The organism is Aeromonas sp. QDB25 (assembly GCF_027707725.1).
Taxonomy (GTDB): Bacteria; Pseudomonadota; Gammaproteobacteria; order Enterobacterales; family Aeromonadaceae; genus Aeromonas; species Aeromonas caviae.
Genome location: NZ_JAPCIZ010000022.1, coordinates 1 through 57,671 on the forward strand (window position 1 = coordinate 1; position 57,671 = coordinate 57,671).

Here is a 57,671-nt window from a genome sequence, read left to right on the forward strand (position 1 = left end):
TATAACCATGAGCGGCCCAATATGGCGCTGGGCGGCTACACGCCGAAACAGCGCTTGGCACAGGCCGCATGACCTCTACTTTTGAGTGCTCCAAAAAATGGGGGGATTACCCCAGCACCGCCTGCGGGTTGTAATCCTTGATGATGCCGTAGACCACGGCGATCAGCACGAGCAAGACGAAGACGAGTTCCAATGTGCACTCCTGACAAGATTATCGAGAGGCGCAATCTAGTGGGGGATCTCCCCTTTCCTCTTGATCACCATCAATAAAGATGGAAAAAGCAAACGGTTGTAGATTTTTACTCCAAAAATAAAACTAAAAACGACATTTAACATCACGAAACTGGATCTAGAATGCTCCCCAGGGTATCCCTGACCGACAACCGCCACTTTGTTTGCGTTGGATCAACATCCCGCCGGGGTGAACTGGCCAAGATGCCCGTCGACACAGAGCGACCATTTCGCACCGGAGAGAGTTATGACAAACCAAGCCACCGCAGGCACCCCGACCTGCGACTGCAAGCTGTGGGACATCCTCGTCGAGTCTGCAAAGGAACGCACCACCATTCGTTACTCCAAACTGGCCAGGCAGGCCGGGCTGGAGCAGTGCCAGGATGAACTGCGCACCCTGCTGCAACGCATCCGCATGTATTGCACCGAAAATCACCTGCCCATTCTCTCCGCCATCGTGATGGATGACGTGGGCAAATACGCCGGCCTCTCCTCCAGCCTGCCGGATGCCCCCTGGGAGCGGGCACGGGTCTTCGATCACGAGTGGACCACCCTGCACTGAGTGCCGCCCCCTGAATCCGGAACGCGCCCATACCAGCAGGCGCGTTCTGGTTTTTGGCCCCCACCGTTTCTTCCCCGGCCCCAGGCCAGGTGTGTGTCCCTGTGAGGCGCCCTGCCCCCTGTCGTCCTATCCGGCCAGGCGTGCAGCATAAGGGCCTCCTGCCCCCGGTCTCCCCCTTTGATACCGCAGCGCATCCCGTCCCAGACCAGCGTGTGCTGGCGCGCGGCTCCCTCCCTTCTCCATTCGGCCTGACTGGTAAAACCAGCCCATCCGGCCATGAGCGTTGCCATGGGGGGGCCACAATGCCAGAATCGGGCCCTTGCACGATTTCAGGGCCGCAGGCCCGCAGACAAAGGATCCCCCATGGCCACCACCCTCTATGGCATCAAGAACTGCGAGCTGTTTTTATTGAATAGACCACAAAAAAGCCCAAGGAATGCTTGGGCTTCGAACCATCGATGTCATCACCAATTAGTAACAAACAGATCTCATTGAGAAGGCATAACTTAACGTTTTGTCAACTGCACCACTAGTTTGTACCGCATGTGATTCAAGCAACTACGCAGGTAGTGCTATCAGGGCACCCTATTTTCAACGTAGCATCAGACTGCTTTTCTATATGATGCTTGCTTAGGGTACTACTCGCACTTGATGCCCATAAGTCTAAAGTCCCAAGTCCATATCTTTGGGTACTCATTCGAGTGAGAAACGTAGTATTGGGTCTTATCATCCAGCTCCCTCACTGCGAAAATCTCTGTCTTTTGGCCTTCCTTAGAACTTTCATTACTCCATGTCGCCATACATTTTTTGCCTTCAGAGAGGGACTTTTGTACAGAACTTCCCTCTTCAGAAATCGCAGCAATAGCATTAGAAGTAAGAAAAACACCACACAGAACACATACAATCCCTGATAACTTCACTGTATGAACACTCCCTTATCGATAGATGGCAATGAAAAGATGCGATCAATCAAGATCACATCTCCTCATATCCGAGGTTGCTAGCACCAATACTGGATCAGTTGCACGAATATGCATTCATCGTAACAGTTGCCGAATTACCATTTGCGGTAACGTCAGTACCTGTAATGACAACAGCATTAGCTCCTAGCTTGATAGCCTCATTTGCAGCATTCTGTCTTGCCAATGCAACGTTCTTATCTACCGTCAAGCTGAAAATCTCAGTTCCTGATACTACATCAATGAGCTTGCAGCTCTCTGCCGCTTTAGCATCAATAACTTTTACTGGCAATGATGCTGATGAACTTGATGAACATGCAGTCATTAATGCTACTGAAAATAGAATTGCAATTTTCTTCATTTCAAAATCCATTCTCTGAATCGTGGTTGATATACACCCAGTTAATGAGGGGGTACTCGGTACAAAATCATGCCCAAGCAACTCAAGGTTGACAAGCAATTCTATGGACACTCGACACGCTGATACCCAGCCGCTTTGCCACTGATGCCTTAGCGATGCCCTGCGATAGAAGATGCAGCACCTCATCCCGCTTCTCCATCGCTGTCGGCTTCCGGCCCTTGTAGACCCCTTTGGCCTTAGCCAAGGCGATTCCTTCCGCCTGACGCTCTAGCATGATTTCCCGCTCGAACGTGGCGATGGCCCCGATCATGGTCAGCATTAGCTTACCTGTCGGAGTGGCCGTGTCGATGCCTAGATTCTGGATCTGTAATGTTACCCCTTTGGCGTGTAACTGGTCTGTGATCTCCAGCAAGTGCCGGGTGTTCCGAGCCAGACGATCCAATTTGGTCACCTTTAGCACGTCTCCAGAACGGGCAAATTCGAGCATTGCTTGTAGTTGCGGCCTATCCGTCTTGCTACCGCTGACCTGCTCATGAAAAACTTTTTCACACTCCGCCAGAGCTATCAGTTGCTGCTCCAGCGATTGCCCCGTGGTCGAGACACGGGCATATCCGATGATTGCCATGATGGCCTCCCAATAGGCTCAAGACCCTGCAAGAAAAACGTGTCAAAACTCGAAAACCAACCCGTGTGACAGGGGTTGCCGGAGGGCTTCCGGTCTGTCACACGGGCATGGTCTATTGAGCGTCCGGTTCCTTCGGCGGGGGCGGCGGTGTCTGCATCGAGTTGACGGCCTCCTTAATGAGGACGCCCAAGGCTGCCAGCAGTGCCGCCTCCAACGCTTTCAGTAACGGGTTTCCTTGCTGCTCATTCATACGCCTGCTCCTTGCTGGATGGCTCCCGACAAGGGGCCAGATGTGATGTATTCCATGGGATTCTCCTATGGTGTTGGTCTCATCTGGCTTATACCGGCGTTTGGTCTGAATGTTGTCTGCTCGTTTTCCTTGTGCTGGTGGGGTTTGGGATTGTTTTTGCCGGGCAATCAACCGGGCAAGATCGTTGCAATCTTCTCGAAATCTCTCCTTTGGGTGGCTGGTAAGCTCCCCCCTCGGTGCAGTAAATAGATAAGAGTCAGAGTAACTAAACGGGTATATATATCGGGCTGGAACAGCTGGAACACCAGACACATACCGCCGAAAAGCCCATGAACACGCTGTCGGATGTGTCTATGAGACTCAAATCGACCAGACACATCACCCCGAAATGTGTCGATTGGCAGTCACTCGCGGCGGGGTCAGACGGTGATAGGCCAGATTGCCGCTATGCCTCTGACTCAACCGCCAGCCAAGCCGCTCTGCAATCGCTTTAAGGTCTCGTCCCGGCTGAGCTGGATATCGCAGATACCCGGCAGGATCACAGGTATAAGCACTCTGGGCAGACTCTCGCGTGATATCAAGATGTCGGCCATCGCCCGGCTCTGCCATTGCTCCCAGCAGCCCTTGCAGGTACTCCTCAACGCTTAGGATGCGTCCCTGAGTCCGGCAGATAGTGACCCACAGCTCTTGCTCCTCATGGCGTATCCTGAGCGGTCTGAGGCCAGTCTGCTGCTCGATGTAGGCATCACGCTGGTGGTCTGCTTGGCGGTTCGCTGGCTCCAGATGATAGGCTTCATCAAACTCCAGCAAGTACGCCTCCTGCCGAATAGGTTTGTCAAAATACTTTCCGTCTGGGTCGAACCACTGCAAATCGACTCGGAAATCTATTCGGTAAGGGTCGCAGCCAAACTGCGGGATCACCTCCATTCGCAAACCCGGTTGCTGCATTTGAAAGTAAGTAACCAGCGGGGCCAAGTATTCCACATAAAATGCAGCCTCATGGCGACTTTGCCTTTCATCGTGTGGTAACTCCAGCCCGGTAAGCTGCTCGATCTCCGCTATTAGCCTCAGGTTTAAGTGAGAGCTAGAGCCATAGGTCAATACAGCCAACGCTTGTAAGGGAGTCCACGTCCCCAATCCATTATCCGGTTCGGGAACCTCCGGCAAGTCGAGCCCCTGCACCTGCCGGATGTTGGAGATTGCCCGCTTGACGTACTGACTGAATCGTCGAGTGCTTCGCTGACTGAATCCAGGAATCTGCGATAGCAATACTCTTGGGTCGATGATTCCCTGTGAAGGGTGTCCGATAAAAATACCTGTCACGTCCAACGTAACTCCCTGCGGCACCTTTACTTCGACTCTTCTGAGCTCAAGTCCTCGAAATCATCGTCAAATTCTGAGTCAGACTCCTTCTGAAAAGACTCGTACTCATCGATCTCGTCCTTCACCCAGTTGGCGTCAATGTAGGGAGCTTCGGCGATTGTCTTTATCAGAGTCATGCCATCTCGGTCACGAACGGTACTGCCCACGAGCTTGGGTTCAAACGCCTGCTCAAGCATGAACTCACCATCAATGTCTTTGAAAACTGCGGCAAGGTCATAGCCGTCATAGCTGAATTGGATCTCTCTCAGTACAGCTTTTAACTGGCCGTTAAATCTCTGGCGTTGATCGGTGCTGTCCAAGTCCTCCGAACTAAGGTTCTGGGAGAGTGTTTTCTCGGACAACTCACGGCTCATCAGCTCATTTTCCAGCTGGCTGATTTGCTCTTCCAAGGCTTGGCAGTTAGCTTTGCACTGTATGAATAATTCTCGGAAATCAGCATCATTGTCGTTATCCAGCATGGATTGAGCTGCTTTTTTTCTCCTCTTGACTTCCAATTCGAGCTCTCTTCGCAGTGTCGCCAGCTCATCCTTGAGAGCCATCATCTTCTCAGTCGTAGTCTTTCGTTGCTCCATAACCACAGCTAGCAGGCTGACAGCCTGTAATAGCTGTGGTTCAACCTTGCTATAGAGCAGATGCGGCATTGAGCAGCCATGTGTATTGTGCTTGGGGCACATAAGATAATATCGTGGGCTTCCCGCTCGGCCCTTGTTGCCATAGCGTAGGGATTCACCGCACTGACAGCGAAGCACCCCGCTAAAAAGGTTGCTATAGGTGCCTTTGCGATAGGAACCACTATGTTTGCTTCGCTTGCCGATTAGGTGCTGCACTTCTTCAAACACGGCAGGGGATACAATCGTTGGGTAATACCCCAAAATTGGCTCACCATCAGGCACCCGCTCACCATTTTCGATGACATGCGGCTGAAATTCGCCGATCACAGCTCGACTCTTAATGACGGCCTGAATCCCTGCCGGACGCCAATCAGCCTCTTTGCCAAACGTCTTGTAGCCCTTCTCCAAAAAAACCTTAGCTATCTGCTCGTAACCGCAGCCTGATTGAGCCATCTCAAACATCTCGCACACAATAGCGGTTCGCTCAGGAATCGGAACTATTCGTTCCCCTTCCCTCGTTAACCATGAAGGCAAGCGGGCGTTCTTCATCACCTTCTTACTCTCTCTCGCAGCCTTACGCCCATTTGACCATGCTGCACGACTCCGAAGGCTCTTCATCTCAGACTCATCATTTGCTCGGGCCATGTATACGATCGAGATAATCAGTTTTGCGAAATCAAAGTTTTTACCATCATCGGTCACGCGAAAAATCTCACCATCGGAGAGTGTGACGATCACGATCCCCGCATTGAGGATTTCAATGAACTGGGACAATGCTTTCAGAATCGTCTGTCGGCTCAACCGATCCATAGACTCCACTAGCAAGTAAGAACCTTTCTCAATTGCCCCTCCCTTCACCGCCTCAATGAAACGCCCTAACGCCCCATCGATCCTGTTGCTGCCACGGAATGCACTCACACCGAAATCTTCAATCGCCTTCTCATCGAGTTGAAGGTTGTGCTCGGTACAATAATCGATGGCCTGCTGGATCTGGCGACGGTAGCTATCCCCTTGGGCCTGCTTGGTGGTGCTGAAACGAATGTAAGAGTAAGCCTTCGGTGGACGGCTCATAACGACTCCTTGGCAATTGGCTCAAACCGAAGACGGATGAGCGGGATGGGTAACTAAGATGAGGTGAGATTATCAGCGATGCGGCTCTTTACACAATACAGATCAAAGGTTATTTTTGCCGAAATCAGCAAGTTCCATAAAACCAGCTACCAGCAGCATGTCAGTCCAAGTCGCTTGCGTTTCCCTGTATGGTGATCGCCTGTATGCTACTGCCCATCGAACGGAACCACGGTGAACCCCATGGAAAACAAGACCGAATGCAAAGTTGTGCTCTACGGCATTTCCCCTAAAAACTGCGACACCATCAAGAAGGCCCGCAAGTGGCTGGAGGAGGCGGGTATCGATTACCGCTTTCACGATCACCGCGCCGACGGTCTGAGCCCGGAGCAGCTCGATCTCTGGCTCGCCAAGCTGGGCTGGGAAGCCCTGCTCAACACCCGTGGCACCACCTTCCGCGCCCTGCCGGAAGCAGAAAAACAGGGGCTCGACACCGCCAAGGCCCGTGACCTGCTGCTGGCCCACCCGGCCATGATCAAGCGCCCGCTGCTGGACCAGGACGGCACCCTGACCCTGGGCTTCAAGGCAGACCTCTATCAATCCCTCTTCTCCCGTTAACTTTTTCTGTTAAGGAACACCGATGTCGGACGTCATCACACTGGCCAAGGATCTGATCAGCCGCCCCTCCGTGACCCCCCTGGATGAAGGGTGCCAGACCCTGATGGCGGAGCGCCTCGCGCGCCTGGGGTTCGTCATCGAACCCATGGTCTTCGAGGACACCACCAACCTCTGGGCACGCCGTAGCAGCGAGGGTCCCCTCTTCTGCTTCGCCGGCCACACCGACGTGGTACCCGCCGGCCCCCTGGAGAAGTGGGACACCCCGCCATTCGAGCCGACCATCAAGGACGGCATGCTCCATGGCCGGGGCGCCGCCGACATGAAGGGGTCTCTGGCCGCCATGGTGGTGGCGACCGAGCGCTTCGTGGCCGAGCACCCGGACCACAAGGGCTCCATCGCGTTTCTCATCACCTCGGATGAAGAGGGGCCCTTCATCAACGGCACGGTGCGCGTCATCGACACCCTGGAGGCACGCAACGAGAAGATCCGCTGGTGCATCGTCGGCGAACCCTCCTCCACCGCCCAGGTCGGGGACGTGGTGAAGAACGGCCGTCGCGGCTCCATCACCGGTGATCTGCTGGTGCGCGGGGTGCAGGGCCACGTCGCCTACCCCCATCTGGCGGACAACCCTATCCACAAGGCGGCCCCGGCGCTGGCGGAGCTCGCCGCCATCGAGTGGGACAAGGGCAACGCCTACTTCCCCCCCACCAGCTTCCAGATCGCCAACATCCAGGGCGGCACCGGCGCCTCCAACGTCATTCCGGGGGAGTTGCAGGTCCAGTTCAACTTCCGCTTCAGCACCGAGCTCACCGATGCGGCTATCCGCGAGCGGGTCGAGGCGCTGCTGACCCGTCACGGCCTGGACTTCGAGCTGAAGTGGACCCTCTCCGGCCAGCCCTTCCTGACGGACACCGGCGCCCTGCTGGAAGCCACCGTCGCCGCCGTGGCGGCAGTGAACGGCCAGCAGCCGGCCCTGCTCACCACGGGGGGCACGTCCGATGGGCGCTTCATCGCTCCCACCGGGGCGGAAGTCATCGAGCTCGGCCCGGTCAACGCCACCATCCACAAGGTGAACGAGTGCGTGAAGGCGGACGATCTGGATCTGCTGGCGGACATGTACCAAGGGGTGCTGGCACGACTGCTGGCATGAGCGGCGCTCCGGACAAGAGAGACCAGACCATGAATCAGGATCAACTGCTTGGGCTGGATGAGAGCCACCTCATCCTGGTGGGGCGCGGCCCCCATCGTCTGACCGCCGCCACCGCGGCGGCCTTCAACGACATGCAGGTGGCTGCCGCCCATGCCGGTTTCAACCTGCAGGCGGCCTCCAGCTGGCGCGGCTTCGAGCGCCAGCTCGCCATCTGGAACGGCAAATGGCGCGGGGAGCGCCCTCTGCTGGATGCGAACAACCAGCCCCTCGATGCCCTGCAACTGGGCGAGACCGAGCGACTGCACGCCATCCTGCACTGGAGTGCCCTGCCCGGCACCAGCCGCCATCACTGGGGCACGGATCTCGACATCTACGATCCGGACTGCCTGCCCGCCGGCACCCGGCTCGCGCTGGAACCCTGGGAGTACGAGGCGGGCGGCTGGTTTGCCGATTTGCGCGAGTGGCTGGACGATCACATGAACGACTTCGGCTTCTTCCTGCCCTATGCAAAAGGGGAGCAACCGGATCAGGGGGTGGCCTACGAGCCCTGGCACCTGAGCTTCGCGCCCGAATCCGACGGGCTGGCCCTGGATCCGGCGGCGCTGGCGCTTTGTCTGGAACGGGCGGATATTGAAGGCAAGGAGTGCATCCTGGCTCATCTCGACGAGATCCTGGCCCGCTATGTCACCCCGGCACACCACGAAAGGAGATTCTGATGAGCTTGTGGTTATGGATAGGCTTGCCGCTGCTGTTTTTGCTCGGCCTGTTTCTCAACGCCATCAAGGACATGAAGCAGCTCGAGAAACAGCTGCCCAAGTACAAGGACAAGATCCGGGAGGTCAAGGACGACGAGGACGACTGACCCTCCTCGCAGGAGCCCCTCGGCGCTCCTGCCCCCTTCCCGACCACGGCATTTTTCCGCCCTCTGCCGCCCCCTGAGCCGGCCCTGAAAGCCCCATCCACTGCCCCCTTTCCCTTCGCTTTCCCGCGCGGTCACTTCGCCTTCGCCCTGCTTGAAAACTGCGCAACAAACGTAAAAAACTGCAAAACAATGCACAATTAAGCCACACAAAGGGGGTCAATCTGCATATAATGTGCCTGTTTTGCAGCCCGCCATAAGGAGTTCGCCATTGGATGCCACCACCGTCAACAGTTTCTTCTTCATCGGTGCCCTGTTGGTGGGCGCCAGTGTCCTGTTGAGCGCGCTCTCCTCCAGAGTCGGCATCCCCATCCTGGTCATCTTCCTCGCCGTCGGCATGCTGGCGGGTGAGGATGGTCCCGGCGGCATCCACTTCGCCGACTACTCGGTCGCCTACCTGGTGGGCAACCTGGCACTGGCCATCATTCTGCTGGACGGCGGCATGCGCACCCGGGTCTCCTCCTTTCGGGTCGCGCTCTGGCCCGCGCTCTCGCTGGCCACGGTCGGGGTGGCCATCACCACCGGCCTCACGGGCCTCGCCGCCGCCTGGCTGTTCGACCTCAACCTGATGCAGGGGATGCTCATCGGTGCCATCGTCGGCTCCACCGATGCGGCGGCGGTCTTCTCCCTGCTCGGCGGGCGCAGCCTCAACGAGCGGGTCAGCGCCACCCTGGAGATAGAGTCGGGCAGCAACGACCCCATGGCGGTCTTTCTCACCGTCACCCTGATCGAGGTGCTGGCCACCGCCCAGCAGGGGCTGGATGCTGGCTTCCTGCTGTTGCAACTCGTCAAGCAGTTCGGGCTGGGCGCTGGCATCGGCCTTGCCGGGGGCTGGCTGCTGTGGAAGCTCATCAACAGTGCCAAGCTCGCCCCCGGTCTCTACCCCCTGCTCACGGTGAGCGGCGGCCTGCTCATCTTCGCCCTCACCACGGCGGTGGGGGGCAGCGGCATCCTGGCCATCTACCTCACCGGCCTGCTGCTCGGCAACCTCTCCCTGCGCAGCCGCAGCACCACCCTCTCCGTGCTGGACGGCCTGACCTGGCTCAGCCAGATCGGCATGTTCCTGGTGCTGGGGCTGCTCGCCTCGCCGCACAAGCTGCTGCCCATCGCCCTGCCGGCGCTGGCCCTGGCCATGTGGATGATCCTGTTTGCCCGTCCGGTGTCGGTCTGGATTGGCCTGCTGCCGTTCAAGAACTTCGCGCCCCGCGAGCGCTGGTTCATCTCCTGGGTGGGGCTGCGCGGCGCCGTGCCCATCATCCTGGCGGTCTTCCCCATGATGGCGGGGCTGCCCAATGCCCAGCTCTACTTCAATGTCGCCTTCTTCGTGGTGCTGGTTTCGCTCATCCTGCAGGGCAGCTCGCTGCCGCTGGCATCAAAGCTGGCGCGAGTGGAGGTGCCCGCCCCGCCCTCTCCCATCAACCGCTCTGGGCTGGAAATCGATCTCGACAGCCAGTGGGAGACCTTCGTCTATCGCCTGAGCGCCGAGAAGTGGTGCATCGGTTCGCCCTTGCGGGAGCTGCGCATGCCCCAGGGCACCCGCATCTGCGCCCTGTTCCGCGGCCAGGAGCTGCTCCATCCCTCGGGCAGTACCTGCCTGCAATCCGATGACATCCTGTGCGTCATCGGCCACGAGCACGACCTGCCCGCCCTCGGTCAGCTCTTCAGCCAGGCGCCGGAGCAGGATCTGGGCCCGCGCTTCTTCGGTGACTTCCTGCTGGAGGCCAACGCCAGGCTGGTGGATCTCGCCCCGCTCTACGGGCTGGATGTGAGCGAGGTGGCGGATCAGAGCCTCGGCGATTTTATTGCCCATCAGTTGGGCGATAATCTGGTGGTCGGTGACCATGTCGCCTGGCAGGGACTGCTCTGGACGGTGGCGGAAATGGAAGAGGGTGAACCCCGCAAGATAGGGGTGCGCTTCCTGGAAGAAGACCCCGTCTAGGCGCCGGCCATCGTAGCCCGCATTTGTGTGAGAAGGGAGTGAACCATGCCTTATCAAACCCTGTTGTCCGGTCTGTATCCTCCCTCGCCCAAGCTGGGCCTCATCGAGGGTTTCTTTGGCAAGGGCTGGAGCTGGGAAGCCCGTGCCCGCTACGCCCAGTGGCTGCCCCGCCACGGCTATGGCTTCTACCTCTACGCCCCCAAGGAAGACGGCTACCTGCGCAAGCACTGGGCCACACCCTGGCCCGCCGACCAGCTTGAAGCCCTGTGCCAGCTCGCCCGCCAGTGCCGGGAGAGCGGTCTGGCCTTCGGGGTGGGCCTGAGCCCCATGGGAGCCCATCACGACTATGCCCGCCAGCGACCCGCCCTGCTGGAGAAGGTGAGGCTCATCGAGGAGGCGCTCAAGCCCGATATCCTGGCGATCCTGTTTGACGACATGAAGGGGGACACCCCGGATCTCGCCCACTGGCAGCTCACCATCGCCCACGACATCGCGGCCCACACCGACGCAGGCCGCCTGCTGTTCTGCCCCAGCTACTACAGCACGGATCCCGTGCTGGAGAAGGTGTTCGGTGCCATGCCCCCCCACTATCTGCAGGATCTGGGTCAGGGGCTCGACAAGCGCATCGATGTCTTCTGGACCGGCCCCAAAGTCTGCTCCACCGAGTATCCGGCTGCCCACCTCAAACAGGCCGCCGACTGGCTCCATCGCAAGCCCTTCCTGTGGGACAACTATCCGGTCAATGACGGCAGCAAGGCGAGCAGCTTCCTGCACCTGCGCGCCTTCGAAAACCGTCCGGCAGAGCTGGCGGATCTCGTGAGCGGCCATGCGGTCAATCCCATGAAGCAGGCGGCCCTCTCGGCCCTGCCGCTCGCCACCCTGCCCATGAGCTACAAGCTCGGCAAGCAGTACGATCCTGACAAGGCGCTGCACGCCTCTCTCAACGCCACCTGCGGGCCGCAGATCTCCGCCATGATCCAGGCCGACCTGCCGCTCTTCCAGGACATCGGTCTGGCCCAGCTCACCCCCGAGCAGGTCATCCACCTCAAGAGCCGCTACCTGCCGTTCCAGGATCAGGCCTGCGTGAACGAGATCCTGCGCTGGCTGGCCGGGGAATACGTGTTCGATCCGGACTGCCTGACCGACTGACCCCATGAGTCCATGAAAAACGGGCCCATGTAAAAGGCCACCTCCCGGGCAGGGAGGTGGCCTTTTTGCATGATCTCTCTTCAGGTGCCCCATGGCGTCACATAGGGCGGCAGATGGAGCGGGTGTTTAGCCGAAGGCCAGCCAGACCCCGACAAACAGCATGAGAGAGCCCGCGATCCGGTTCATCAGAGTGACATTCCCGCTCTTGGCGAGGAAATGGCGCAAGGTGCGGCCACCGCTGGCATAGAGCATCAGGCAGGAGAACTCGATGACCAGGATGAGCGCGACCAGGGCCCCTATCTGGGGTGCCATCGGCTTGGCCGCATTGATGAAGGGGGGCAGCAGGGAGACCATGAAGGCCCACCCCTTAGGGTTGGCGATGGCGGTCACGAACCCCTGCACGGCCAGCCCCATGGAGCTGGTCTGCTGGCCCGCCGAGAGATCCGCCGGGATGGCCATCTTGCCCTTGGCCTGCCACATCTGGATGCCAAGCCAGACCAGGTAGGCGCCACCTACATATTTGAATGCTGAGAACAGGGCCGGGTAGTTGAGCATGACTGCCGCCACCCCGACCACCGACAGCACGGAGACCAGGCCGACGCCGACAAGCTCCCCCCACATCATGGGCAGGGTACGGCGCACCCCCAGACTCATGCCCAGGGTCATCGCCAGGGTCATGCACATACCGGGGGTTACTGAGACAAAAAAGAACGTGGGAATAAAGAGCGCCAAGATGGCGGGATCAATCCAGTCGGACACACTACACCTCCAGGGTAACAAGCAGACGATCTTGCCTATCACACTCTTTTAACACAAGAAAAACCTTTTCATTCAGCAAGAATTCAGCATTAAAAACCCTGTGACAAGGATTGTCGCGTCTGTGTAAGATACCGCCTCACTCCTCTTTCGGGTTAGGATCTTTCATGTCATTGAATAATCTGTCCATTCGTCTTCAAGTGCTTATCCCTCTCCTGCTCGCCAGCCTGTTGATGCTGCTGATGGCCGTGATCAGCAAACAGGAAATCGACGGTGCCATTCAGGACATGAATGAAACCACCGCCAGCGTCACCCGCCACAAGGACGACATTGCGGCCCTGATCCACGCCACCTACCGGCTGCGCACCAACGCCATCTACGGCCTCTACGATGAGGCCCTCTTCGCCCAGTTGCCGGCCCAGCTCTCCGCCGCCGAACAGGAGATTGGCGCCATCCTGACCAGACTGGTTGTCACCGGTGCCGAGCAGGACAACCGTCAGGTCGCGGCCGCCCTGCAGGCCTACCTCGGCCATACCCGCAGCAGCATGCTGCCCCTGCTGACCGCCAAGTACCAAGGCAGTGGCGATCCCGCCGCCTATGAGCAGGCCCGCCTGCACTTTCGCGATCTGGGGGAGGCGCTCATCAAGCAGATCGATGCCATGTCCGTCCACATCAATCAGCTGACCCAGACTGAGATTGCCGAGGAGCAGGCCCACGACCGCGCGACCCTGCTGCGCACCCTGCTGCTGATGGGGGGCACCCTGATCGCGGCCCTGCTGGGTGGCTGGTGGATCTCCGGGCGCATCGTGCAGCCCATCGGCCAGTTGCAGGAGGTGATGCACGCCGTCGCCCTCGGCCGCTTCAACGTGCGTGCCAATGCCGAAGGCAACAACGAGCTGGGCCAGCTCGCCAGGGATATCAACCGGACCCTGAGCCAGCTTGCCAACACCATCCAGACCCTGACCGGCATCAGCGGCAATGTGGCCTCCGCCGCCACCGAGCTTGCCGCTGTGATGACCCAGGCAGAGGTCAACGCCCAGCAGCAGCGGGGTGAGACCGAACAGGTGGCCTCCGCCGTCACCGAGCTGGCCAGCACCGCCGACAACGTCAACCACAACGCCGCCCTGGCCGACGAGCTGGCCCGGGATGCCAACAGTCGGGTCGAGCAGGGGCTGGCCCTGTTTGCCGAAAGCATCGAGGCCAACGGCCGCATGGCGGGCAGTCTGGAGAACGCCGCGACTGTGGTGGCCAGGCTCAAGTCCCAGTCCGAGCAGATCGGCAAGGTGATCGAAGTCATTCAGAGCATTTCGGAGCAGACCAACCTGCTGGCCCTCAACGCCGCCATCGAGGCGGCCCGCGCCGGTGAAAGCGGCCGCGGCTTTGCGGTGGTGGCCGACGAAGTGCGCCTGCTGGCTGCCCGTACCCAGGACTCCACCAAGGAGATCCAGGCCATCATCGAGCAGTTGCAGAGCCAGTCCCTCTCCGCCAACAGCGGCGTGCAGCAGACCCTGGAGATCCTCGGCCACAACCGGCAGCTCTCCGCCGAGGTACAGGCCTTGCTGGGGGGCATCACTGACGCGGTCAACCAGATCAACGGTGCCAACGCCCAGGTGGCGACCGCGGCAGAACAACAATCCTGCGTCACCGCCGACATCAGCCGCAACCTCACCAACATCCACGAGATCGTGAACCAGAACGCTGCCGGCATCAGCCAGAGTGCCGCCGCCAGTCACGAACTGTCACAGCTCGCCGAGCAGCAGCGCAGGCAGCTCGCCCAGTTCCAGCTCTGATACTGCGAGGATCTCTTCGATACCGCGGGGCCCGGCGCTGGCCCCGCACTTGCCCCTCCCCTTCACGCCTCCTGTTTAAAACGGGTTTTTGCCATCAAGGTGTCATTGGGGGCTGGGCTGCATTCGCAAATGTGGGTATGGTAGAGGCACGTCACTCCCCCTCATCGAGAGATCATCATGAGCCTGAAGTTCAAGAAACCCGCTTTTATCACGCTCGGCCTCATCGCCCTGCTCTCCGCACTCTGGCTCGATTTCTATCTGCCGGAACACACCATCGCCACCATCACCGGGGTGGAGGTGAAGCGCACCGACAAGGATGGCCCCATCAGCCAGAAGAACCCGGCTGACGGCCCCACCACCGACGTCTATTACATCTACACCGAGCGCCCCGGCGAGAAGATCCGGGTGTTTCGCAATGAAGACACCGAATGGGGCTGGCCCTTCTACTTCAAGTTCAACGCCGCCGACGTCCAGGCCAAGGCCAAGTCCATGGAGTTCGAAAAACGCCTGGCCATCATCACCTCCTACGGCTGGCGCGTGAACATGTTCTCCATGTTCCCCAACGTCACCAAGATCGCGAGCACCGAGCCCGATGCCTCCACCTGGAGCTTCTTCCGCTGGTTCTGGTTCGGTGTCTGGGCCCTGGTGATGGGCAAGGCGGCCATCGCCACCTGGCGCTACTTCGATCGCCTCGAGGACGAGATATGAGCGAGCCGAGCAAGACCCGCACCAGCTTCTATCGCCGGCTCTACGTGGCTCACCTCATCAGTCAGGGCACGGACACCGTGCCCGCCATCATGGAGGCGACCGGCATGCCGCGCCGCACCGCCCAGGACACCCTCAGCGCCCTGGCGGAGCTCGACATCCAGTGCGCCTTCGAGCAGACCGAGGGGGCTCGCCATCTGCAGGGGCACTACCGCATCAGCGACTGGGGGCCCATCAATCCGGCCTGGATTGCTGCGCAGCTTCCCGTCATCAGGCAGACCCTGGGGTATCCCTGACACCCCGGACCCGGGTCTGCTCCCATAGAGAAGGGGCCAGCCTTGCGGCTGGCCCCTTTCTTGTCTGGCCTGATATCCCGTTGCCCTCCCCCGGGCTCACTCCCCTTCGCCGAAAGACGCTTCCGGCAGCGGCTCCGCCGACTCACCCCGGGTGCAGTCGATGATGGAGCGCTTGGGATTGTTGGGGTCGCGCAGCAACAGGGGGGCCATCCCCTCGTCATGCAGCCTCTCGTCGGAAAATTCGCTGCCATAGGCGTTATGTGTCAGCCTGCGGGCATTGGCGATGGGGGTATCCACGAAGAGGGCATGTACCTCGAAGGTGGAGGCCGGCACCAGGAAACCGACGATGGGCAGGCCGTGCAACTCCTGATGGACCTTGTACCAGGCAAAGCCCTCGCTCACCTTGTCAGGGGTATACATGGCGAGCTGCGGATTGGCCGGGCGCCCGGTCTCGATGTCGAGATGAAGGGTGTCCAGCTCGCAGGTCGCCAGCCCCTGCCACATCTTCTCGAACGGGGTCGCGCAACCCGTCAGTTGCATGCATGTCAGCAGCGCCAACGTCCCTTTCCACATTCCCAACCCCTTATCCGATGTCCAGGATGTCAACCAAATGAGCGCAGTCGCTGCACCAGCAACTCGATGAAACCGACTCTGTCGAGCCCCAGCAGCACCAGGGCATTGGCCGGTTTGCCGGTCAGGTCGTAGCGATCCACCACCGTCATCCCCAGGGTATGGGTTCCGCCGGTTTCGATATCGACCCGGCACTCCACCCCGTGAAACAGGGAGGGCGCCAGCAGCCAGGCGATGGTACAGGGGTCATGGAGCGGCGCGCCAGCAAATCCCCACTTGGGATCCCGATGATAGATCATGAAAAAGTCGAGCAGCTGTGCCACGCACTGCGCCACCGGGTTGGGAATGGCGCGTACCCGCTCGATATCCTCGTCCATCACCTGGGCCTCGTGGGTCACGTCCAGCCCGCACATGGTGATGGGCAGCCCCGACTTGAAGACCATATCGGCCGCTTCGGGATCCACATAAATATTGAATTCCGCCGCGGGGGTCCAGTTGCCCGCACCGGCGGCGCCCCCCATCAGCACAATGCGGGCGATCTTCTGCTTGAGCTCGGGGTAGGCCGCCAGCAAGAGGGCAATGTTGGTGAGCGGCCCGGTCGGCACCAGGGTGACCGGCTCCGGGCTCTCGCGCAGACACCTTGCCATCAATTCAAGGGCGCTCATCGCCCGGGGAGCAAAGGCGGGATCCGGCAGTTCTGGGCCGTCCAGCCCCGATTCGCCGTGGACGTTGTCGGCGATGATGAGCTCACGGGCCAGGGGCTTGGCTGCCCCCGCCGCCACCGGGATGTCGTCGCGGCCGAGCAGGGTCAGGATGCGCAGGGCATTGTTGAGAGTCTTGTCCGGGGTCTGGTTGCCCGCGCTGGTGGTGACCGCCAGCACCTTCAGCTCGGGGCTCGCCAGCGCCAGAATGAGGGCGATGGCATCATCGTGGCCGGGATCGCAATCGAGAATAACGGGCAACGCCATGGACAGACTCCTTACAACATGACAGGGAGCCATACCTTAGCAAGAGATGGCCAGATGAACTCAGGAGGGAGTCACAAAACGCCTCAACCAACGAGATCAAGTACTTGGCGACAGGCCTTGGGAGCGGACATCCAGATTCGCCGCGCCGCAATCGTTCGGGTATGATCCCTCCCCCTTCATCGTCCGGCTGCCCCATGTCCGTCATCGTCGACACCTTCATCGCCCCGCCCTGCGCCGCCACCATCGAGATCCTGTTTGAGGATGCGCATCTGCTGCTCATCAACAAGCCGAGCGGCCTGCTGAGCCTCTCGGGCAAGAACCCGCAGAACCTCGATTCGGTCCATTACCGGCTGGTACAGGATTACCCCGGCTGCACCCTGGTGCACCGCCTCGACTTTGGCACCTCGGGCGTCATGGTGGTGGCCAAAAGCAAGAGCATCAACGCCCTGCTCTGCCACCAGTTCAGCCAGCGCACCGTGAGCAAGGCTTACGAGGCACTGCTCTGCGGCCATCTGGCGGTGGATGAGGGCGTCATCGACGCATCCATCGCCAAGGATCCGGCGCTGTTCCCGCTGATGAGCATCTGCGCCGCCAGCGGCAAACCCGCCCGCTCACGCTATCGGGTGATGGAGCGGCTCACCCTGGAGGGGGCAGGCCAGCCGGTGCCATTGACCCGGGTCAGGCTGGTACCGGAAACCGGGCGCACCCACCAGCTGCGCATCCACAGCCAGTGGCTGGGCCATCCCATCCTGGGATGCGATCTCTATGGCGGCCTGCTCCCGCCCGGCTGCGAACGAGCCCCCAGACTGATGCTGCACGCCAGTGAACTCGGTTTTGTGCACCCGGTGAGCGGCGAAGCGGTACAGATCTGCTGTGAAGCGCCCTTTGCGCAGGCACTGGCGGCCATGACGGTGCAACAGGGGTAACGAAGAAGGGGGAAAGCAGGGTCAGGAAGGCAAAAGGGGCAAACGGCGGATAAAGATAGGGGCCGCGCTTTCGCAACGGCCCCCACCCCCCACTCGGTACTCTTTGTTACAAAGAGGGCTATCAGATCAGCTTGCGGGCGGCGCCCAGCACGATCTTGATGGCATCAGATTCGGTTTTCGCCATGGTTTCGGCGTTCGGGATTTCCTGCTGGGTACGGTTCACGATGACACCGGCCACCATGCCCGCACGCAGGCCCTGGCTGGTACACATGGTCAGCAGGGTCGCGGACTCCATCTCGTAGTTCAGCACGCCCATGGCTTGCCACTCTTTCATGGAACCCTGGAAACGTTGTACCACGCGACCGGATACGGTGTCGTAACGCTCCTGACCCGGGTAGAAGGTGTCAGAAGAAGCAGTGACGCCCACATGCAGCTTGGAGCCCAGCTCCTTGGCTGTATTCACCAGGGCGGTGGTGCAGTCAAAGTCGGCCACTGCCGGGAACTCCATCGGCGCGAAGTGCAGGCTGGCACCGTCGAGGCGCACGGAGCCGGTGGTGACGATCACGTCGCCCACGTTCAGGTGCGGCTGGATGGCGCCGGTGGTGCCGATGCGCAGGAAGGTACGGATACCCAGCTGGGCCAGCTCTTCCACCGCGATGGAGGTGGACGGGCCACCGATACCGGTGGAGCAGATGATCACGGCCTTGCCGTCCATCTCGCCGCGCCAGGTGGTGAATTCACGATGGCTGGCCAGGTGCACCGGGTTGTCCAACAGCTCTGCGATGCGCTTCACGCGCTCGGGGTCACCGGGGACGATCGCCAGGGTGGCGCCTTGCAGATCCGCTTTTTTCAAACCCAAGTGAAATACATCAGACATAGTGGACTCCTGGTTGCGCCCCGCCGCATGGCAGCCGAGTGCAGTTAAGGTGATTCTTTACGGTACTTTCAAGCCGGTGTCCCCTCATCCGGGGAGGCGCCAACTATGGTCGAAAGCGCTTTCCAATTCCTTGATGCGCCTCACACTTCTGCGCTTCAAAGCTGACAAAAATGGCGCGAAACGTTTGCTAAGATGATGAATTTCTTGAAAAACGTTTTTACGCTCCTTTTGCTCTCCCATCCCTTGTCAAGCCTTGAGCGACCGTCCATTTAAAGAGCGCGATCGAGTCCACAAAGTTGCAAACGAGATACCATTGACCCCTTCTCATCCCCTCCGACGCTGTTATGTTGGCGCCCGCATACCACTTAATGGCTAATCATACGGAGTCCATCATGGCGACATTCAAGTTCTACATTCCCGCAATCAACCTGATGGGGGCGGGCTGCCTGCAGGAAGCGGCAGCGGATATCCAAGGACATGGCTATCGCAAGGCGCTCATCGTCACCGACAAGATCCTGGGCCAGATTGGCGTGGTGGGCCGGCTCGCCGCCCTCCTGGCCGAGCACGGCATCGACGCCGTGGTGTTCGACGAGACCAGACCCAATCCCACCGTGGCCAACGTCGAGGCGGGTCTTGCGATGATCCGGGCCCACGGCTGCGACTGCGTCATTTCGCTCGGCGGCGGCTCACCCACGACTGCGCCAAGGGCATCGCCCTGGTGGCCGCCAATGGGGGCAGCATCAAGGATTACGAGGGGGTGGATCGCTCCGCCAAGCCGCAGTTGCCGCTCATCGCCATCAATACCACCGCCGGCACCGCCTCCGAGATGACCCGTTTTTGCATCATTACCGACGAATCCCGTCAGGTGAAAATGGCCATCATCGACAAGCACGTCACGCCGCTGATGTCGGTCAACGACCCGGAACTGATGCTGGCCAAGCCCGCCGGCCTCACCGCCGCCACCGGCATGGATGCCCTGACCCACGCCATCGAGGCCTATGTCTCCACCGCCGCCACCCCGGTCACCGATGCCAGCGCCGTGATGGCCATCGCACTGATTGCCGAACACCTTCGCACCGCCGTGCATCAGGGGGAGGATCTCCATGCCCGTGAGCAGATGGCCTATGCCCAGTTCCTGGCCGGCATGGCCTTCAACAACGCAAGCCTGGGCTATGTGCACGCCATGGCTCACCAGCTCGGGGGCTTCTACGACCTGCCCCACGGGGTGTGCAATGCGGTGCTGCTGCCCCATGTCCAGGCCTACAACGCCCGGGTGTGCGCCGGCCGGCTCAAGGATGTGGCCCGTCATATGGGGGTGGATGTGAGCGCCATGAGCGATGAGCAGGGTGCGGCGGCAGCCATTGACGCCATCCGGCAACTGGCTCGCGACGTCAAGATCCCCGCCGGTCTGGAGCAGCTCGGGGTCAGGGCCGACGACCTCGACGTGCTGGCCAACAATGCGCTCAAGGATGCCTGTGGTCTCACCAACCCCAGGCAGGCGACTCACGCGGAGATCGTCGCCATCTTCCGCGCCGCCATGTAAGGGGGCAAGATCTGCCAGGGCCGCCACGCGGTCCTTTTTATTGGCTGATGGATCAATGGCTTTTTACTTCCGCACGGGGAGTGGGTATGATTTGCCGAGCTAAAAAGACTGTATGGATGATCTGAACCCGATATGCGGATGAAACACCTGATTGCCGCGGCCCTGACCGCCCTCACCCTGTCCGGTTGCAGCCTGGTCTATCGCATCGATATTCCCCAGGGCAACTATGTGGAACAAAAGCAGGTCGACAAGCTGCGCCAGGGCATGACCCGCGAACAGGTCGAGTTCGTGCTGGGTTCTCCCATGTTGCGCGACAGCTTTGACCCCAACACCTGGTACTACCTCTATGAGTTCCAGCCCGGTCGGGGCGACAAGGAGCGCAAGGAGCTGACCCTCAACTTCGTGGGTGACAGACTGGCCACCGTGACCGGTGATTTCCCTCTCCCTGCCGCCTTCACCACACCGCTCTAGATGACATTACAAAACCGGCTTCTGCCGGTTTTGTTCTCTCTGGCCCCGGCGATGTCGCCGGGCCACACTCTGGATGCCTCATTGCCCCGAGGAGATCATCATGAGTCGATTCCTGATTGCCGGCGCCACCGGTCTGATTGGCAAAGCCTTGCTGCGCGAGCTGGGGACGGAGCACGACCTCCTCCTGCTCTGCCGCAAACCGGGCGACCCCGCTCCGGGACGCACCTGGCTGCCCACCTCGTTCGACGCGCTGGACAGATTGACGCTGCCCTCCCCTGTGGATATTGCCTTCTGCTGCCTTGGCACCACCCGCAAGGATGCCGGCTCGGCCGAGGCATTTCGCCGGGTCGATCTCGACTATGTGCTGGCCTTTGCCGCGCTCGCCCGTCGCCACGGCTGCCGCCGCCTGCTGGTGGTCTCCAGTCTGGGCGCCAACCCGGGTTCCCCTGCCCTCTATCCCCGCACCAAGGGCGAGATGGAGCAGGCCCTGCTGGCCCAGGAGTGGCAGCGGCTCGTCATCCTGCGCCCGGCCATGCTGCTCGGCCATCGAGAACCTGCGCGCCGTTCGGAGCAGATCATCCAGGCCATCTATCCGCTGGTAAAGCCCCTGCTGCGCGGGTCGCTGCGTCGCTGGCGTGCCATCGAGGCCAGTCAGGTGGCGCACGCCATGGCGCGCCTTGCCATCCAGGAGAGCGGGATAGAGACGGTGGAAAACGAGCGCCTGCTCACCCTGTGATGCCCCGTGCCGGGCGAGACGATCACAAAGGGGCGCCACGGCGCCCCTTGTCACAACCCATCACCCGTCAGGTGCCGGCATCGTCTCGCTTGCGGTGCACATCGGGCCGCCCGCCGGTGACCACATCGGCACGCCCCTCTTCCTTGGCTTTTTCCGCCCGCTTCTTGCGCATCTCCTTGGGGTCGGCGATGAGAGGGCGGTAGATCTCGATGCGATCCCCCTCCTGCACCGACTCTGTGCCCTTCACCGGACGGCTGTAGATACCGAACTTGTTGACCGACAGGTCGATCTCCGGGTGCTTTTGCAGGATGCCGGACTGTTCGATGGCCGCCAGCACGCTGGTCTCGGGCGCGACCCGGATGCACAGCACCGTCTGCCGCTCGGGCAGGGCATAGGCCACTTCGATATTGAGGAGCTCAGACACCGTAAACCACCTTGGCACGATTGGAGAAGGCGAGCACCATGGAGCTCACCAGCTCGCGGAAGATCTGGCCAAATGCCAGCTCAATGAGCTTGGAGGTGAACTCGAAGTCGAGATCGAACTCCACCTTGCAGGCATCCACGTCCAGGGGTGTGAAGGTCCACCATCCCGCCAGCTTGCTGAAAGGCCCCTCCACCAGCTCCATCTTGATGGTGCGATTGGCATCGAGCTGGTTGCGCGTGGTAAAGGTCTTGGCGATACCCGCCTTGGCCACATCGACCGAGGCCATCATGTAGTCTTCACCCGACTCGTGAACACGGCTGCCGACACAGCCGGGCAGGAACTCAGGATAGGCATCAACATCATTGACCAGCCGGAACATCTGTTCCGCGCTGAACATCACCAGGGCACTGCGAGTAATACGGGGCATGGGTTTTCCTCATCCAATCGGCCCGATTTTATCACCTTGTCAGCCAAAATCACCGCCGAAACTGTTCGCGGGTCACCAAGCAGGGCAATCGCACACTTTCCGGCCAGTGTGGTCCGCTCTCACCCCGCCCTTCCCTCAAAATCGTCATCGAACTGCTCACAAAGCCGCCACTCGGAGCGCTGTGCGTTTTACAGCCGCCGCCACCCACGTATAATGCGCCTTCCTAAACATTGCCTAAGGCCCCCGTCATGAGCAAAAAGAACAGTAAAAACAAAGCCGGGTCCAGCACCATTGCACTCAACAGAACCGCCCGTCACGAGTACTTCATCGAAGAGCGCGTGGAAGCCGGCCTGTCCCTGCAAGGGTGGGAAGTGAAGTCCCTGCGGGCGGGCAAGGCCAACATCAGCGAAGCCTATGTCATCTTCATGCAGGGGGAAGCCTTCCTGTTCGGCTCCAGCTTCCTGCCGCTGAACGCCGCCTCCAGCCACGTGGTATGCGATCCGACCCGCACCCGCAAATTGCTGCTCAGTCGCCGTGAACTCGACAAGCTCGAGAGCCTGACCGCTCGTCAGGGCTACACCATAGTGCCGCTGGCCCTCTACTGGAAAGCGTGCTGGGTCAAGGTCGAGATCGGCCTGGTGAAAGGCAAGAAAGAGCACGACAAGCGGGAAGACACCAAGGCACGGGAATGGGACCGTGAGAAGGCCCGCATCATGAAGAACAAGCACCGCGGTTGATTGTGCGCCGCCGGCCCCCATGCGGCGACCAATAAACCAGCAATCGACCGGCCAAGGCCGGTCGATTGCCATCAACGCCTTGCCATGACAGGATTTTTGCGTACAATCCCTTTTGACAACTTGGGGCTGATTCTGGATTCGACAAGATTCACGAAACCCAAGGTGCATGCCGAGGTGCGGTAGGCCTCGTTAACAAACCGCAAAAAAATAGTCGCAAACGACGAAAACTACGCACTCGCAGCTTAATAACCTGCGCTGAGCCCTTCTCCCCTAGCTTGCCTGTGTCCTAGGGAAATGGAAGGTCATCCTTCACAGGATCGTGTGGAAGTCCTGCTCGGGGCGGAAGCATTAAAACCAATCGAGCTAGTCAATGCGTGGCGTGTCTCTCCGCAGCGTGTTGGCGAATGTAAAGAGTGACTAAGCATGTAGTACCGAGGATGTAGTAATTTTGGACGGGGGTTCAAATCCCCCCAGCTCCACCAATTTAACTAGGACACCGACAGGACAAACCCAGAAAAAACAGCCACTTAGCAAAAACATAGCGACAGTGACTGGACCAAAACTGGAATCGAAATGATCCACTGGTGATCCAAGAGCAAGAAAGCCTGCAGAAATGCAGGCTTTTTTCTTTTCTGCCATCCAGGCATAGAAAAGCCCGCACAGTGGCGGGCCAATCCGAATCCTTCCGCGTCACGCTGACGCGGTGGCTTCATCGCGTAGTTTTTCCAGAATGCGCGCGATCTTGCTCTCCTCCTCAGGCGCCAGGTCCAGCGTCTCAACAAACTCTTCCAGTTCGCTTAGTAGTGATTCCATCCGATCTCCCCCTTGCTCTCCCAGTCTCTCGACTGTGAAACACTGTATACCCATACAGTACACTCCTTGAATTTATCATTTTCGGACTGATTTGGGTATTAAAAATGGGGCCGTAGCCCCATCAGTATCATTCAGCCAGGTCAGGCATCATGCTCTGGATCCTGTCAACAAGCGCCCTGCGATCCTGAGGACAGAGGTCGATAACCTCCAATTCCCCCAGCAGGGCATTCAACTCAACCTGCAGTTGGGCGGCGCTCATGCGGCACCCCCAACTTCCAGCGCGGTGATGATGACGCCAACCGCTTCAGCCCCCGCCTCGTTGTAGCGGAAAGTCTCCACCTGCTTGGTCGAGCTGCGGGATTTGTCCAAGAAGAACTTCCCGTATCGCTCGGTTTTCAGGTTGTGCTCGTTGGCGATGCGGCCCACCTTGTTGGCGCTGATACCAAACCGCTTACCCACCTCTCCGGCGGTGTAGTAACGCTCTGTCAGCACCGGAAGAGGAAGGATGTTGTCACCAACCACCGTGTTGACGGCCGTCGCCATCGCAGTTTGCCTTGCCTCCTGGCTCAGGTTGGGCATGACCGAGAGCGCCACCGTAATGGCATCTGCGGTCATCTTGATCGCCCGTGCCTGACGGTATTCCGGCAAGTAGGACTTGGCAGCCTTCCTGACGGATTGGCGATCGGCCTTACCGGTGGTCCAGTACTGCCACAGCACTTCGTCGCACTCTTCCTGATAGGCCACCACCTTCTCGCGGATCTCGGGGGAGACCTTGCCCGGCTGAACCGAGTAGAGCCAGGCCGGCAGCTTGCGGAGTGGAAGGCAAGTCATTGTCTGATTGCCACCGGCTGAAGGTATCACGATTTCCTTGATACCTTTGCTGAACTTGGTTGTCAGCTTCGCATGCTGGCCCTGCCAAGCCAGCCCCATCCCCTCAACCACCGGCTTCATTGGAACATAGGGTTCGCCTTGGTGATCGACCAGATAGAGGTTGTCGCCACGGAACGGCACGACCATGGACTGATTCGCGGCCCTGCCAATAACTTTGGTTTGCTGATACTGTTGTTGTATAGTCATACCGTAATCCTTACTTGGTCGTGGGGTTTACATTCCTCGGCCAAGACGGCGGCTACCGTCTTGGCCGAATTCTTTCTGGCATCAAGCCAACTTACCTTCATTTTTCAGCGCCTCCTTCAATCGCTGCACGATCTCGGCATTCATCGAACGGCCATTCTCCTTTGCCAGCTCCTTAACTCTCTCCCGAAAGCCGGGTGGCAGCCGCACCATAAACTTGTCCCAATCCCTCACTCTGCATCTCCTCTATGGATGATGGCCCTGTGCCACCATCGTGAGATTATGTCAGCTATCTAGCATTGTCAATACAAAAGATGGCTCTGTGCCACCATTGATGTATGTCACCGTGCCTGTATGCTTCTCTTATATGTTTAAGCAAACGTAAGTAGATGATGAGTAAGAAAAGTACCGTTCCAACCAGCCGGGAATCAGACAAGTTTGTACTCAGGCTGCCTGACGGCATGAGGGACACTATTTCTGAGTTGGCAAAGGCAAGTGGCAGATCCATGAACGCCGAGTTGGTTCATCGCATCCAGCGAACCATCGACGAAGATACCGCGCTTGCTGAAAGTGGTGTGAAAATCATTGAAGGAATGAAGATCATTGAAGGTCTCAACCTCGATCGCCCCGCACTCACACTGCCACCCGGCACTGTCCTCACGCCTCACGAGATCGACAAGGATGATCCTCGTTATACCCCTTACGTTCGGCGCGAGGAAATACAGGAAGTGCTGGACTACATTAGACAGGAAATGAAAAACAAGAAAAGCTGATGTGATCGCAGTCACTGACGCACAGCCTCAAACGAGGCAACATTTGATTTATGCAGATAGAAAAGGAGAATCTTGATGCGTGTAGCATTCATCGCTGCGCTGGTGCTTTTGTCTGGTTCAGTATCAGCAGACTGCATTGGAACTGATAATTTTAAGACCTGCTATGACGATAGCGGGAATACATATACCGTTCAGAAATTTGGCAACTCTACTTACGTCAACGGGCAGAACCCCAGCACGGGATCAAGTTGGAATCAGCAGAGTCAGCGAATTGGCAATAGTACCTATACCACCGGCCAGGATGCTGATGGTAATTCTTGGAATAGCACCTCTACAAGAGTCGGCAACTCAACCATCACAAATGGGATAGATAGTGATGGCAATGCTTTCAGTCAGACCTGTAACGAATATGGCTGCTACTAGCTATTCACCAAACTGATATCAATACATTCAATGCAAATCCAACCAGAGCAATAAAAAAACTGAATGCCATAAAATCATCCAGATCGCTCCGGCTGGATTTGCTAAAACACCAACACCCGGCAGCAAAGGGGATCAGGGCCAGCGTAAAGCTGAAACTGAACGCTTTCAGCGCCACCACCATCATTATCAGTGCAAACAGAATCCACATGGTCAGGGCCCTCTGCGATAAAGGCCCCAGATTACCCCTATCACAGAGGCTCAGCTAGGGCCGCTATTACCCCTTACTCCCAGTTCGACTTGTTCTTGTTGACTGCCTGATACACAAGGTCATTACGGCGGGCCAGCATCTCATCGATGCGCCGGCGCTTCTCTTCTGCGGTCAGTGTGCGGTCGCGCTGGATCAGCTCGATCTTGTTGCGCACCACCCGGACCTGCTGCTGAGTGCGGCTCAGGCTGCGACGCGACTTCAAGATCCCGCCCTGCTCCTCCAGTAGCTCGTTCGCCTTGTCGGTCAGCCCTTCACTGCGGTACTGGTCAACTGTGCGCTTGAGCTGGTTCACCTCGTTAAGCATCCGGTAGAACTCCTCCATGTGCTGCGTGGACTTTGCAGGGCCAGTGCCGCGATACACGGCTTTCACCAGCGGGATCTCGTCAGCACGCCAGCTGGCAGACTCGCCCGGGCGAGATGCCCTGATCAGGCCGTCAGCCGTGGCCATCACATAGCTGCCGATCGTGCCCGTGTAGCCGATCAGCAGGTGCTCCAGCTTTTTGGGTGACATACCCAGGGTTTCGCCAAGCTCACGCATCATCAGACTGGTCTGCTCGTTGTAGCGAGCCTCCGCCTGCACTGCGAGGTCCTGCGCGTTCTCGATGGGGATGCCACGGAAGGCATCGTAGTTGAAGTAGGATTCCACCAACGGCTTGACGATCTGCGGCGTGGGGTTGAGCGCGAACGTTTCACCGACCGCCCTGGCTATCGCCTTGCCGAGTTGCGCGCCAGTGTCCTTCCCGCCCATGGCGCGCACCATGCGCTCCGGGATGGTGCCGAACAACACCCCAATCTCGAACGGCTTGGGGATGCGGAACTCCTCATCCCCAATCCAGAAGTGCCAGTTCGCATCCTTGTCCCAGTCCGGCAGCTTCTCATAGCGCTCGTCATCCCAGTTGAGGGCCAGCAGCGCCAGGCTTGCTGCCGTGATCATGCCGGCACGCTTGGCGATCTCGCGCGGGTTGTCGCGCAGCTCACGGCTCAGCTTGCCGAGACCCTGGACCCTGGCATTGAAGAACGGCAGCAGTTGGGTCATGACCTGCATGGTGCGTGAGGCACCCAGCATGGAGAAATCCATCAGGTCCTTCGACTCGAACGCCGCCTGGGCGTGGCTCTTGCCAGCCTTGATGGCTGCGGCATAGACCGCCTCGCGGTTGGCATTCTCGAAAGCCTCGCCATAGCGGTTGTACTTCTCCCACACATTGGCAACCACGCCCTTTGCCTGAGCGGCGTTGCGGATAATGCTCTTTTCGTAGCGGGCGATTTGCTCCGGGGTCATCCCCTTGCGTCGCAGCGACTTACGCACGGTATCGGCCATCGCCTCTGGGTCATTGCCATTCACGTAGCCGCCCAGGAAGGAGGCTCCGCTGAACATCACATCAATGGTACTGCCGTCCATCGCCAGGGTCTTTTTCACCCCCTTGATGGAGTCGATCACCGGCCTGAAGCCGTCTTTGCTGATCGCCCAGCTGGAGAGTGAGTCGCGCAGGAAGTTGCGCAGCATGAATTCGGGAGATGCAGTGACCCCAGCAGTAAGCAGGCGCTTGGCCTTGGCCGCCACATTGACCATGGCGCTGAACGGCTTGCGGTCGAAGAAGGTCATAGCGCGATAGAGGTCCGGATCCTCAACCCGGATCATGTAGTCCTCCCCCTCCAGCTTGACCATGATCCTGTCTTTGCCATTGGCAAGGGCCTGGTAATCCATCTTGTTTGGCTTCGGAATGACCTCGATGATGCCGGTATCCGCCAGGTTCCAAACCGTCTTCTGGGCCGCCATGTTCTTCATGGACGCGTCGATCAGCTTGGAGGTGGAGGTGAAGATGTTCTCGAGCAGGTCGTTGGTGTTGGCCTCCCCGCCCTTGAGCTTCTTGATGCCGGAGTTCTGGTTGGCAATGCCCTTCGTCTTGAAGGGGGCGATCACGTCGCCGTCATCTGATTCACGGAAGAACGGGATGTACCATTCGCTTTCAAACTCGGCCCGCGCCTCTTTGGTGAAGAGCCCAGCTTCTTGTGCCAGGTCCAGGGTTGCGGCATTGAGGCGGTTCCAGCGGGCTTTGGCATCAAGGAATTTGGCCTCCTTGCCCTTGCCTTGCCCCTTGAGCGCCGCAATGTCATTGGCATCGAGCAGGTTCTCTCTGCCCTGCGCCATCAGCAGTTCCGCCCGGTGACCAGCCATCCAGCCAAGCCAGTTGTGCAGATCAGCTCCCAGGTCGGCAAAGATGCCCAGCAGCGCGTCTTTCTCGCCGGTACCCGCCTTGCGCTGGATCACCCCGTCATTCCACTCCGGCAGACCATAGAGCATGGTCGCCTGCATGGTGGAGGCGGCCCCCGTCGCCATCCGTGCCGCCACATAACCGGAGTCTGCGGCATCAGTAATGCCGGCAGCCTCCTCGGCGTATTTGATGGGGGCCAGCGCGTCGAGCACCTCGGTGTTGGCTTTCTTGATGACGCGATCGATCCATGAGCTGACCACACCTCGGTCAACTTGACGGAGCTTGTTCAGGCTGGCCTTGGTCTTGTCGATGATGTCGGGCTTGGGGCCCAGGTTGAGCTTTTGCAGCGCTTCGTCGGCCGCAGAATTGGTTTGACTGAACTTCAGACCATCAGGTGGGAAAGGTCCATCGTCTCGAGCGCTTTCTTGTTCGCTTCGTGACGGCGCCGCATGTCCTGCCGCAGCGACTCGATCTCTGATTTTGTCAGCATCCTTGGCAAGATCTCCTCTGGAGAGTATATTTGAGTCATAAACCCGTTCTGGTGAACCACGCTTGGGCAATTGGAGCCCTTGGGTCGTACCGAGCGGGTTTTGTTTTTCTTTGGCATACCTCAGCAATCCCTCTTCTACCCAGCCCATCAGCACGCGATGGCTATTGTCCTTCCCATAGATGCTGGCAATGCGGTTGATATCAATACGCCCCGCCTTGGCATTCAAATGGACTGCAGTAATAATCGGGCGGCCTGACACATCACGGGCATCGATCAAGATAGTCTTCGCGCCCTGCTCAGTTTTGGAATCGAACACTGCGATCGGATCATGCAGCAGCTCAGGCAATTGTTCAATCACTGGCATGGGTACATCATGTTTGACCCCGTTTGTGGCTTTACGAACAATGTCCCGGGTAATCCGTAGCGGCAGGTCGGGCGCACCAACGGCTTGAAGCACGAGTGGTGTGCGTCCCATCTCGATAACCAGCTCCCCGCTTTTTGGTGACGTCATCACCTTGCTTAGTTGCCGGCGATATTCCTCTGCCTCTCCAGGATATGGTTTGAATGTATCCTCACCAAGTTTCTCCTCTTGGCTAAATTTCTTGCCGCCAGAGCCTCCGTCTTCCTGTCCAGTTCGCCGCAACTGCTTACCCAGTCCTTCGATAAGGGATCGCGTCTCCGCAGCGGTGATGCCATCCGGCACGAAGCCAACGGCGCGCAGCGCCCGGGTGACCCAGGCCACGACCCGATCCCAGCCACGGCCCCAGGCCCCCTGTTCCAGTTCGGCGAGGTGAGCCACCACCTCTTCGGCCTTGGTGCCGATGTCCTCGTCGGCGTAATGGGTGTTTACCCAATCCCACACCGGCTTCATGCTGGGGTCCTTCTGGGACTGGATGAGGCGGCTCATCAGCTTGGTGTATTCCCCGTCGCCCAGCACGTTGGCAAGGCCATAGTGGGCCAGCACTTCATGGCGCAGGATCTCGCGCATTCGCTTGGGGTTGGCGATGGTGTCGGCGGCCACATGCAGGGTGCCGCTGTCATCATCAAAGGCGGCGCGGCGGATCAGGCCATCTTGTGCCGCCAGCCCCAGCGCCTTCTCCAGCTCTGCCTGGGTGGCGTGGATCTGCACATCAATGCCACTGGCGCCCCGGTACTGCTTGAACCACTCCTTTGTTACCAGCTCCGCCTCTTTGCGGGTCAGGTGTTTAGCAGGTCGCATCCCTTGTGACATGGCTTGCTTGGAGAAGCGGATCCGACCATCGATGGCGTTGGAGATGATCTTGCCCGGGTTGGAGCGCGCACCCACGATGGCCACCAAGCCGTCATGGCCGGCGGCCTTCAGGCGCTGATCCTGCTCCTTCAGGGTCTTGATGAAGTTGGGTGCGTCGATCTTGCCCATGGATTGCAGGTAGCGGGCCAGCTCGGCATTCATGCTCTTGCGCAGACTGGCCAGCAGATTGGGCTGCCCGTTGCTCTGGGCGCTGGCGTAGTCGGCGATCATGCCTTTGGCCTTGCCCCATGCGTAGTTGAACGACTCTTTCCCGATCACCTCCTTCGGGCGCAGCTTCTTCAGCTCTCCGCGCAGAGCCGTGATGCGGTCTGACTGGTCTTTGTGGTGGGCGGCTTGGCGGCGGTTCTCGGCGTCCTGGGCGGCGCTGCTCTGGGCCTTGCGACCAGAACGGCCGGTGATCGCCCAGCTCGGGTTTTTGATGCCGTCGCGCATCAGCTTGCTGGCGTTGATGGCCTCCTCATTGGCCCAGGCTTGCACTTCGTCCTCGGCTGCCGCTCTCTGCTCGGCTGTAACCAGCAGCCCTGCGTCATTCAAATCATTGAGGATCCGGCCTACACCAGTGCTTATTCCGCTGGCAAAGTTCACACCATGGCCGCGATGAGTTGCCTGGTTGTAGAGGCGCTGCTGCTCCTCGTCGATGGTTGGGATGCGAATCTTTACCCCGCTAACCTCTACGACTGCAGAGGTTAGTTTTCCTGCGCCTTTTGCTTGGCCTTCCCCAGCAGATCCAGAAACGCCTGTGTTCTTTCCGTGGTCATTCCGTGGTCCCGAGACCCCAAAAAAATCTTGGCTGGGTCGTAATGCTGACTGCTCTCGCTCTTTTCTGGTGCGGTACTCTCTTTCTTGGGCATTGATTGCCTCCTCTGCGCTAATAGGGTCTGATGGCTTTCCGGTTAGCAGATCTGGCTGACCGGCATGCTTGGCCGCATGATTGAGCATATCAAGAATGGCTCCAATCGTCTCAGTCATGCGCTTGGCACTCCTGCTGGCGTCGGCCAGCATTTCAGCCATAGCGCCACCCGCCCGGCTTATACCACCGCTAACCATGTCGCCTTGATTAACAATCTCAGATATTGCCTGGTGATTGCGCCTTGCGTCGCTCATCACCGTAACGCCTTCTGCCAAGATGTTTGACAGATCGGCAGCATGCTCAGGCATTGCACTTCTCAGCTCTGCCATTTTACCGGCGTTGTTCATTAGCGCCCCAATCAGGTTTTTACCAACCTGATCGCTATCCCCAGTGGCAGCCTTTAGTAATGATGCGTTGTCATACCCATACGCAAAGATTGCCGCAGATACCCTGCGTCGATAGGCATCATTCCAGCGACCTCGATCATCCTTATACTGGTTGAGTGTGTTTTCACCGATCGCCCTGGCAAATGCGTTAAGGAATGGCTCGTTGCTCATGGCTAGCAAGTCTCCACCCTCTGGAATGTTGAGCATGCCCATTAGCTTGTCATCAAGTTTTCCAGCATCGACATTGGCGTCCTCGCTGGCTGAATTTGCCATCTTTGCGTCAGTGTTTGAGTCAACCACAAAGTCACGGCGCTCAGCCTCGCTCATTTCGGTAAGGCGCTCGCGCACCAGTACCGGCTGACTCATTGCGGCCACCTCGTCAGGACTAATACCAAAGTCCTCTGCATGCTCCATAAGCCACTCGCGATATGCGTCAGCGCTGCCCTGGCGATAAGCCTGCTGCAAGCCTATTGTGCGGCCGTTGCCACTTTCCACAATGCCGTCACGCACGATTGGTGCGCCACGATCTGTTTCTGGGCTGGCTCCTAGCCGCCGCCCCTCTGGGTTGTTGGCAATCTGCCGCACCTGCACCTGGTATGTGCTCTTGCTGCGGTCTCTCGGCTGCAGCTCCTGCGGATAATGCCTGTTTACGGTCCCGTCAAACTCATGCGATGCGACCAGATCTCCAGACTCCATCAGGCGATATTGCACTTCCACTGGCTTGCCCTTTGGTGTGTGCAGGGTGGCGCGAGTGCCAGCCTTGAGCTCAGGTCCTTTCACCGCATCAACCGGCTTTTCAATGGTGATGATCTTGGTGCGCACGCTGGTTGGGTTGAGCGAATCCTTAAATGCCCCCTCCGGCATCATCTCCTCGCTGGCGCCAAGGTCGTCAAGCCACTCGCGGAACGCTTTGTTTTTCTTGTTGCTGCGCTGGCCAGCCATGCTGGATACGATGGCAGCCAACCGCCCGCCTGGTTTGAGGTGGCCAAAGGCATGGCGCACATGGTCAATATCCATGTCATTGGAGAATGGCGGGTTCATGACCACAGCGTCATAGCGCTGGGATGGCGTTGTCTCCATAAAGTCATTACCGACCAGAGAGAACCCCTTTTCCTGCAGGATGTCGCGCAGGTCGCTAGCCACCTCCACGGCCTCCACCGTTGCCCCTGCATCCCGGGCGGCCTCTGCCAGCATGCCGTGACCGGCAGATGGCTCGAGTACCACCATGCCAGGCTCAATACCAAGGCGATCCACCAGGTCGGCTGCGTACTCTTCCGGAGTGGGGAAGAAGTCGATAAAGGCGTTGCGGTTGTTCAGCAACCGACGCTTCAATGCGTTGGTTTTTTCTGTCACCGGATCCCGCTGCGGTGCCGTCTCATTCAGCCCGCGCTGCAGCCTGACCAGCTCACGCAATGCCGCGCGCAGTTCGGTGTGATTGGTAATGCCCATGCGCTCCAGGCGACCATACCCGGCGATCTGATCCTTGATGGTGCTGGTGCTGTAGTCATCACTACCAGTGACATACGCCTTGAGCTTGGCAATCAGCTCCGGATCGCTCAGGGTTGTGGTCTTGTTATCCCTGTTTGCCGCAGCCTTAACCAGACTCATTACCTTGGCGCCAGCCTGCTTAAAGCCGCTCGAGCCCTGCATCTTTATGGCCACCTCACGAAGCCGATCGGTGTGGTAATCCATGCCGGGCATGGATACCCCCTCCACCATCTGCTCAGGGGTTGCCTTGTCGCTCCAGGAATAACGGCTGCTGTCATCGCGATTGATCACTCCATCGCTCACAAGCGCATCAATCTTGGTGGCTGGCAGCGACCACAGCCCACGATTGAGCGCCGACTGCAACTCTTCAAGTTGCGCGCCGTTGGCAAGGTTGCGCAGGTAGGTGATCTCCCCGTTCTCGATGCCGGTGGCGATAGCCTCAAGCAAGCCAGCAAAACGCAGGTCTCGCTCGGCGTTGGTTCTAGCGTTGGCCGCCATGCTTGCGCGGCGTGCGGTATTCTCCTTGCGAGCGGCATTAAACACCGCCTCCGCTTTGGCTCTCGCTGACGCAGCGCGATTGCGCAGAGCCTCCACCTGCTTGGACTTGCCAGCCGGCTGAGCCTCGCTATCAGTAGACTGATCAGGTGCAACCTCTGGGCTAGCCCCGCCAACCTCACCACCCAGCCAGGCACGGAACTCGGTCGCTTTCTCTTCGCTCTTGAACTGGAAGCCTGGCACGGCACCCTTGCCGCGGAATGACGAATACCAGCCGCCAAGTGTCTTGGCGTGAGCATTGATGCGATTGTAAGCATCTCGCTCAACCCGATCCCCCATCTGCACAACAAACAGATCATCGCCAGTCTTGGTGTGCTTGGTCTTGATGATGTCGCTGGAAGTGGCAGAGGGGGCAGTCTCATTTCCCTTGGCACTGCGCTCCTGCTCCCTGCGATCTAGGTTGCGAGCAGCAACCATATCCTCATAGCGGACACGCTGCTCCTGTGTCAGCTTGTCAATCCCTCGCCGCTCTATGAACGCCTTAAAGTCATCCAAGGTTTGCGGGTCGGTTAGAGATCGCTTGAGCTCTTCCCGGCGCCGCTGCATCTCGGCAACGTCGGACAACTGCTTGTCACGAAACAGCTGATACCGCTCAGGGGTGAGGCCATCCAGCGCCTTGGCTACTCGCTCTTCGATACTCTGTCTGGCGCCGCCGATGGCATAGGTCTCGCTGATGGTATTGCCATCACCATTGGCAGCCCAGCGCAGATCACCGATCAGCTGGTTGTATGCGGCCTCGACCACGACGGCCTTTTTGTCATTTTTGTAGCGGGCAGCATTGAAGCGGCTCATCTGATCAAGCAAATCCTGCTTGGTTTTCTTTTCCAGCTCAGCCCGCAGGGAGGGGGCGTTATCCAGAGCGGAACGGCTCATCGCTTGAAATTCAGAAAACTCCATCTCGCCAGAGAACAGGCGACGCTTCGCGGCGTGGTAATCCGTTGCGCTCTTGGCGCCGCGCCAGTCGTTGGCTGGCTCGATCTGCTGCGACTTGGCTCCCGACCCCGCGGTATCGCGGTCGCGGCGCATCTTCATGTAAACGCCAAGGCGCAAGCGTTCCTCACCAACCTGGCGAGCACCTTCATTGGATACAGCAGCCCCAGTGCGGCGGCCGCCATTGCCGTTGAACTCGCCAGAGCCTGATTTTTGCAAATCGCCAACCTCGCCACCAAGTCGCTGGTACTCTGCTTCAAGCTCGGGAGTTGACATCTTTCCGTAGCGGCGATCCATTTCACTAAACAGCTCTGCGTCTGCCTGTGCGAACCGCTCATCCCTGGTGGGCACAGGCTCGCCTTTGGATACTGCCTTGCGGTATGCCTCCTCGGCACGCTCAATGGCGGCCTCCTTGGTGTTGGCAGTAAACCAGCCTGCGCCTACTGCAGAACGATACTTCCAGTGCCCGCCATGCTCTTTTAGCAGGTCGCGATCTCGCAGCTCTTCCTCGCCAATACGGCCAGAAACAGCAGCCCCGGCATCTGTGGCCGGGGCTGTCAGTGTTGGGTCATTTTGCTGCTGTCCGTCAGGTACAGGTGCAGGCGCAGCGAGATCTGCCCGATCTCCGGATCCAGCTCGGTCGGTGAGTCCGGCAACGGCTGGTCCAGCGCCTGCTGCAGCCGGTTCGCCTGCGCCAGGCTGATCACCTGATCGCTCACTGCTGATTGCAGGTATCGGGGTAACTGGCTCATTGCTCACCTCTACTTGGGGTTGGTTGCCGGGGATCACCTCGCGGTATCCGGTATCGATAGCTGGTACTAATTGGCTGGCCTCGCCCGCTGTGGCAGACGGTGCCGGAACTGTGTCAGCGCTTACGTTTTTGGCTGGCTGATCAGATGGTTGACGCATGTCAGCGACATTGATGTCGTCTACTTGGGACGGGGTTGCTTGCGCGCCGCGCGGGGCCATGCTTGCTACGGCGCTTTTGTCGATAACTACATGCTCTGTCTGGCCGCGCGGGTCGGTGCCGGTGACCACACCATATCCCTGACTCACCAACTCGTTGATGTAGCTTTCAGAAAGGCGGGTAATATCCCCCTGCTTGTGCAACACCTTGGTGCCAGGCTTAATCTTGACATCGTACAGGGTGGGCGTGCCGCCCATCATATCGGCGTAGGCTTGCGCTTGGTGCGCGTCCTGCTCGCTGGTGCCATAGAAGCCACCATAGACACGGCCCTTTTTGCCCTGCTTCTGACCACTTGCGCGGACAATCTGAATATCCTGCTCGCTCATGCCTGGATTGCCGGAACCATGAACGATCACCATGCCATTTTGCGCGATCTCAGTCTTTCCGTCTTGGCGATCCTGCTGGGCCGAATTGCTTGACGGTTGCTTGACTGCGCCCTGCTGCGCTTGGGCCTGTTGCACCTCACCGATAGCCGCTACCCCAAAGCCACCTCCATTGAGCGGCACCGGCATCTCCTGGCCCTTGCGGCTGGCCATGGCCGCCTCTTTCTCGGTTGCGAACGGCTTGCCTTTGCGGGTAATTCGGAGTGTCTGGAGCGGGCCAAATACCGAATCGGTGGCAATGCCTGCCTGCTCGATGGACTGCGCCACCGGGCTGCGCGGATCGCGGGTGGACTGCTCGCCCATGCTGGTATCGACCTGATCCCGTGACAGCTTGGGCGGGGTATAGGCGCTATTGCGCGGGTCCGCGCCCGGCGTGCCCCCGGCAAAGAGGGTCTCTGACTGACCGATCTTCAGGGGCTGGTTGTTCAGCTCGCGCTCACGGCGGGCCAGATCGGCGGCCCGTTGCTGCTCGGCGCGCAAGTCATTGCCATAGACCACATTGCGGTGCGGCAACTCGTTACCCACCTCGCTGGCCTCACCCTCAATCACCGCGCCCGGCAGCTCGCCAGCGGGCTTGGTGGAAGATGCCTCTGGCGGCAACACATCCCCCTCCTGCCCACTCTGCCAGCGAGTACGCTCTGCGCCGCGGAACTGGGGGCCGGTGCCAGCCTGCTTGTCGTCAAAGTGGCCTTCCTTGGTCATCCCCCGAGCAGCATTGGCGTCACCGGCAAAGATCACATCCTTGAGCGGCAGGGCTGGGCGCTGGTTCTCCATGGCTACCTGCTGGGCGCTCTTGTTGCCTGCGAACGGGTCAAGCCCAAGCTCACCAGCCTGAGCTCGCTCATAAAGACTCTTGCCCTGATCGCCAGCCTGCATCTGGGAAGCAACCAGCTCCTGCACTGACTGGCCAAACTCACCAGCCAGGGCGCGCTGCACCTCGCTATCGGCAGCCATGCCCTTGAACCGCGCTGCGGTATCGTCGCGGCGCAGGTAGGCCGGCACATCACGCAGCTCGTCAAACTGGCTGGCGCTGGGGCCGAGCGGATTCAGCTCCCCCTCGGCCTGCGAGGCGGAGGGCGCCTGCTCGCCGTCTTCCAGTGGAACAGAAGCAAAGTTCGGATCCACTGCCGGACCAGCAGCGCCCTCCGTCACCGGCGCGGAAGGCTCTGCAACCGGATCGGTCCCAACGCCATCTTCCTGGCTGGCATGCTTACCGCCTCGCGCCCTACCGACAGCACCTACCGCACCACCTGTCCCCATCCCTATCAAGCCGCCCTCGATCGCGCTCGACATGACCCCCTTCATCGGGTCGATATCAGCGGCGGCCACCTCGTTGAGGGATTCGTTGACGGCGTATTGCTGCACCCCCTCCTCCAGGGTTTCGCTGATACCCTCACCTGCCGCCCCCTTGGCAGCACCTTTCAGCACTCCACCGGTGGCCGCCTTGCCAGCCAGCATCTTGAACAGCATGGCGTCGCCCATCATGGAGCCCATGGCGGCAGCTCCCCACACCTTGGCGTCGCTCATAGTGGCTCGGCTGGCCAAGTTGGCCGTTTCCTCACGGGCCAGCCCCAGCTTTTCCTCATCAGAGAGATGGGCGGTCTGTTGATCCTGGTCGATGCGAGTAAACGACTGGCGGAAGGTATCGCTGCCCGCCAGCTCGTCAAAGCTCATTCCCAGCACAGTGTCGCGGGTGTTCACCCCGGCACTGCCCACCGATCCGGTCGTCCCGGTGGTCACAGCGGCGCCGGTGGCAATTTTGGATACTGCCTTGGCGGCGACCGCTTCGGCTACCTCCTGGGTCGCGCCACGCTTGACCATGGATGCAGTGACAGCCCGGCCGATAGAGGCTTTGGCGGCCACCCCAGTCACCCCGCCAGCGGCGAGTGTCGGTAGCAAAGAGCCAACGCCCTGCGCCATTTTCATCGCCCAGACATCGATATCCCCTGCGCCATCCCCCAGGGTCAACCGGCCTTCTGGCGTTTCATCGACCAGTCGGCGCCCCAGTGCCTCCTTGGCGTCAGCACTCATCCCATCATTCAGAGACTCTGCCCCAGATGCGGCCAGATCGCCTGCACCTGCGACCACATCCAGCAACGGGCTCAGCTTATTGGCCATATTGGCACGAGCCTGTTCCAGGTAGTCGCCCCCCTGCTTCCCGGCATTCTCTTTGCCGAAGTTGCTTGCCTGCCGTGCCAGCTCACCAATGCCGCCCACGAGATCCAGTGCGCCAGCGCCCACCCCACGGGCGACATCGCCCAGGCCGACATCAAGATCACGTTTGGCTACAGGCTCGGCTGGTTGGGGTGTTGCAGCCGCTGCGGCAGACAGGCTGCTATCGAGCGAGCTCCAGAAGGGGTCATTACGAGTGTCAGATTGTCGCGGTTGTGGCAGGGCGTCACGCAGTCCAGGTTTGTCCATGGTGTCCTCGGATTTCGAGCAAAAGAAAAGCCCCGAGCGGCGAACCGTTCGGGGCTTTTGAGATGGGGCGATCAGCATGCAGACTGATCGACGATGGAGAGATGCTAACGCTGGGGTGGGTGAAAGGCAACTAGCGGCGTGCCTGAGCCAGGCCCATCGCCTGATAGGCGTTGGCCTCGGTGTCTCGCAGTCGATTAGCTGTGACCACCGCCTGCTCAGCCTGCCTCTGCTTGGCTGCCTGCTGGCGCCAAAGCTCAAAGGCCGTATTCATCTTGGCCGGGGAATCCAGCAGACTGCTCAGTTTGCCATGTTGGTTGGCCTCCTTCACGAACTGCAGGCGCTCGGGATCGCCGCCAGTCCACTCTTTGATAGGGGTACCCGCCTCCTTATCCTCAGCTTTGGAAGTCATGCCGAAGGTGTCGGCCAACGCCGCCTTGCTCTGCTCCAGCTGGGCGTCCAGCGCATCCAGTTGTAAGTCTTTATCCTCTGCGTTGCTGGAAGAGATGCGCGCCCTGTTCTGGCCGTGCTGCTTCTCCAGCTCGGTGACCGCCTTCTTGTAACCCACCTGGTCAGGCCCAGCCGTCAGACCGAGAGAGGTGCGCAACTGATCTGCATTGCCAATCATGTGCTTGGCCAGTGCCGCCCGCTGGTAGGCAGGCTTCAAGAAGTCGTTGATGGGGATGACCTTGGGTTGATCGTCAGGTGCCGAGGTGCGGTTGTTGGTGACCGGACGCACGGCCTTGCTGCCGTCGTCATAGGTGACTTCCACTCCCAATACCACGCCACGCCCGTCCGGGGTGATCATGATGTTGTTCAACTGCTTGCCGGTGATGGTCTTGCCGCTTTCCGGATCGATGTCGCCCACGCCTTTGCTGACCTCATCCTGATAGAGGGTGCCGGCCGCCTTGATGAAGTCAGGGTTATTGACGGCAGCGTGCCCCTCGGGCGTAGTTGGATCCAGTTTTCCTTCCTGCGCCTGGCGCACCAGGTTGCCCGCATAGGTGACAAAAGTCTTGCCAGCCTCGGCGTAGTCCTGCTGCAGATAGCGCTCCGGATTGAATGAGCCTGCGCGCGGGTCGCGCACCACGCTCCAGAATTGCTGGCCCGGGTCTTTGCCTTCGGTCACAGCCTGCCAGCCAGACTGGATAATCGGCAGGTTCTCCTGCTGGAAAAGCTGCTTGTCCCGCAGTGTCTTTTGCCACTCATACTCCTGCTGCTGCCGAGCTTCCTGTGCCGCCGCTCGCCGCTCAGCAGCACCGGCTCGCGCCTCTGACGCCTTCATCTGCCGCTCGGTGAGGGCGAACTGCCTGTCATACTTGGCATCAGCCAGCTTATCGCGCCCCTCGCGGTACGCCAGCTCGCTCTGGTAGCGCTCATCTGCCACTTTCTGCCGCTCCTGCTCGTTCTGCCACATGGCATCTCGCAGGCCCATGGCCTTATCCATCCGCTCATCTTCTTTCTGGCCACGTTGATAACGGTCCATGGTGTTGAAGCCAGCCAGAAAACCTTCCGCCAATCCCGATACGCTCATCCCCACTCTCCTCAAAATAAGCTGCTTGCCAGAAAGCCCACACCCGCGCCCACTGCCGCCCCGACCGGGCCACCGACCGAAAAGCCGACTGCCGCCCCGGTGCCGATTGCGCTCATGGTGCCCTGCTTCTTCTGCGCCTTGAGTTGCTTGTTCCCCATCTCTATTTCGTTTTCACGGTTAGCCGCATCACGCAGGCCAGCCATACCCTGCTGGCGCGTTTGGGCGCCAATATCCAGAATCCCGTACCCCATCAGACCTTACCCCCTGTCTTGATTGCTTCACGCAGTCCAGCATCAGCCCCCGTCAGGATCCCCATCTGACGAGCTTGCTCCTGCTCACGCAGCCCGTTCTCGGTCCCCGCCGTCATCAGGGCCATGCGCAGACCCTGGCTGTTGTCGCCGGCGTTGCTGTCAGTGTTGACCCCCATGCGTGCATTGCGATTGGCCGTGGCCTGCTGAGCAGAGCGCAAGGCGTTGGTGTTGTTCTCGCCCACCCGGCCCAGTTGCTCCCGCAGTAGCTGGCCGTTCGTGGCCAACTCCATCAGTTCCTGCTGCTTGGGGTAGAAGCGCGTCTTCCAGTCCTGGTACTGCTCTCGGGTGATTTTGGCGTAAGTGTCTGCGGCGTAACCCATGGTTACCTACCTCCCAAATACGTTTTTGCGTTGGGGTTATAGACGCGGTTATCAGCGAGCGTCTTGGTGCTATCGAGATGTGATGCAACATCACTGTTGCTGGTAACCGCCGGCGCTTTCAGGCTGGCCAGCCCATACGAGGTGGCGGCTCCTGCCAGAGTCCCCACCAAGCCAGCTGTCGCCTGCTGGCTTTGATAAGAGCTCTGTGCGTCACTGGTTGCCTTGCGCAAGCTGGTTGTGGCCACATCGCCAATACCAGCCATAGATTCAGCCTTCTGCCCCGCGCCAATGCTCACCACATCCTTGAGCCCAGCAACATACTTGTCCTGCTGGCTGGATTGGGCCCGGTTGGCGGTGTCCGTCTGGCTCAATGCCTGGTCAGTTGCCAGGCCTTCCATTGCCTCCTGGTACCGGCCACTGGTCGGGTCTGCCCCACTGGCCGCCATGGAGTCAGCCAGCCCGGCGCGCGCCTCACCAAAGGATTGAGCAGTGCCAAGCGCTGCCGTGCCTGCCAGTTTGTCGAACTCCCCCTCGCTGTTGAGGTCATCCACCTTCTCGATGAAGATGTCCTCGTATTTCTGCAGGTCGTTCTTGTAGAGATCCCACTGTTCCATCGCTACACCGGCCGCAGCCTTCTGAGCCTCGGTCTCCTTGATTTCGTTCGAACCGCCCTTCCCCATCACCTACCCCTCACAGGTTGATCTGAAACACATAGAACCCGTCAGCATCATCCGACTGACGGACCCATCCCATTCTTGGTGCGACCTTGAGCCACCCCTTGCGCACCGAGTGGAAGCGCAACCAGCGTGCCCCTATCAGGCGCGCCAGGCGCTTCACTTCCGGCAAGTGCCGCTCAGGCGCCCTGCCATCTCCCCACCCCACCCAGACCAGGACACCGATCACGCCATCTTCTGCCTGTGGCTTGAGCACAAACCCGTCATCGCCACGCACAAACAAAAACGCCATCCGGTTTCGGATGGCGTCTTGCAGTTCGACAGATAGGCCAGGGTTACCTGTGTCCGTTGAAATACGGGTGATAGGGTTTCGAACCATGCTCATCATGCCAAACACACGATCGATAAACAGGAGCTCGAAGCATAGGCGTAATCTTTATTATCTCGGTCATAGCTGATCGTGTACGCTTGGTTGGCTGCCAGCAAAAACTCAAAATTCTTGTTCATTGTCGATCCCTGGCCGATACCGTAATCTCTCGCGGTCAAGGACCCCCTTTCTACGCCATTGATGTAAACTCGCGCTGTCGTAGTTGATGACCCACTTGAAACGGTCAGCATAAAAGTACATTTTCTGGCAAATGGCATCGCAGGTAACTGTACTGGGGAGGCTGGATTCAAGGCATACGTCCTGACAATGTCACCCACAATTTTCTGTGCATAGACAGTCCCCTTCACTTCACAATCCTGCTCAATCGTGCAGTTGTTCATGGTCATGTTCTTCACATAACCACCTTCTGCACGAAGACGATTGGTATAGATGCTGCCGTCCGCATAGATCATCGTGTACCAGCCGAATCCCCAGCCGCCATAAGGGCCACCCTTACCAAATCCAGCTGCACCGTGAGCCATAAAGGCGTTGCCCATATCGATCTGGCCACCGTTAATCAACGGGGTTGTGATGCTCGCCCCGGCCTTGATGTAGTCGGCGGTGATCTTCTCTGACTGGATGATCTGGATGGTGGCCTTTCGGATGATGGCCTCGGCAATCACGGCCTGCCCGTTGTCGATGGCAAACAGCGGCGCCATGGGCGTTGAGCTATTCGGGTTGAATACGAACACCTGAGAGGCAGAGATAGCCACCTGACTCGTGCCGTCAGAGTTTGCAATCAACCCTATCCCGGCAGTGATCTGGCCCGCGCTGGCTTTCGCTGTCCACATGGCCTGGGCACCATTTTGCAAGTCGGCAATAGCTTGGCTCTGGAGTTGAACGGCGGCGGCATTGGCTGCAATCCTCGGGTCGTCAGTGGCAACCCAAGCAGTACCACTGTAACGATACGGCCTGTTGTTGTTGGCTGTGTCAAACCACAGATCACCGGTGCCCATCGCTGACCCTGGGGCAGTGGCTTGGAAGAACGTTTTATTCTTGCTACCTGCAACAGCAGACACCGTATCAATCTGGCTGCCGAGGGCTTGCATCGCATCGGCACGGGCGACTGACTCTGCCGTGATCTGGCCTTGGAGTTGCTGATCTCCCTGCTGATAGTTTGCCGTTACCTGCTGGATCTGCTGTGCCATGGCCGAATCTGCATCAGCCCGCGCCTTCACTTCGTCATTGATGGCAGCAGTATTTCTCGCAACACCCTGTGCGGCTTGATCAGCGCTTGCCTGAGCTGCGGCGGCGGCTTGAGCTGCATCGATCGCGACCTTGTCTGTTACTGCAACCCAGGCTGACCCACTCCACCGCTTCGGAGTGTTGATGCCGCTGGTCGTATCAATCCAGAGATTCTGAGCAAGCCGATCTGCTACTGCTGGAGCTGCTGACTGAATGAGCACCTTGCCCTTTCCATTGGCTATCCCCGCAGCAGCCGCTGCATCCTCTTTTGCCTGGTTTGCACTACTCTGGGCTCCTGCCGCAGCGGTGCCCGCCGATTCTGCTGTGGCCTTCACCTGACTCAATTGCTCAGAAAGGGACTGGTTTGCTTCAGCACTAACACGGGACACTTCATCGATGCTGGCCGCCAGGGCCTGCTCCGCCCCCTTGAACTCTGTATCCAAGGTGGACAACTGTTCAGCCAGCGCGCTATCAGCATCGCTCCGCGCCCGCACTTCAGCTGCAACAGCAGCATTCGTCGCGGCGTCCGCCGCTTTGAACTCGCTATCAACAACACTGATCCGCTGTGACAGCGCCTCATCAGCCGTCGCCCTAACCAACTGCTCATTGGTGATCTGCGCCCTGATCTCCCCATTCTCAGCATCAAACTCAGCGGTCAGTTGCTCAACAGTCCTGGCTTGCGCCTCCTGTTGATTCGCCAGCGTGCTCTGCTGTTGGAGAATGACGCCGCGAGCCTTTCGGTTCTCTCGGTCACGTTCATCCCCGGCCAAGGCACCTTCAACCTGACTGACGGCACCGACAACGATCTCCGACTCCATCTTGTCCTGGCGTTGGCTGAGCGAGGCCTCATTGCTCACCACGGCCTGCTGCAGCTCAGTGATGCTGGCTGAGTTCTCTCCGACCGTCACATCAAGGGTGCTGATCCGCTCCCCCAGCGCTCGGTCGGCATCTGCCATGGCTTTGCTCGATTCAGCGAGAGATGCAGACAGCGCCGTATCGGCGGCCTTGAACGCAGCATCTACAGTGCTGATCTGCTGGGCAAGCGCCTCATCTTTTGTTGCCCGAGCCAGCTCCTCGGCCGCAATCCTTGCGTTGGACACCTCAAGCTCGCCGCCAAAATGGGCTTCCACCTCGCTTACCCGTTTCGATATCGACTCATCGGCGGTGACCCTGGCTGATTCCTCCTGGGTGATGTTTGCGACAAGTTCGGCAGTAGCATCTGAAAGTGCGGCAGCCAGTTGATTCTGGCGAAGAGACAGCGCTTCGTTTGCCGATGCGTTCGATTGTTCAAGCGCGCTGATAACGGCGTTGGTATCCGCATTGGCAGCCTTGAACTCGGCATCAACAACACTGATCCGCTGTGACAGCGCCTCATCAGCCGTCGCCCTAACCAACTGCTCATTGGTGATCTGCGCCCTGATCTCCCCATTCTCAGCATCAAACTCAGCGGTCAGTTGCTCAACAGTCCTGGCTTGCGCCTCCTGTTGATTCGCCAGCGTGCTCTGCTGTTGGAGAATGACGCCGCGAGCCTTTCGGTTCTCTCGGTCACGTTCATCCCCGGCCAAGGCACCTTCAACCTGACTGACGGCACCGACAACGATCTCCGACTCCATCTTGTCCTGGCGTTGGCTCAGCGACTCCTCATTGCTCACCACGACCCGCTGCAGCTCAGTGATGCTGGCCGAGTTCTCTCCGACCGTCACATCGATGGTGCTGATCCGCTCCCCCAGCGCTCGGTCGGCATCTGCCATGGCTTTGCTCGATTCAGCGAGAGATGCAGACAGCGCCGTATCGGCGGCCTTGAACGCCGCATCGACAGTGCTGATCTGCTGGGCAAGCGCCTCGTCTTTTGTTGCCCGAGCCAGCTCCTCGGCCGCAACCCTCGCTTTCGCATCCTCTAGGTCGCTGCTGAACTGCGCCTCGACCTCAGACACCCGCCTCGAGATGGCCTCATCTGCGGTGACCCTGGCCTCCGACTCACTGGCGATATCTGCACTTAGCGTGTTATCAGCCTCGGTCATCTCGACGCGCATCTGATCCTGTCTCAGTGCAAGCGCAGCGTCAGCGTCGCTCGATACCTTCTCCAGTGCCTTGATGGTGGCGGTCGTCTCATCAAGGGCTGTGTCTGTAGAGGCACTCAGGTTGTCGATGCGCTGGGCCAGCGCGCCACTAGTGTCAGCAAGCACTACCTCCACGCCGCTAATCCGTGCCTGAGTATTGGCATCCCTCCCTTCAAATTTGACGTTCATGTCGGTGATACGCTTGGCTTGAGCGGACTGCTCATCCACGATCACTTGCTGCTGGGTGCGAATGGAGCCAAATGCACTGCGATTTCCCCTATCTCGCTCATCACCAGCCAGCGCTGCATCAATGGCAGCTTGGCCGACATCCAAGGCACCATCCGCCTTATCCTTTGCCAGTTCAATCTCGACCTGAATTTCATCAAACCGCCCAGCAGTGATCCCGCCCTCCGACTCGATAACCTCCTCCAGCGCTAGGATCTTGCCCTCCGCCTCGCTGGCCCTCACCTCCAGTCCGCTGACTCGCTGGGCGGCAACGCCATCGGCGTCAGCTGTCACGCGCGCCAGCTCGGTGATCTTGGCGTTCAGCTCTTCATCACTGCTGCTGATAGTGGCCTGCAGGCCATCGATGCGTTGTGCGGCCACCCCGTTGGCATCTGCCGTCACACGAGCCAACTCAGTGATCTTGGCGTCCAGTTCTTCGCTGCTACTGCTGACGGTCGCCTGCAAGCCGTCGATTTGCTGGGCCTGGGTGGATAGAGCATCGGCATGCACCGTCAGCTTGCTTTCTGCGTTGGCCAGCCTCTGGCCATGCTCATCCACCTCTTGCTGGGTGGCCTTCTGGGTCAACTCCCCTTTTGTTGCGTTTAGCTCCTGCCCAATCTGGGTGACCCGCTGTTGTTCGTCAGTGAACTCCCCCTTAGTGACCGTTTGACTCAGACTGGCATCCAGACCATTAATGCGCTGCTCCGCTTCAGTGAGACGCGAGCCCTGGCTATCCACGGTTACATTGTCGGCCTTGCTGTCAATCTGGCCGGCGACGGCATCAAGCCCCAGATGGACTTCAGTGATAGAAGTCCGCATCTCCTCGCGCACGGCATTGACCGCATCCATGGTCATGCTGCCGTTTTCTGGGTCGATGACAAACACGGCATCCCGGAACGAGTCAAAGTCGCCTTTGTACTTGTCCAGCTTGGCATTTAGGCGGTCCTGCACCAAACCGAGCTCAATGCTCGACATCCCAAGCTGCTGCTGGGCATCATCCAGCAGCTCTTGCGCTACCTTCTGGCGCTCATCCAACCCGGCCAGCTCCTGTTCGATGCCGGGGATCTTGCCCTCGATGGCGGCAATCTTAGGGCGGATCACCTCGATTTCATCAATCTTGGGGAGAATGACCTCGATTTCATCCACCTTGTGGAGAATGAGATCGATCTCATTGACCTTGGGGCGCATGACCTCGATTTCATCAACTTTAGGCTTGAGGATCGCAATGTCGAGCTGGAGTTGGGGGACTTGCTCTATTGGCCCAAGCAGCGTCTGGGCCAGGTGGCTCTCCTCTATCTTCCCCTGCAGTTCGTCGAGAATGTCCTGCACATCCCGGCTGGTTTCAGCCTCGACTCCCTGCATACCCTGGAAGGGGCCCTTGTCATCCTTGCCGTTGACAAAGCGCACCCAGTAGTAAAATTTGGCGCCCTTGCCAATGGCGTCAGAGAAGAGATTGGCCGAAGAGGTCCCCACCAGGCTGGCCTCGGCTTGGTTGTCACTCTCAGCTCGCCATATCTCGGCGTGAGCATGCCCCCGGTACTGCGGCGGATCCCACTCAACAAGGACCGTGTGAAATGCGCCATTGGCGATCACATTGACCGGAGCGTGGGGGAACTCCATCTGGCCCGGAGGGAAAAGGTCTGGGTTCTTGCCGGGGACATAAACGCCGCCAGCACCAGGGCGCAGCGTAGACAACCCCAATGCCGCCAGCTCCCGGAACGTGACGGCCTTATCAAGGCGATCGCCACGCTGCCCAGTGAGCAGCTCTACGTTCTCGGCTGTTGCGGCCTGATCACGGCCGGCGCGATATGCGGGTTTCTTGGCCATCAGTTCACCATCTCCGCCATGCTGCTCGCGAGGGTGATGCGGCTCACCACCGAGGTGCCAAAGACCTCTATCTGCCAGAACCGGCCCCGCACTGGCGGCAACCTGAACGCCCCGGGCACCAGGTTGCCAGGGGACAACTCCATCACCTGCTCCCCGTCAACGAACAACTTGATCCCGACCAGGCCAACATCCTGAGCCAACACCCGGCAGCAGCTGAAAGACGAACCCTCTGGCTCCATAAATGGCTTGGACCGCCAGACGAACTGACCATTGCTGGCGCTCCCGCCGCGCCAAATCTGCAAGCTGCGCCCCTTGGCAATGTAGAGGGAATCGCTCTCCATATCGGATACAGCCGTATCCCACCGGTTCGTCAGCTCACGCAAGTCGCCACTTTTCGGGTCAAAGATGAATGCGTGGGTGTCGGTCATGGCCACATATTTTCCCTCGTGGTGCCATGCCCGCATGGTCTCGGGCTTCATGGCGCGCCACTGCTTGCTGGTGATGACCTGCTCGGTCACCACCTGCCCACCGTTGGCGCCGATGCCGACCAGCCCGTCCGGGGAGGCATAGAGCACCACCCCATCCATGGCAACCATAGAGCGACCACTGACACAGGACTGCGGCAGTTGGCTGAGCTTCTGGGTGGTCACCGATGCCGGGCTCACACCCTGGGCAAGATAGGGGTACCCTTTGGTCCCAATCACCAAGGTGGTGTCGATGGCAGCGATCGCCACAATGTCGTGCTCAGTGGTCAGCCGGTACTTCTCCGGCCAGGCGTAGGGAAGGTAAGGCTCGCACAGGTAGAGGGAGTTGCCAGCAAACCCCGCACACATGCCATTCGCCATTTGACACAAGCCGCGCATGCCATCCGGCGGCATGGTGTAGTCGTAGGTCTCCAGCACAGCGCCCAGCTCCCCATCCTCCCGGATATCGACAAACGATGCTTGGGCAATGGGCAGCTCGGCGACCAACAGGTAATCGGCAAGGCCGCCACCTGACACCGACCGATATATCCGGCGCTTGGTGATGTTACTGTTCTGGGTTGTCGGTGGGCTCAGCATCAAGGTGACGGATGACCCTGGGATCCCGATATTCACCTTTCCGCTGACAGGGCCCGGGGGCCCCTCCTCACCCATCGCAGTAACGAAGGTATCCACGTAGAAGCGGGTTTCGTCATCTGTCAGGTCATCATCCACACCACCAACAGGTGGGGTGATGGTGCCAACCCCGACCGGAACACCTGGGGCTGGAATACCTAGTCGATACCATGCCGTCGGCCTGTTGCTGCCGCCTGTGGCTATCTGGGCATGGGTCACCTTGGGATACTCACCATCCGTGTAGTAAACCCGGCCATACGGGTCCTGAGCTATCGGGGAGCGGATGGCCTCCACCACCTTGTTCCAGGCGAACCAGTGCTGGCCATAGTGAAAAAGGGTGGTAGGCACGATGGGCAATTCCACACCAGCACTGGCGTCATCCTCCAGAGGCGAGATGACGCCATGGTCAAAATGGCAGTCGCGAGCAATCACCGCGACCTCATCAGACAAAAGATGGGGCTCCACGCGCGGCATAGTCCCTCGCATGGTGACGATATCGAGTATGGGCATGGGGATCTCAGAGAGGCAGAAACGAAAAAGCCCCGCTCGAGAGAGCAGGGCCATGATGGGTAAATCCTAACGCCGGGAGCGCCAGGAGGCAAGGCTCACATACTGGCGGGATCTGATGCCCAGACATACTGGGGAGTTTCGACAACCACGGTCACCGGCGCCAGGGCGGCGGCCAGGGCGGCGTCGGTGGTGCGCACGTTGGCGTGATAGCCCGGCACTGGCTCGCGCACCGCTATCTCCACCCCATCGACAACCTGCACCTCGCCAGTGGCGCGGGTGACCATACCCGGCGGCAGCAACTGCAGTGAGGCGGTGGGGTGATAGAGGGTGCCTGTCTCGCTGTCTTTGATAAAGCCAGCAGCGATCAGCGCTTTGGTCATGGCGGCCTTATCGGACGCTTTGAGGTTGAGGTCGATAAAGTCGGTCATGCTGCGGTCCTCAACTGGTCATTGCTGATGGGGTGCTTGCTCCACATCCTGATGTTTCGGATATGTCCATACGATGGCAGATTGAACAGGTTGCTGTTCATCAGCACGATACGATTATTGAGCGATGACCCAACACCAGACGCAGTAACGGACGAACCTGCTACGCCATCCATCATCACGTTCATGGTAAAATTGTTCATCCGCATTGCCGCTCTGCCTGACAATTTTCCGGCGACACCTGCAACGAAGCGGGGCCCCATCACGCACTGCAACAGGCCGCCGTCATTCAGCGAAATGTGCTGACGGTCCGCACCTCCTGAGTTATCAAAGTCAACCAGCAGTGAGAATCCTGCGCCAGCAACGCGACCAAGCAGGTCAAACTCAAAGGCGGCGGCGTACAGCCCACCAATAAACCGGTTTCCTGCGGCAGGTATCCACGCCTGATCTGCAGCCCGAGTTACCGCCGCGCCAGCTGTCGGGATGTAGGAGCTGGCGAATGGCAGTACTTCCAGCTGGGCTCCGTAGACAAAAAACGATACTGGGGCAGACTCCGCTTGAATAACAAACGCAGCGTTTGTACCAGCAGAGCGGGTCTGAGTTATCGAATAACGCTTCCACTCTGTGGTTAATGTGACTCGTAATCCGGTGGTTGAGTTGTGAATGCCGATGCGGATGTTCTCCCCACCAACGGCACCACGCAACCACACCGATGATGTGTAAACGGAACCATCAACTAGAGAGGATGAGAGTGGCGGGTTAGTACCCTGATATGGGTTTACTGTATCAATTCTAGTTGCGTCGTTTGCTCCGAACGGCCCAGGCTGATTATCTATCTTGGTGGCCCCAGCTCCATAAGGAGTAAACACATTGGAGTTTGTGACTATATTTGTACTCTGCCCCTCAATCAGCAGCCCCTCTTTCTCAAAGCGCGGCTCATTCGCGGCAGCTGTTTTAAGCTGGCCGTCCTTGCCGATATAGGTCGCAGTGCTGTTGCGGCTGAAATTCACCATCCTCGCCACCACATCCGACCCGACCAGCACGTCACGGCCATAACCGGTGATAAGGCGCAGGCTGTCAGAGAGTGGTGCCCACACATCAGGCAGCGGGAGGACCGACGCTGCGACAATATCGCCAGCCAGGGCCGCACTTGCTGCTGCCTTGTCCGCCTCCGTCTTGGCGCGGGCCGCCTGGCCCTCCCCTTCACTGGTCACACGCTTCCACGGGATCAGTGTTTGCTTGGTTCCATCCGGTGCAGTCACCTCAACAGTGGTGGCAGTGCTCGTCAGCAGCGCCTGGAAGGCATCGCTCTGCTGCTGATAGGCACTCAGTGTGGCGGTCAGGCGGCGGGCGAACTCAGGGACGGAATCCGAGAAAGTCGTGATGATCTCGTAGGCTTTGCCCGTGGCAGTAACGCCACGGTAGGCCTGCACCAGATACAGCTCCGTGTTGGACACCACGTAGTCCACCTCGTAGAAATCCACCGAGGTACCACTGGTGATGCAAAAAAGGTGGCCCTTGGCCACCCCGTTCTTGGTGTCTGCGAAGGTTGTCCCGGTACCGGTCACCTTCTTGTTGCCATTGGTGACGGCCACCGTACCGTCACGCTTCCACACTCCAGCCATGCTGCCCCCTTACTGCCCGGTCACGCGGGAGAAGCCTTCGGACTTGCGCTGCTCCAAGTTGGCGTCAACCTGGGTCTTTTCACCCAGTTGCTGCAGGTAGGCGTTGTAGTGGCCGACAGCCCGATTGGAGTTGGCGCTGTATTCGGAATCCTTCGAGAAGGCCCGGTACATGATGAAGTCGATAAGCGGGTTGATGTAGATGTCATCCAGATCGGCCAGCGCCGGCGTGCCCATGTTTTCCACGTCCGCCAGCACCTTAGATTGCGGCGCTACGGAGTAGATCACATCCACCTTCACTGCGGCGGCGGGGCCCGGGTAGAGATAGAAGTTCTTGGGGTCCCGATCGTCATAGGTGTAGGCGGCCACGCTGGTGCCATCCTTGCCAGCATGCCAGTCCGGGTAACTGTCATCGAGGGCGCGCCGCGGCACGAAGCGGATCACTTTGCCGTCGGCATTGCGCAGCACCTCGATCAGCCGCAGGGCATCTGCAGGCAAAGTCTGCTTGGTACCAGCGGCGCAGTTGAACTGCACGTTCTTGGTGTGGGCGTCAGGACGCATCAACACGATCGCTTTGGCAGCATCGTTGTAGTAGTCCAACAGCTCCTGCTTGGGCCAGCGAACCCAGGTGCGATCGTTGAGCAGGGTATTTACCCGCTTCAAGATCGAGTCAACGGTAACGGTTGCCATGTGTGGAGTCCTTTAGAAAAAAGTGTGTTTGCGGGGCGGGTTGTGGAATTCGACCTGGGTCGGGGCGCTGTGCTCTTTGCGGAACCGGCCAGCGCGACGCCAACCTTCGACAAACTCAGTCCGGTGGTATCCTGCCCGCTTAGGGTCAGACCAAGGGCGGTCTGGCTGGGCATAGAGCAAGGCTGCGACGCCATGGGCAATGGCATCGGCGTGATCGTGGTAGAGCTGGGCTGGGAGCTCGGTGGCGTTCTTGACCGGGGCAGCCACATACCAGATCCGCACATTGCAGAGATCAGTAAGGATGCTCAGCTCATTGGCCGACATGGCGAAGTAGTCACGCCCACTGACAAATGGCGCGCCCCCTTCTCCGGTCAGGTGCAGCACATTGCACGATGTCATCCCGCTGATGTTGCAGACCTCCACCAGGCTGCCGGCTGACGCGCTGGGCATCAGTCGGTCAAGGGTCAGCAAGGCCGACTCCCGGCAGAACGTGATGGCCGCCTCTGTGACGGCCTCACTCAGCATGACTTCGAGCGGGCCGGTGATGTGCAGCCTGACAGTGGGCAGGAACTGCTCACGCGACACCATCTGCATGCTATTCCCCCTGCTCTGCCAGCTTGGCCTTCAGGGCATCACGCACGCGCACCCGGTAATCGGGCACTTTCTCTTGCGGGCCCTGCGGCTCGATATCCAGATCTTCCCCTTCCACCAGGGTGGCCAGTTGGGCAGAGGTCATCTTGGCCAGATCGCGCTCACCGACCACCATGCTCTGCTCTTCCGCCAGGCGGGCCTGCTCGGCGGCGAGGCGCTCCTTCTCTTTGGCGGCAGCCTGGGCAGTGGTCTCCTGCCGCTCCAGCTCGCCAGCCAGTGCCTCATGGCGGATCCAGACGGTCGGGAACTCCAGCAACTGCATGGCGATGTGGCTCTCCACATCAACGGCGGTGTGGCGCGGGAACACCAGGCGGGATCCGGTGACTGTGTCTTTCTTGCTCGGCTTGTCGCCGATATAAACCACGGCAATTTTGTCGCTCACGGCAATATCTCCAATCCAGAAATGAAAAAGCCCGGCGCAGGGCCGGGCATGGCGTGACGGGCAGCCTTACAGGTTGCCGATCACCTCATAGTGCAGCTTGAGCTTGACGGTTCCCGTTGCCGCACCACCGCCGACGGTGAGGGTGATCTCCTGGTCAGGTGCCGTCAGCAGGTCGTCAACCGGAATGTACTTGGCCACCGCCGTCACCGTGCCTTCGGCGTTGATGATGACGGTGTCGCCGATCTTGGCTGTGATGGTGGTACTCGCGCCCAGCGCAGTGCTGAACATCGTGACTCCCACCACTTTCAGGTTGGGCTCCACTTTGTCGCCAAACGCGACGACGTCGCCGGCCGGTACCGCCGCCAGCTTGGCCACCAGGGTCGGAGAGATGGAAAGGTTGCCGAACGCACCGACAAACCAGCGGTACGCTTTGGCGATCAAGGTAGTTTTGGCCATGACATGGCTCCTTATTGGGTCTGATAAACAGGGAGGGGGCGCTTACCCCCTCTGGTTTAGGGCTTAGCGGCCGATGGGGCTCACTGCGGTATCCAGCACCATGCAGCCATGGTCTTGGATGTTGCCGTTGCGCTGCTTGAAGCGGATTTTCTGCAAACCGGACACCCAGTTGATGGAGAGCTCGGTCGCGTTGCCGTGGTCGGTTTTCTCTTCGTGCATACCGAAGGAGCCACCCTGCTCGCCAGAGCCGAAGGCATTGGCCAGCGCCTGGCCACCCAGCAGCACCGCGCGGTCGATGGTGGTACCTGCAACCTTGTCCACTTCCACCCCGGTCGCGGAGTTGGTCGCGCACACCTTGACGGAGCTGCCTTGGTTGAAGCGGATCGGCATGCCCTTGTACTGCTTGACCAGGATGCCGCGCCACATCGCACCTTCACCACGGAAGATGGGGTGATTCCAGCCCTTGGCGCGCTCTGCCACTGCTGCCAGCATGGCGTTCCAGTCTTTGCCGGAACTGGAGGTGTAGAAGTCGTGCCATTGGCGCGGGGTGACGTAGAGCACATAGAGCGGTTCGCCGCCGGAGGGGTCTGCCACCATGCGGATCGGCTGGATGGGGTTGGCCATCTCGGACAGATAGAGCGCCATGTTGTCCACGCAGCCGAGGTTGAACCTGTCCGCGGCGTCAATGGCTTCGAAGGTGGTAGCATCCCCGCCGAAGAAGTGGCGCTCGTAGGTCGGCGCGGTCAGCGGGTTGATCATGATGTCGGCAAATTCCGGGTCATCCGCCAGCGGCAGAATGATATCGGTGGCCGAGTAATCCCCGCGAGCACCGGCCAGCTGAGCAAAGCCACGCTGGTCAACCAGGCGACCGTAGTAGCCATCGCCCAACAGCACACGTGCGGTCTTGATCAGGTCGTGCTTGGTGCGCTTCTGGCTCATCTTGCCGCCCGCGTCCACACCGTGGCGGGTCTGGTTGATCTTGAGCGAGAAGTCCGCGAAGGACATGCTCTCGAGGCGCCCTGCCAGCTTCTTGTCACCCATGGTCGGGCGGCCAGACAGTTGGTGGAACAGCTGCATGTCCACTTCATCCCCGGCGCCTTTACCAAGGTCGGTGATGCGCACCACGGGGGCGCCGGCGCTGGTCTGTTTGCCGCCGTTGACCTTGGCACCCTTGGGGGCCTCTTCGGTCAGCATGTTCACCAGCGAATGAGAACGGTTGGCCGCCGTGAACAGTGCGGCCTGCAAAATCTTGTTGGCTTGCGCCGAGGTGACTTGGGTCATGGTCCTCTCCTACATGAAAACAAAAACCCCGACACAGTGGTCGGGGTTGGCTTATTGAAATGGGTGGTGGGTTAGAACCCGGCCTGCTCCAGCAGCTCATCCATTTGGGTGTCCGTCATGGCGCCCATCTCGCCGATAAGCTCGGTCTGAGACATGGCGCCAAAGCGCTCCACTCCAGTGGGAGCGGCATGATGGGTCTGGCCGAGTGCCGAAGGGCTGGACGGGATGAAATCAGCGGGCTTTTCTGCACCCTTGCCGGGTACCTTGGCGGGAGGGATGACCTCATCACCAAAGGCCAGCTTGGTGCGGCGCGCCGCCTCTGCGAATCGCTCATCCAGCGACTTGCCTTGCCACGCGGGATCAGCCTGGAGCTTCTCATCGACGATGATGGCGAAGTCGAAACGGTCCTGGTCCTTTTCCCGCCAGCTCACCAGATCAGGTACCGCCTGCAGTGCGGCCTGTACCGGGTTGAGGGTGGGTTGAACCTGCTGCGGGGCGACCTGGGGCTCCAGCTTTTGGAGCTTGCGGGCAATGGCGGCGATGGACTTGCCGAGATCCGGGTAGTCCTGCGCCAACTGCTCGAGCTCCTCCTGGCTGATATCGTCGGGGTCCACGTCGGGGTTGATCCCGTGCTTCTCCATCAGCGCTTGCAGCTTGTCCCGCTCGGCTTGGGCCTGCTGCGACTGAGCCAGCTGCTCACGCAGTTGCTTGGCTTCATTGCGCGCCTGCTCCAGCACTTCATACGGGATGGTGTGTTGACCGCTCTTGGCCAGGATCACCTTCTCAGGCTCCGCGACCCCTTCACCGCCCTGCTCGGTGCTGCCCTGTTCGTTACCGGCTGCCACCTCGCCCGCCGACGGCGCGGGTTGTACGTCCGTTTGCTCGGTAGCAGTGCCATCATCCAGCTCGCTATCGGGCTCACGCTCGATCGCTTCCAGCATGGCTTCCAGTTCGTCCAGGCTCTCAGTGCCGTTCAGGTTGTCGATGTTCTTATCCATGGTTGTCCTCGTGGGTTTTCAGTGGGTGGTATCGCTGCCCAAGCGGGGGAAGGCTCTCGGTGAAAGCCCTCTCCGGCTGGAGCTGGGCACAAAAAAGCCCGCACAAGGCGGGCAAGGTCTGTCGTCTATCGCTAGGGATTCACTTCAACTCAAAATCTCTCGGAGGGTCGCGCCTCTCGTCTAGAGAGGTACTGTTTCTTTGCGCTCTCGACAGCGACCTGGTGCTGCTGTTCATTCTCGCCAACAGAGCAAACCACTATCTCGCCCTCTGCAACTGCAATCCTTGTTGAGATAATCGGTGGTGTTGCGCCACCGACTCGCGGCCCGCTCATTTCTTCAAGGTGGCACTTGAGCCGCCAGCCTTCCAGCTTCCACAGCTCTTGGCGGGCCTTGGCTTCGGCATCCTTGATGGCGTACTTGGCGCCAAGATCTGCATTGAAGTTGGCCGGGTCGGCGCAGGCGGTCATGCCGATGGCAAGGGTGAAGCCGTTGGCAGCAATGGCGGTGGCCAGCGTGGTTGTGGTGCCAGGCACAACCTGCACCTCATAGCGAACGCCACGCATCAGAGCATCGATCTGGTCCGGAGTAACACGCGGCGCAGTCAGCCCGAGAGTCTGGATCTCGCGCTCCATTTCGGCATCAATGTGTTGCTGGTCGGTCATGGCCCGCTCCAAATAAAAAACCCGGCACAGTGGCCGGGTCTGGAAATGAAAAAGGCCCAATCTCGACAGACTGGGCCATGTTGGGGAAATCGTAACGCTGGCAGGTCAGGAAAGCAACTATCAGAGCGCGATGGCGTCGATCTGCTGCTGGATGGTGTCCAACAGCTGAGCCTGCAGCACGGCTTGCTCCCCCTGGATGCTCTGCTGCTCAGCGGCAAGCCGCTCCATCTCCTGCAATGTCTTGCCTGTCTGGGCCTGCTTGAGGGCATCCTCAAACCGGATGGAGTCGGTCAGCTTGGCGATGCGCTGGGCCTCTGCCTGCCACTTGGCGGCCTTGCCCTCCAGCTCGGCCAGCTTGGCCTGCATCTCGCGCATGGCCAGCTCCTGCTGCATCTGGGCCTGCTGAGCCTGCTGCTCGGCGGCTGCGCGCTCCTCCTCGTTCATCTCGTCCGGGTCTTTCGGGATGTTCAGGGCATTGCGGATCCGCTCCACAAACTCGGCCTTGCGCGGTACATCCATCAGCTCGACCAGCAGGTCAAAGCAAGCGCCGGCAGCCTCGGGCGGGAGTTGTGACATGGCCTGGGTCATCCGCTCAGCCAACTGCTGCTTATAGGCGGCGGTTTGCTGGATCGGCGCCAGTGCGATATGGGCCCGCAGCCGGGTCACATCATTGGTGAGTTTGCCATCCTCCTGCTCCACGTTGACCACCACGGTTTTGCGGCGGCGGGGGTCATCCCGGTTCACGGTCACCTTGTAGTTGCGCTTGCTGGCCATGTCTTCCAGCAGGTACGCCAGCGCCAACTGCCCCACTTGCTGGCAGCCCATCCGGTAGTTGTCGTTGATCTCCGAAAGCGTGGTCGCCCCCTGCTCCACCAGGTTGCTGATAGCCACGCCGGACTGCCCGGTGGAGCCCTGGCCCAGGAAGGCGGCATAAACCCCCATGGTGTCCTGGATCAGCTTCACCGAGTCCTGCATCACCTGAAACTGCTGGGCCGCCACGTTGAAGTCCTGCTCCACCTTGAAGGCATCGCTCACGCTGGTCTTGTTGGCGCGGTCCGGGTTGAGCTCGATGTAGCCATCAGGGCGCTCGACCTGCTCCAGCACCTGACTCTGGCTCATGTTGGTGGCGTCCTTGTCCGTGATGACCCGCTTGGCCTGCAGCAGGAACGTCAGCTTGATACGCCGCAGGTTCACCTCGTCCTGTGCCGGCATGGCTCGAACAATCAACCCATAGGGCTCACCGGTGCGGTCTTTGCGGTAACCCCAGAACGGCACCAGCGGATACATGTTGTGGGGCGCAGAGCAGGGTCGATCAACCAGGTGATGGGGGCCGACGAACCAGGATTCCCGGATCACGGCCACCGGGCAGCGCTCCAGCTTGGCGCGCCCCATGGCCACAGCAGCCAGGTGCAGTTGATTGGTCTTGTCGTACTCCAGTGCCCGACCGGAGTCCAGCATCAGCACCTGACGCATGGTGTAGGTGCGGTAGTAGACCACCTGCAGAAGCACCCGATCCCGCTCCCGGCTGCACCACTCGATCTCCTTGCCGCTGAATTGGCTCCACTCGTCATAGGCGCTGACCAGATTGGGGTCCAGCCCCTCGATGGCGGTCAGGCTCATGACCCCATCCCAGTCGTTGACGCCCCACTCCAGCGCCTGTGCCTTGCTCGGGAACATGGTCTTGGCCTCATCCAGATCGACCCAGCGGCGTCGCATCAGCCAGCGGCAGTCGCTCAGATCCGGCTCCCTGCTATGCCAGTCCCAATAAACCTCGTCACGGTGGACATTGCTGAACTTGTAACGTGGGCCGAACGGGTCATCGCGGCGACACACCTCAACCCAGCCCAGGCCGGTCTTGATTTGGCCGCCGTAGGCCTCGCCCCGGGCGCGGTCTAGTCCGCCAAGGCGGCACATATCGGCGTATTCAGCGTTGACGGCCTCGGCCAGTTGCTCCAGCTCGT

At 59.6% G+C, this 57,671-nt stretch carries 49 protein-coding genes, 1 other RNA gene and 1 pseudogene (1 of these 51 running past the window's edge); 18 read left to right on the top strand and 33 right to left on the bottom strand.

Features of this window, described 5'->3' with window-relative positions:
- Window positions 1-478 precede the first annotated feature (478 nt).
- Window positions 479-793, top strand: coding sequence for a hypothetical protein (locus tag PG883_RS09925; protein WP_010674057.1), 315 nt, complete (start codon window positions 479-481; stop codon window positions 791-793).
- A 1,017-nt stretch (window positions 794-1,810) separates the two neighbouring features.
- On the opposite strand, the gene PG883_RS09930 is transcribed toward PG883_RS09925, so the two are convergent.
- The 5 genes from PG883_RS09930 to PG883_RS09950 all read right to left on the bottom strand — a co-directional run bounded on the left by PG883_RS09930 (window position 1,811) and on the right by PG883_RS09950 (window position 6,053).
- The gene (locus PG883_RS09930; protein WP_146054088.1) at window positions 1,811-2,113 is read right to left on the bottom strand and encodes a DUF4156 domain-containing protein; all 303 of its coding nucleotides are present in this window, start codon (window positions 2,111-2,113) and stop codon (window positions 1,811-1,813) included.
- A gap of 82 nt (window positions 2,114-2,195) precedes the next feature.
- Window positions 2,196-2,738 carry a recombinase family protein gene (locus PG883_RS09935; protein WP_270807165.1) on the bottom strand — a complete coding sequence of 181 codons (543 nt, stop codon included), beginning with the start codon at window positions 2,736-2,738 and terminating at the stop codon, window positions 2,196-2,198.
- 112 nt (window positions 2,739-2,850) lie between these two features.
- Window positions 2,851-2,988, bottom strand: coding sequence for a hypothetical protein (locus PG883_RS09940; RefSeq protein WP_010674054.1), 138 nt, complete (start codon window positions 2,986-2,988; stop codon window positions 2,851-2,853).
- Window positions 2,989-3,366: 378 nt separating this feature from the next.
- Complete coding sequence (locus PG883_RS09945) at window positions 3,367-4,317, bottom strand: hypothetical protein (RefSeq protein ID WP_270807166.1); 951 nt, start codon at window positions 4,315-4,317, stop codon at window positions 3,367-3,369.
- Window positions 4,318-4,337: 20 nt separating this feature from the next.
- A complete protein-coding gene (locus PG883_RS09950) occupies window positions 4,338-6,053 on the bottom strand; it encodes a recombinase family protein (protein WP_270807167.1) in 1,716 nt (571 codons plus the stop codon).
- Window positions 6,054-6,293: 240 nt separating this feature from the next.
- Between PG883_RS09950 and PG883_RS09955 the strand changes: the two genes are divergently transcribed.
- The 6 genes from PG883_RS09955 to PG883_RS09980 all read left to right on the top strand — a co-directional run bounded on the left by PG883_RS09955 (window position 6,294) and on the right by PG883_RS09980 (window position 11,825).
- On the top strand, window positions 6,294-6,668 hold the full coding sequence (locus tag PG883_RS09955; RefSeq protein ID WP_053288949.1) for an ArsC family reductase: 375 nt from the start codon (window positions 6,294-6,296) through the stop codon (window positions 6,666-6,668).
- 22 nt (window positions 6,669-6,690) lie between these two features.
- Complete coding sequence (dapE, locus tag PG883_RS09960; protein ID WP_113977938.1) at window positions 6,691-7,818, top strand: succinyl-diaminopimelate desuccinylase; 1,128 nt, start codon at window positions 6,691-6,693, stop codon at window positions 7,816-7,818.
- A gap of 29 nt (window positions 7,819-7,847) precedes the next feature.
- A complete protein-coding gene (locus PG883_RS09965) occupies window positions 7,848-8,534 on the top strand; it encodes a M15 family metallopeptidase (RefSeq protein ID WP_039039936.1) in 687 nt (228 codons plus the stop codon).
- Entirely contained in the window at window positions 8,534-8,680 is a 147-nt protein-coding gene (locus PG883_RS09970; protein ID WP_010674048.1) for a hypothetical protein, read from the top strand. Before PG883_RS09965 ends, PG883_RS09970 begins: the two co-directional genes overlap by 1 nt.
- Window positions 8,681-8,948: 268 nt before the next feature.
- Entirely contained in the window at window positions 8,949-10,676 is a 1,728-nt protein-coding gene (locus PG883_RS09975; protein ID WP_010674047.1) for a potassium/proton antiporter, read from the top strand.
- Window positions 10,677-10,721: 45 nt separating this feature from the next.
- Window positions 10,722-11,825: a beta-N-acetylglucosaminidase domain-containing protein gene (locus tag PG883_RS09980; RefSeq protein ID WP_270807168.1), complete on the top strand. Its 1,104-nt coding sequence runs from the start codon at window positions 10,722-10,724 to the stop codon at window positions 11,823-11,825.
- A gap of 126 nt (window positions 11,826-11,951) precedes the next feature.
- Here the strand turns inward: PG883_RS09980 and PG883_RS09985 are convergent, their stop codons facing one another.
- On the bottom strand, window positions 11,952-12,584 hold the full coding sequence (locus tag PG883_RS09985) for a LysE family translocator (protein ID WP_113977937.1): 633 nt from the start codon (window positions 12,582-12,584) through the stop codon (window positions 11,952-11,954).
- A 164-nt stretch (window positions 12,585-12,748) separates the two neighbouring features.
- Between PG883_RS09985 and PG883_RS09990 the strand changes: the two genes are divergently transcribed.
- The 3 genes from PG883_RS09990 (at window position 12,749) to PG883_RS10000 (ending at window position 15,372) form a co-directional block, all read left to right on the top strand.
- On the top strand, window positions 12,749-14,371 hold the full coding sequence (locus tag PG883_RS09990; protein WP_109112419.1) for a methyl-accepting chemotaxis protein: 1,623 nt from the start codon (window positions 12,749-12,751) through the stop codon (window positions 14,369-14,371).
- Between the two features lie 177 nt (window positions 14,372-14,548).
- Window positions 14,549-15,079, top strand: coding sequence for a DUF1523 family protein (locus tag PG883_RS09995; protein WP_039039880.1), 531 nt, complete (start codon window positions 14,549-14,551; stop codon window positions 15,077-15,079).
- Window positions 15,076-15,372, top strand: coding sequence for a winged helix-turn-helix domain-containing protein (locus PG883_RS10000; protein WP_039039881.1), 297 nt, complete (start codon window positions 15,076-15,078; stop codon window positions 15,370-15,372). The genes PG883_RS09995 and PG883_RS10000 overlap by 4 nt, the downstream gene beginning before the upstream one ends.
- 96 nt (window positions 15,373-15,468) lie before the next feature.
- On the opposite strand, the gene PG883_RS10005 is transcribed toward PG883_RS10000, so the two are convergent.
- Both PG883_RS10005 and rihA read right to left on the bottom strand, forming a co-directional pair.
- The gene (locus PG883_RS10005; RefSeq protein WP_045525252.1) at window positions 15,469-15,945 is read right to left on the bottom strand and encodes a hypothetical protein; all 477 of its coding nucleotides are present in this window, start codon (window positions 15,943-15,945) and stop codon (window positions 15,469-15,471) included.
- A gap of 29 nt (window positions 15,946-15,974) precedes the next feature.
- A complete protein-coding gene (gene rihA / locus PG883_RS10010; protein ID WP_048207269.1) occupies window positions 15,975-16,910 on the bottom strand; it encodes a pyrimidine-specific ribonucleoside hydrolase RihA in 936 nt (311 codons plus the stop codon).
- A 161-nt stretch (window positions 16,911-17,071) separates the two neighbouring features.
- On the opposite strand from rihA, the gene PG883_RS10015 reads away from it, so the two are divergent.
- A complete protein-coding gene (locus PG883_RS10015) occupies window positions 17,072-17,836 on the top strand; it encodes an RluA family pseudouridine synthase (protein WP_161653435.1) in 765 nt (254 codons plus the stop codon).
- A 121-nt stretch (window positions 17,837-17,957) separates the two neighbouring features.
- Here PG883_RS10015 and udp read toward each other — a convergent pair whose 3' ends face one another.
- A complete protein-coding gene (gene udp / locus PG883_RS10020; protein ID WP_010674037.1) occupies window positions 17,958-18,713 on the bottom strand; it encodes a uridine phosphorylase in 756 nt (251 codons plus the stop codon).
- 392 nt (window positions 18,714-19,105) lie between these two features.
- Here udp and yiaY point away from each other — a divergent pair.
- From yiaY to PG883_RS10035, 3 genes and pseudogenes are all read left to right on the top strand, one after another.
- Window positions 19,106-20,256, top strand: a pseudogene (gene yiaY / locus PG883_RS10025) (L-threonine dehydrogenase).
- 132 nt (window positions 20,257-20,388) lie between these two features.
- Complete coding sequence (locus PG883_RS10030) at window positions 20,389-20,727, top strand: outer membrane protein assembly factor BamE (protein ID WP_029314185.1); 339 nt, start codon at window positions 20,389-20,391, stop codon at window positions 20,725-20,727.
- A gap of 100 nt (window positions 20,728-20,827) precedes the next feature.
- Window positions 20,828-21,463: an NAD-dependent epimerase/dehydratase family protein gene (locus PG883_RS10035; RefSeq protein ID WP_041212681.1), complete on the top strand. Its 636-nt coding sequence runs from the start codon at window positions 20,828-20,830 to the stop codon at window positions 21,461-21,463.
- Window positions 21,464-21,530: 67 nt separating this feature from the next.
- On the opposite strand, the gene PG883_RS10040 is transcribed toward PG883_RS10035, so the two are convergent.
- Together PG883_RS10040 and PG883_RS10045 are read right to left on the bottom strand one after the other, a co-directional pair.
- The gene (locus tag PG883_RS10040) at window positions 21,531-21,887 is read right to left on the bottom strand and encodes an RnfH family protein (RefSeq protein WP_039039886.1); all 357 of its coding nucleotides are present in this window, start codon (window positions 21,885-21,887) and stop codon (window positions 21,531-21,533) included.
- The gene (locus PG883_RS10045) at window positions 21,880-22,314 is read right to left on the bottom strand and encodes an SRPBCC family protein (RefSeq protein ID WP_010673974.1); all 435 of its coding nucleotides are present in this window, start codon (window positions 22,312-22,314) and stop codon (window positions 21,880-21,882) included. The genes PG883_RS10040 and PG883_RS10045 overlap by 8 nt, the downstream gene beginning before the upstream one ends.
- 248 nt (window positions 22,315-22,562) lie before the next feature.
- Here PG883_RS10045 and smpB point away from each other — a divergent pair, with 248 nt between their 5' ends.
- Window positions 22,563-23,051 (top strand): SsrA-binding protein SmpB, encoded by a 489-nt coding sequence (gene smpB / locus PG883_RS10050; protein ID WP_010673973.1) that lies wholly within the window; start codon window positions 22,563-22,565, stop codon window positions 23,049-23,051.
- Between the two features lie 122 nt (window positions 23,052-23,173).
- Window positions 23,174-23,533, top strand: a transfer-messenger RNA (tmRNA) gene (ssrA, locus tag PG883_RS10055).
- A 208-nt stretch (window positions 23,534-23,741) separates the two neighbouring features.
- Here the strand turns inward: ssrA and PG883_RS10060 are convergent.
- From PG883_RS10060 to PG883_RS10070, 3 genes are all read right to left on the bottom strand, one after another.
- A complete protein-coding gene (locus tag PG883_RS10060; protein WP_265182620.1) occupies window positions 23,742-23,864 on the bottom strand; it encodes a hypothetical protein in 123 nt (40 codons plus the stop codon).
- A gap of 255 nt (window positions 23,865-24,119) precedes the next feature.
- Window positions 24,120-24,941 carry a phage antirepressor N-terminal domain-containing protein gene (locus tag PG883_RS10065; protein ID WP_111896603.1) on the bottom strand — a complete coding sequence of 274 codons (822 nt, stop codon included), beginning with the start codon at window positions 24,939-24,941 and terminating at the stop codon, window positions 24,120-24,122.
- An 81-nt stretch (window positions 24,942-25,022) separates the two neighbouring features.
- Complete coding sequence (locus tag PG883_RS10070; protein WP_200871070.1) at window positions 25,023-25,172, bottom strand: Arc family DNA-binding protein; 150 nt, start codon at window positions 25,170-25,172, stop codon at window positions 25,023-25,025.
- A 155-nt stretch (window positions 25,173-25,327) separates the two neighbouring features.
- On the opposite strand from PG883_RS10070, the gene PG883_RS10075 reads away from it, so the two are divergent.
- Both PG883_RS10075 and PG883_RS10080 read left to right on the top strand, forming a co-directional pair.
- The gene (locus PG883_RS10075) at window positions 25,328-25,711 is read left to right on the top strand and encodes an Arc family DNA-binding protein (protein WP_111896604.1); all 384 of its coding nucleotides are present in this window, start codon (window positions 25,328-25,330) and stop codon (window positions 25,709-25,711) included.
- 75 nt (window positions 25,712-25,786) lie between these two features.
- Window positions 25,787-26,134: a hypothetical protein gene (locus tag PG883_RS10080; protein WP_111896605.1), complete on the top strand. Its 348-nt coding sequence runs from the start codon at window positions 25,787-25,789 to the stop codon at window positions 26,132-26,134.
- A 4-nt stretch (window positions 26,135-26,138) separates the two neighbouring features.
- Here the strand turns inward: PG883_RS10080 and PG883_RS10085 are convergent, their stop codons facing one another.
- The 19 genes from PG883_RS10085 to PG883_RS10175 form a co-directional block, all read right to left on the bottom strand.
- Complete coding sequence (locus tag PG883_RS10085; RefSeq protein ID WP_111896606.1) at window positions 26,139-26,342, bottom strand: hypothetical protein; 204 nt, start codon at window positions 26,340-26,342, stop codon at window positions 26,139-26,141.
- 73 nt (window positions 26,343-26,415) lie between these two features.
- Window positions 26,416-38,376 (bottom strand): LPD38 domain-containing protein, encoded by an 11,961-nt coding sequence (locus PG883_RS10090; protein WP_442866372.1) that lies wholly within the window; start codon window positions 38,374-38,376, stop codon window positions 26,416-26,418.
- Window positions 38,377-38,506: 130 nt separating this feature from the next.
- Window positions 38,507-39,907 carry a hypothetical protein gene (locus PG883_RS10095; RefSeq protein ID WP_270807170.1) on the bottom strand — a complete coding sequence of 467 codons (1,401 nt, stop codon included), beginning with the start codon at window positions 39,905-39,907 and terminating at the stop codon, window positions 38,507-38,509.
- 11 nt (window positions 39,908-39,918) lie between these two features.
- Window positions 39,919-40,158, bottom strand: a complete 240-nt coding sequence (locus PG883_RS10100; RefSeq protein WP_045789779.1) for a hypothetical protein — start codon at window positions 40,156-40,158, stop codon at window positions 39,919-39,921.
- Window positions 40,158-40,538 (bottom strand): hypothetical protein, encoded by a 381-nt coding sequence (locus PG883_RS10105; protein ID WP_270807171.1) that lies wholly within the window; start codon window positions 40,536-40,538, stop codon window positions 40,158-40,160. The genes PG883_RS10100 and PG883_RS10105 overlap by 1 nt, the downstream gene beginning before the upstream one ends.
- Window positions 40,539-40,540: 2 nt before the next feature.
- The gene (locus PG883_RS10110; RefSeq protein WP_270807172.1) at window positions 40,541-41,218 is read right to left on the bottom strand and encodes a hypothetical protein; all 678 of its coding nucleotides are present in this window, start codon (window positions 41,216-41,218) and stop codon (window positions 40,541-40,543) included.
- 10 nt (window positions 41,219-41,228) lie between these two features.
- Window positions 41,229-41,504 carry a hypothetical protein gene (locus PG883_RS10115; protein WP_270807173.1) on the bottom strand — a complete coding sequence of 92 codons (276 nt, stop codon included), beginning with the start codon at window positions 41,502-41,504 and terminating at the stop codon, window positions 41,229-41,231.
- A 92-nt stretch (window positions 41,505-41,596) separates the two neighbouring features.
- Complete coding sequence (locus PG883_RS10120; RefSeq protein ID WP_270807174.1) at window positions 41,597-46,936, bottom strand: phage tail tip protein; 5,340 nt, start codon at window positions 46,934-46,936, stop codon at window positions 41,597-41,599.
- Complete coding sequence (locus tag PG883_RS10125; protein ID WP_270807175.1) at window positions 46,936-48,597, bottom strand: hypothetical protein; 1,662 nt, start codon at window positions 48,595-48,597, stop codon at window positions 46,936-46,938. The genes PG883_RS10120 and PG883_RS10125 overlap by 1 nt, the downstream gene beginning before the upstream one ends.
- Window positions 48,598-48,638: 41 nt before the next feature.
- Window positions 48,639-48,971: a hypothetical protein gene (locus tag PG883_RS10130; protein WP_270807176.1), complete on the bottom strand. Its 333-nt coding sequence runs from the start codon at window positions 48,969-48,971 to the stop codon at window positions 48,639-48,641.
- Window positions 48,968-50,593, bottom strand: coding sequence for a phage head spike fiber domain-containing protein (locus tag PG883_RS10135; protein ID WP_270807177.1), 1,626 nt, complete (start codon window positions 50,591-50,593; stop codon window positions 48,968-48,970). Before PG883_RS10135 ends, PG883_RS10130 begins: the two co-directional genes overlap by 4 nt.
- A 9-nt stretch (window positions 50,594-50,602) precedes the next feature.
- Complete coding sequence (locus tag PG883_RS10140) at window positions 50,603-51,280, bottom strand: phage adaptor protein (protein ID WP_270807178.1); 678 nt, start codon at window positions 51,278-51,280, stop codon at window positions 50,603-50,605.
- A 12-nt stretch (window positions 51,281-51,292) separates the two neighbouring features.
- Complete coding sequence (locus PG883_RS10145) at window positions 51,293-51,874, bottom strand: hypothetical protein (RefSeq protein WP_270807179.1); 582 nt, start codon at window positions 51,872-51,874, stop codon at window positions 51,293-51,295.
- Between the two features lies 1 nt (window position 51,875).
- Window positions 51,876-52,313: a hypothetical protein gene (locus tag PG883_RS10150; RefSeq protein ID WP_103858400.1), complete on the bottom strand. Its 438-nt coding sequence runs from the start codon at window positions 52,311-52,313 to the stop codon at window positions 51,876-51,878.
- A gap of 66 nt (window positions 52,314-52,379) precedes the next feature.
- Complete coding sequence (locus tag PG883_RS10155; protein WP_041215985.1) at window positions 52,380-52,769, bottom strand: hypothetical protein; 390 nt, start codon at window positions 52,767-52,769, stop codon at window positions 52,380-52,382.
- Between the two features lie 63 nt (window positions 52,770-52,832).
- The gene (locus tag PG883_RS10160; protein ID WP_270807180.1) at window positions 52,833-54,050 is read right to left on the bottom strand and encodes a phage capsid family protein; all 1,218 of its coding nucleotides are present in this window, start codon (window positions 54,048-54,050) and stop codon (window positions 52,833-52,835) included.
- 71 nt (window positions 54,051-54,121) lie between these two features.
- Window positions 54,122-55,048, bottom strand: a complete 927-nt coding sequence (locus PG883_RS10165) for a hypothetical protein (RefSeq protein WP_239053180.1) — start codon at window positions 55,046-55,048, stop codon at window positions 54,122-54,124.
- Window positions 55,049-55,197: 149 nt separating this feature from the next.
- Entirely contained in the window at window positions 55,198-55,710 is a 513-nt protein-coding gene (locus PG883_RS10170; RefSeq protein ID WP_239053179.1) for a Gp49 family protein, read from the bottom strand.
- Between the two features lie 120 nt (window positions 55,711-55,830).
- Window positions 55,831-57,671: the 3' portion of an OmpH family outer membrane protein gene (locus PG883_RS10175; RefSeq protein ID WP_239053178.1), read on the bottom strand. It continues 286 nt past the right edge of the window; the window shows 1,841 of its 2,127 coding nt (coding positions 287-2,127); its start codon lies off the right edge, out of view; it ends in the stop codon at window positions 55,831-55,833.

What these genes read in the sequence shown, in the direction of transcription:
- PG883_RS10085 (WP_111896606.1), bottom strand. Translation starts at nt 26,342, where the DNA reads ATGTGGATTCTGTTTGCACTGATAATGATGGTGGTGGCGCTGAAAGCG.
- PG883_RS10170 (WP_239053179.1), bottom strand. Translation starts at nt 55,710, where the DNA reads ATGACCGACCAGCAACACATTGATGCCGAAATGGAGCGCGAGATCCAG.
- PG883_RS10000 (WP_039039881.1), top strand. Translation starts at nt 15,076, where the DNA reads ATGAGCGAGCCGAGCAAGACCCGCACCAGCTTCTATCGCCGGCTCTAC.
- PG883_RS10100 (WP_045789779.1), bottom strand. Translation starts at nt 40,158, where the DNA reads ATGGGGTACGGGATTCTGGATATTGGCGCCCAAACGCGCCAGCAGGGT.
- PG883_RS10160 (WP_270807180.1), bottom strand. Translation starts at nt 54,050, where the DNA reads ATGACCCAAGTCACCTCGGCGCAAGCCAACAAGATTTTGCAGGCCGCA.
- PG883_RS10155 (WP_041215985.1), bottom strand. Translation starts at nt 52,769, where the DNA reads ATGGCCAAAACTACCTTGATCGCCAAAGCGTACCGCTGGTTTGTCGGT.
- PG883_RS09940 (WP_010674054.1), bottom strand. Translation starts at nt 2,988, where the DNA reads ATGAATGAGCAGCAAGGAAACCCGTTACTGAAAGCGTTGGAGGCGGCA.
- PG883_RS10095 (WP_270807170.1), bottom strand. Translation starts at nt 39,907, where the DNA reads ATGAGCGTATCGGGATTGGCGGAAGGTTTTCTGGCTGGCTTCAACACC.
- PG883_RS09990 (WP_109112419.1), top strand. Translation starts at nt 12,749, where the DNA reads ATGTCATTGAATAATCTGTCCATTCGTCTTCAAGTGCTTATCCCTCTC.
- PG883_RS10065 (WP_111896603.1), bottom strand. Translation starts at nt 24,941, where the DNA reads ATGACTATACAACAACAGTATCAGCAAACCAAAGTTATTGGCAGGGCC.
- PG883_RS09935 (WP_270807165.1), bottom strand. Translation starts at nt 2,738, where the DNA reads ATGGCAATCATCGGATATGCCCGTGTCTCGACCACGGGGCAATCGCTG.
- PG883_RS10130 (WP_270807176.1), bottom strand. Translation starts at nt 48,971, where the DNA reads ATGACCGACTTTATCGACCTCAACCTCAAAGCGTCCGATAAGGCCGCC.
- PG883_RS10035 (WP_041212681.1), top strand. Translation starts at nt 20,828, where the DNA reads ATGAGTCGATTCCTGATTGCCGGCGCCACCGGTCTGATTGGCAAAGCC.
- PG883_RS10060 (WP_265182620.1), bottom strand. Translation starts at nt 23,864, where the DNA reads ATGGAATCACTACTAAGCGAACTGGAAGAGTTTGTTGAGACGCTGGAC.
- rihA (WP_048207269.1), bottom strand. Translation starts at nt 16,910, where the DNA reads ATGGCGTTGCCCGTTATTCTCGATTGCGATCCCGGCCACGATGATGCC.
- PG883_RS09965 (WP_039039936.1), top strand. Translation starts at nt 7,848, where the DNA reads ATGAATCAGGATCAACTGCTTGGGCTGGATGAGAGCCACCTCATCCTG.
- PG883_RS10110 (WP_270807172.1), bottom strand. Translation starts at nt 41,218, where the DNA reads ATGGGGAAGGGCGGTTCGAACGAAATCAAGGAGACCGAGGCTCAGAAG.
- PG883_RS10105 (WP_270807171.1), bottom strand. Translation starts at nt 40,538, where the DNA reads ATGGGTTACGCCGCAGACACTTACGCCAAAATCACCCGAGAGCAGTAC.
- PG883_RS09970 (WP_010674048.1), top strand. Translation starts at nt 8,534, where the DNA reads ATGAGCTTGTGGTTATGGATAGGCTTGCCGCTGCTGTTTTTGCTCGGC.
- udp (WP_010674037.1), bottom strand. Translation starts at nt 18,713, where the DNA reads ATGTCTGATGTATTTCACTTGGGTTTGAAAAAAGCGGATCTGCAAGGC.
- PG883_RS10145 (WP_270807179.1), bottom strand. Translation starts at nt 51,874, where the DNA reads ATGCAGATGGTGTCGCGTGAGCAGTTCCTGCCCACTGTCAGGCTGCAC.
- PG883_RS10090 (WP_442866372.1), bottom strand. Translation starts at nt 38,376, where the DNA reads ATGGACAAACCTGGACTGCGTGACGCCCTGCCACAACCGCGACAATCT.
- PG883_RS09955 (WP_053288949.1), top strand. Translation starts at nt 6,294, where the DNA reads ATGGAAAACAAGACCGAATGCAAAGTTGTGCTCTACGGCATTTCCCCT.
- PG883_RS10140 (WP_270807178.1), bottom strand. Translation starts at nt 51,280, where the DNA reads ATGGCAACCGTTACCGTTGACTCGATCTTGAAGCGGGTAAATACCCTG.
- PG883_RS10080 (WP_111896605.1), top strand. Translation starts at nt 25,787, where the DNA reads ATGCGTGTAGCATTCATCGCTGCGCTGGTGCTTTTGTCTGGTTCAGTA.
- PG883_RS10045 (WP_010673974.1), bottom strand. Translation starts at nt 22,314, where the DNA reads ATGCCCCGTATTACTCGCAGTGCCCTGGTGATGTTCAGCGCGGAACAG.
- PG883_RS10005 (WP_045525252.1), bottom strand. Translation starts at nt 15,945, where the DNA reads ATGTGGAAAGGGACGTTGGCGCTGCTGACATGCATGCAACTGACGGGT.
- PG883_RS09925 (WP_010674057.1), top strand. Translation starts at nt 479, where the DNA reads ATGACAAACCAAGCCACCGCAGGCACCCCGACCTGCGACTGCAAGCTG.
- PG883_RS10125 (WP_270807175.1), bottom strand. Translation starts at nt 48,597, where the DNA reads ATGGCCCTGCTCTCTCGAGCGGGGCTTTTTCGTTTCTGCCTCTCTGAG.
- dapE (WP_113977938.1), top strand. Translation starts at nt 6,691, where the DNA reads ATGTCGGACGTCATCACACTGGCCAAGGATCTGATCAGCCGCCCCTCC.
- PG883_RS09930 (WP_146054088.1), bottom strand. Translation starts at nt 2,113, where the DNA reads ATGAAGAAAATTGCAATTCTATTTTCAGTAGCATTAATGACTGCATGT.
- PG883_RS10120 (WP_270807174.1), bottom strand. Translation starts at nt 46,936, where the DNA reads ATGGCCAAGAAACCCGCATATCGCGCCGGCCGTGATCAGGCCGCAACA.
- PG883_RS09950 (WP_270807167.1), bottom strand. Translation starts at nt 6,053, where the DNA reads ATGAGCCGTCCACCGAAGGCTTACTCTTACATTCGTTTCAGCACCACC.
- PG883_RS09995 (WP_039039880.1), top strand. Translation starts at nt 14,549, where the DNA reads ATGAGCCTGAAGTTCAAGAAACCCGCTTTTATCACGCTCGGCCTCATC.
- PG883_RS10115 (WP_270807173.1), bottom strand. Translation starts at nt 41,504, where the DNA reads ATGGCGTTTTTGTTTGTGCGTGGCGATGACGGGTTTGTGCTCAAGCCA.
- PG883_RS09980 (WP_270807168.1), top strand. Translation starts at nt 10,722, where the DNA reads ATGCCTTATCAAACCCTGTTGTCCGGTCTGTATCCTCCCTCGCCCAAG.
- smpB (WP_010673973.1), top strand. Translation starts at nt 22,563, where the DNA reads ATGAGCAAAAAGAACAGTAAAAACAAAGCCGGGTCCAGCACCATTGCA.
- PG883_RS10135 (WP_270807177.1), bottom strand. Translation starts at nt 50,593, where the DNA reads ATGGCTGGAGTGTGGAAGCGTGACGGTACGGTGGCCGTCACCAATGGC.
- PG883_RS10015 (WP_161653435.1), top strand. Translation starts at nt 17,072, where the DNA reads ATGATCCCTCCCCCTTCATCGTCCGGCTGCCCCATGTCCGTCATCGTC.
- PG883_RS10075 (WP_111896604.1), top strand. Translation starts at nt 25,328, where the DNA reads ATGATGAGTAAGAAAAGTACCGTTCCAACCAGCCGGGAATCAGACAAG.
- PG883_RS10030 (WP_029314185.1), top strand. Translation starts at nt 20,389, where the DNA reads ATGCGGATGAAACACCTGATTGCCGCGGCCCTGACCGCCCTCACCCTG.
- PG883_RS10165 (WP_239053180.1), bottom strand. Translation starts at nt 55,048, where the DNA reads ATGGATAAGAACATCGACAACCTGAACGGCACTGAGAGCCTGGACGAA.